The following is a 56,848-nucleotide window of genomic DNA, read 5'->3' as shown; positions in this document are numbered from 1 at the left end:
CCGCAGGCTGTCGCGCGTGACGCCGTCGGCGAAATAGCGCGCGAAAAACGCCGGCGAGCACACCGCCAGGTATCGCATGCGGCCGAGGCGCGTCGAGCGACAGCCCTGCACCGGTTCGGCCTGCGTCGTGATCGCGCCCTGCACGCTGCCGTCGCGAATGCGCTGCGCGGTGTAGTCCTGGTCGTCGATCACGAGGTCGAGCAGCATTTCGCGTTCGACGCAGAACGGCGCGACCGCGTCGATGAACCAGGTGCCGACGCTGTCGTCGTTGACCGCGACGCGCAGTGCCGGCCACTGCTCGACGAGCGCGCCGGGCAGTGCCGGCAGGCGGCCTTTCAGCTCCGCTTCGAGCAGTTGCACGCGTTCGGTATGGCGGCATAGCAGCGCGCCCGAGGTGGTCGCGACGCACGGCTGCCCACGCTTCACGAGCACGCTGCCGACGCGCTCCTCGAGCAGCTTGACCCGCTGCGACACCGCGGACGGCGTGATATTGAGCTCGCTTGCGGCACGGTCGAACGAGCCGTGGCGGACCACGGCGGCCAGCGCGTCGAGCAAGGCGTAGTCGAGCATTAGCGTTCCTTAATCGGCATTAAGCAAATTAGCTTCTCTTATGAGATGCCAACCCGCAGACTAGCGCTGTTGGATTTTCCCGTCTATCCCCGCTGCTTTCCTTTTTCCGGACCATTTATGAACTGGTTGTCTTTTTCCCATGGCGCTGCGCTGTGCGCGTCGCTGATCGTTACGATCGGCGCGCAGAACGCGTTCGTGCTGCGGCAGGGCATCATGCGCTCGCATGTCGGCAAGATCGTGCTGTTGTGTACGTTGTCCGATTTCATTCTGATCGGCGCGGGCGTCGGCGGCGCCGCGGTGCTGATGGAGCGTTTCCCGCGCTTCGTGCACGCGATGCTCTATGTTGGGCTCGCGTATCTCGCCTGGTTCGGCATCAGCGCGCTGCGCCGCGCGGTGCGGCCCGGACATGCGGTGCTCGATGGCTCGGCCGGCGCATCCCGCGATCAGGCGCCGCCTGCGCAACGCGCGCTGCCGATGATCCTGATGACGCTTGCGTTCACATGGCTCAACCCGCACGTCTATCTGGACACGTTTCTGTTGATCGGCACGGCCGGCGCGCGTGAACCGGAAGGCGCGCGGGTCGCCTTCGCGCTCGGCGCGATGACGGTCAGCGCGGTGTGGTTCGTCGCGCTCGGCTATGGCGCTCGCATGCTCGCGCCGCTGTTTCGCCGCGCAACTGCGTGGCGCGTGCTGGATGGCGCGATCGGCAGCATGGTGTTGCTGCTCGCGTTCACGCAATTGCGTTGAGCGTTCGACGCGGGCCTTATTTCAGCGCCGATTCTTGCGGCTCGCCTCGCGCGGCGGGCGCATCGGCTTCGTCGCGCGGCACGAGGTTCATCAGCCGCGCGAGCACCGGCCACTTCAGCAGCGACTGCTGGTCAGCCTCCTTCGCCTGGGCATCGGAATAGCGCCCCGTCTCGACCTCCGGCAGACGCAGCGCGAGGCCGCCGATGTCGTCGACGGGCCAGCCGCCGCGCGCGGCGGACCGCTGCGCTTGGCGGGCGGCGCTCGTCGGCTATCTGATCGTGAATCGCTGGAACGTCGGCGGCAATCAAGCGATGGCACATCTATTGCTGAAATCCGCTCGCCGGCATCTCACCCGTGAAGCCGCGTGACGTACGCAACGGGGCGCCGTTCAAACGTCATTTCAACAATCCACCGGTGGAGGCACCATGCTTCGATACGCTGTGATTTTCTTCATCATCGCCATCATCGCCGCGGTGTTCGGCTTTGGAGGCATTGCCGCGGGCGCAACCGAAATCGCCAAGGTGTTGTTCTTCATCTTCCTGGTGATCTTCCTCGTCACCCTGCTGATGGGCGTGATCCGACGCTGACGGCTGCATACAGCGTTCGGTGAATTCACGCCTCGCCCGATGCGAACTGGCCACGCTGCGTGGGTCCCGCGTCGAGGATTGCGCGGCCGCTGTCGCCGTTGCAATACTTGCCGCAGCATATTGCAATAGTTGCCGAAGCATCGGGCGCTTCAATTCTGCTTTCCTTCCGCTTCTTCTTTCCGTATCCCGGAGGCGTATGCGGCGTCGCTTCAGGCCGCATACGCGATCTGCGGCGTCATGGAACGCGATCAGTAACGTGCCGATGCCGCGCCCCTGCCATGCGGGATCGACCGCGAACTGACGCAGGCTCGCGACATCGCCGTGCCGGTATAGCTCGCACGATGCTTCGCCATCCGAAGCATAAAGCGTCATCGTGCCGACGATGTGTCCTTCATACACCGCGACATGGCAATCGCCACGCAGCACACGGCCGCGGGTCGTCTCGATGGTCTGATCCACGCACGTGCAATTGAGCCCCTGCGCGCCGAGCGGCGCAAACGCGCGACACACATAGCGGACCGGAACGGATTGCGGATGGCTTGCGCGACGCTTCACGTTGAGCACCTCGTACTGACTGGATACCCGAAGTGTAGGGTTGGCCCCGTCGTTCACGAGATGTTTTCAGCCTCGTACAGACGACGGCCCGCCGCATCCTTGCTGCCGAGGATGGGCTGAAAGTCGATCGGCCACTGGATGCCGATGTCGGGATCGGACCACAGCAGGCAGCGCTCGAGTTCGGGGAACCAGTACTCGGTGGTCTTCCACATGCATTCGGCGACATCGGACAGCACGACGAAGCCGTGCGCGAAACCGGGCGGCACCCAGATCTGCCGATGGTTGGCTTCGCTCAGATACTCGCCGCTCCATTTGCCGAAGTTCGGTGAGTTCAGGCGCACGTCGACCGAGACGTCGAAGATCTCGCCGCGCACGACGCGCAGCAGCCGCCCCTGGGGACGCTGCACCTGGTAGTGCAAGCCGCGCAGCACGCCATGCACGGCGCGCAGATGGCGGTCCTGCACGAAGTTGAAACCCTGCGCGACGTCGTCCGAAAACTCGTCCGCGCTGAAACTCTCGAAGCAGAAGCCGAACTCGTCGATGAACACTTCCGGCTCGATGAGTTTCACCTCCGGCAATGCCGTCGCCATGACCCTGTTGCCCATCGCCACTGTGCTCGTAAAAAGGCTGGCCAGCGAACATACGGCCGCTCTCGCGACCGCGTCCGACAGACGAGGCGCGCCCGCAACGCGGGCGCCCAATCGCATGCTAAAGATACATGCTACGCCTCACTGGCCGCCCGGCTGCGGGCGCGATACTCGGTTGGCGACAAAGCCATACGCTTGCGGAAAATTTTCGCGAGACGATCGCCGTTGCCGGTGCCGCTGCGACGCGCGATCTTGTCGACCGGCAATTCGGTCTCGGTCAGGAAGTTGCACGCGATACGCAGCCGCACCTGCAGCAGGTAGTCCGACGGCGTGATCTGCATCTCGTGCTTGAAACGGCGCAGGAAATTGCGCTCGCTCATTGCGGCGACCTGCGCGGCATCGGCGACCGAGACCGGACGGTCGCAGTTGGCCTCCATCCAGCGCGCGGCCGCGCGAATCTTTTCGGCGACGCTCAGCGTGCCGCCCTCGGCCGGCAGCGGCACCCACGTCGCAGCCATGCCGGGCATCACGCGATCGGCGACGCTGCGCGCAAGCTCGGCGCCCAGGTCGCGCTTGATGAACATCAGCGCGCTGCGGGCGCAGTCGTGACGGTCGTTGGCCGCGCTGAACGCGCCTTCGCTCGCGCTCGCGCCCGGATAGCGGCTCATCAGGCCGTCATGCTCGGTCGGGCCGGCCGCTTCGAGCACGAGGCGCCCCTCGCCGATCGTTTCGATCGCGCGTGTGCGCGATTGCACGGCGCGCAGCCAGTTCAGCAGGCGTTCGTCGCGCGCGGCCACGTGGGCGCCGTAGCCGCCAGCGATGAACAGCACGTCGAAACCGCCGCCAAAGCGCGTGTCGATGTGGTCAGTCCAGATGCGCGCCGACGATGAACTGGCGACATTGCCGCCGTCCATCGACAGGAACTGCACTTCGTAGGGCGGATCTTCGCCCGCTCGCGTGCCCGCGAACTCATTGGCGGTCTGGAACATTTCCACGACGGTACCGGGGCCGAGCAGCCAGAAGCCGTCGAACAGCAGAATGCCGATTCGCCGCGCTGCAGTACGGACGTTCAAAGCGGGCGTGTGTAGCCACGTAATTCTCGTTGTATCAAGGTGCATGTGCGGCATGATCTTCCCCAAACGGTCATACGTTGCGGACCCCGATTTGCCCCGCCATCAGACGGAACGAGAGAATGCGTTATTACGGCGAAAAAACAGACTTACGCCGCATAAAGGATTAAGCGTGATGTTAGCGGAATGGATCGCTATAGTAAATTTGAAAAACGAGTTTCATCAGGACAGCCCATGTCTGAGGAAAAGCGGTTATTGAGCGATTGATATGAGCGCGCGACACGCCGGGCAACTATGCAAGCCGCGCGAAGAGCTTGAGGAGATCTTACCGCAAAGCCTTGATGGACGGCACTCTCGCGCATTCGGACAAAGTTGCCGATAATGCGAAGCCTGGCCATTGCGCGTTACCGAGTACGCTTCTTGCGCGGTTCAAAAATGTTTCAATTGTGAACTGCTTATCGCCCTATTATGTCCCGGCAATTCGGTGGTTTATTCGCAAAGCGTAAATTTATTGCCCGCGGCATTAGGCATTTCCGTGGCATTCGCTCCGCACCACAAATTAATATCCAAATGCTGATTTATCAGGGGATCTAAAAATGTTTCTATTTTGAAACATCGCTGGCCTCTTTCGTATGATTTAAACGCGCGCATGCGCCGCATTGATCGAACTTCGGATGATTGGATGCAGCGCAGCAATCATGTGTGGCGGACACGCGACGAGGCGCCGGCCGTTGCAACCTGCGAAGTTGCAACGGCCGCGCCACCGCTCGTCACCGTGCCTCAGCCATTCGTCCCTTCGCCGGCCAGCGTCGCCGCAGCGGCCGTGCGCGCGAGCACCGGCCGCAGAGCCGCGCCCGTGTGACTCGCGGCCACGCGCGACAGGCTTTCCGGATCCGTTGCTGCAACGATCGTACCGCCGCCCACGCCGCCCTCCGGACCGAGGTCGATGATCCAGTCCGCCTCGGCGATCACGTCGAGATCGTGCTCGATGACGACGACGCTATGCCCGCCATCCACGAGCCGGTGCAGCACGCGAATCAGCTTCGCGACGTCCGCCATGTGCAGGCCGACCGTTGGCTCGTCGAGCACGTACAGCGTGTGCGGCGGCTTCTGGCCACGCCGCGTGATGTCGTCGCGCACCTTGCTCAGCTCGGTGACGAGCTTGATGCGCTGCGCCTCGCCGCCCGACAGCGTCGGCGATGGCTGGCCGAGCGTCAGATAGCCGAGCCCGACGTCTTTCATCAGTTGCAGCGGATGCCCGATGTTCGTAATCGACGCGAAGAACTCGACCGCTTCGTCGATTTCCATGGTCAGCACGTCGCCGATGTTCTTGCCGCGCCACGTGACCGCGAGTGTCTCCGGATTGAAGCGCTGGCCGTGGCAGACGTCGCACGGCACCTTCACGTCGGGCAGGAAGCTCATGCCGATCGTGCGCACGCCCTGGCCCTCGCACGCGGGGCAACGGCCCTCGCCCGTGTTGAACGAGAAACGCGACGCGGTATAGCCGCGCGCGCGCGCCTCCAGCGTGCCCGCGAACAGCTTGCGGATCGCATCCCACACGCCGATGTAGGTGGCGGGACACGAACGCGGCGTCTTGCCGATCGGCGTCTGATCGACTTCCAGCACGCGGTCGATGCTCTCCCAGCCGGTGACCGAATCGCAGCCCTGCCATATGTGCGTGACGTTCAGCGGCGCGCGCGGCGCCGAGCGCGCGAGCACGCTCGAACGCCGGTTCGCGGCCGGCTTCTCCCCGGCGGCCGCACGCGCACGGCGCGTGGCCGGCGACGACAGCACCGAGCGCCCGACCGCATCGAGCAGATTGGTCATCAGCACGTCGCGCGCGAGCGTCGATTTGCCGGAGCCGCTGACGCCCGTCACCGCGACGAGCCGCGCGAGCGGAATGCCGACCGTCACGTCGCGCAGGTTATGCAGCTTGCCGCCATGCACGGTCAGCCAGTTCTCCGGCACCGCTGCCGCACGCTTGCCCGGCGCGACGACCTCGCGGCGCGGCTGCAGCGGATGCACGATCGGCTGCGCGAGGAAACGCCCGGTCAGCGAATCGGGCTGCGCGGACAGGTCCGCGACGCTGCCCTGCGCGATCAGCGTGCCGCCGCGCTTGCCCGCGCCCGGCCCGATATCGATGATGTGATCCGCGCGCCGGATCGTATCTTCGTCATGCTCGACGACGACGAGCGTATTGCCCTTGTCGCCGAGCTTGCGCAGCGCGTTCAGCAGAATCTGGTTGTCGCGCGGATGCAGACCGATGGTCGGCTCGTCGAGCACGTAACACACGCCCTGCAGATTGCTGCCGAGCTGCGCGGCGAGCCGGATGCGCTGCGCTTCGCCGCCCGACAAACTCGGCGCCGCGCGATCGAGGCTCAGATAGCCGAGCCCGACTTCTTCGAGGAACTGCAGCCGGCTGCCGATTTCGCTGACCACGTCGCGCGCGATTTCGGCGTCGCGGCCCGTCATGCGCAGCGTATCGATCCACGCGCGCGTGTCGGACACGGTCCATTGCGCGACGTCGACGATCGCCTGCGAGTCGAACGTGACCGCGCGCGCGACCGGATTCAGACGCGTGCCCGCGCAATCCGGACACGGCTCGTCGACGAGTCCTTCCGGTTCCTGCTCCTCCGAGGGCAGGCTCTGCTCGCGACCGCGATTGTCGTCGTCGACGATCGTGTCGTCGTACGCGGCCCGCTGCTCGCGCGTCAGCGACAGCCCCGTGCCGACGCAGCTCGTGCACCAGCCATGCTTGCTGTTGTACGAGAACATGCGCGGATCGAGCTCGGGGTAGCTCGTGCCGCACACCGGACACGCGCGCTTGGTCGACAGCACTTTCACGTCGCCGAGCTTCGCGGTGGACTCGCCGCCGTTGAGTGCGTCGTGCAGACCGTCGAGCGGCGCGAGCAGATGCATGATGCCTTTACCGATGTCGAGCGTCTGATCGAGCGCTTCGCGCAGCTCCGCTTCGTGATCGGCCGAGATGACGAGGTCAGCGACCGGCAGCTCGATCGTGTGCTCGCGGAAACGGTCGAGCTTCGGCCACGGATCGACCGGCACGAATTCGCCGTCCACACGCAGATGCGTATTGCCGCGCGCTTTTGCCCATTTCGCGAGGTCCGTATAGACGCCCTTGCGGTTCACGACGAGCGGCGCGAGGAAGCCGACGTGCTGGCCCTTGTGATCGCGTAGCAACTGCGCCGCGATCGATTCGGCGCTTTGCGACGTGACCGGCGTGCCGTCGTGAATGCAGTGCTGCAAGCCGAGCTTCACGTACAGCAGACGCAGGAAGTGCCACACCTCCGAGGTCGTGGCGACGGTACTCTTGCGACCGCCGCGCGAGAGCCGCTGCTCGATCGCGACGGTCGGTGGAATGCCGTACACCGCGTCGACTTCGGGCCGTCCGGCTGGCTGCACGATCGAGCGCGCGTACGCGTTCAACGATTCGAGGTAGCGCCGCTGACCTTCGTGGAACAGGATGTCGAACGCGAGCGTCGATTTGCCCGAGCCCGACACGCCGGTGATCACGTTGAACTTGCCGTGCGGAATGTCGACGTCGAGCGCCTTCAGGTTGTGCTCGCGCGCGTTGACGATGCGCACGACGTTCTCGCCTTCGATCGCGCGACGTGCGCGGGCCGCGCTCAGGGCCTTCTGCAGCGGGATGCCCTGGGGCTCCGCCGCGGTTGCGGTGTCCATCGCACGGTCGTATTGCAGCAACGCCTCGCCAGTATGCGATTCGGCGCACGCTTTCACTTCGTCCGGCGTGCCCGCGCACAACACGCGGCCACCGCCGTCGCCGCCTTCGGGACCGAGGTCGATGATCCAGTCGGCCGCGCGGATCACGTCGAGATTGTGCTCGATTACGATCAGCGAATGACCACTCGCGAGCAGCTTGCCGAACGCCTGCATCAGCTTCGCGATGTCGTCGAAATGCAGACCCGTGGTCGGTTCGTCGAACATGAACAGACGCTTCGCGATCACCTGCTTCGCGCCGCGTGCGCCGCGCGCCTGTGCCGATTCCGCGAGAAAGCCCGCGAGCTTGAGCCGCTGCGCCTCGCCGCCCGACAGCGTCGGCACGGGCTGGCCAAGCTTCACGTATTCGAGCCCGACGTCGACGATCGGCTGCAGCACGCGCAATACTTCGGCGTCCTGCGCGAAGTACGCGGCAGCCTCGCTGACGGTCAGTTCGAGCACGTCGGCAATGCTCAACCCGCGTGCCGGCTGGTCGCGCTCGATCTTCACCTCCAGAATCTCCGCGCGATAACGACGCCCGTCGCAATCGGGGCAGCGCAGGTACACGTCGGAGAGGAACTGCATTTCGATGTGCTCGAAGCCCGAGCCGCCACAGGTCGGGCAGCGGCCGTCGCCCGAATTGAAGCTGAACATGCCGGGGCCGTAGCCGCGCTGTTGCGCGAGCGGCGCCTTCGCGAACAGCTTGCGGATTTCGTCGAACGCGCCGACGTAGCTGGCCGGATTCGAGCGTGCGGTCTTGCCGATCGGCGACTGGTCGACGAACACGACGTCGGTGACCTGGTCCGCGCCGTTCAGCGCCTTGAACGCGCCCGGCGCTTCGGTGGCGAGCCCGAAGTGGCGCGCCATCGCCGGATACAGGACGTCCTGCAGCAGCGTCGATTTGCCGGAACCCGACACGCCGGTCACGCAGACGAGCCGCTGCAATGGAATTTCGACCGTGACGTCGCGCAGATTGTGCTCGCTCGCGCCTTCGAGCACGATGCGCGGCGTGCTTGCGTCGACCGCGCGACGCGACCAGTGCGCGGCATCCGCGACATGGCGCCGGCCGCCGAGGTACTCGCCGGTCAGCGTGCCGGTCGAGCGAATCGCCTCGGGCGCGCCGTCGAAAATGATCGAGCCACCGCGCTCGCCCGGTCCCGGACCCATGTCGATGAGCCGGTCCGCCGCGAGCATCACCGACGGATCATGCTCGACGACGACCAGCGTATTGCCCGCGTCGCGCAGCCGGTGCATCGCTTCGACGATGCGGTTCAGGTCGCGCGGGTGCAGGCCGATGCTCGGCTCGTCGAGCACGAACAGCGTCTTGGTCAGCGACGTGCCGAGCGCGGTGGTCAGGTTGATACGCTGCACCTCGCCGCCCGACAGCGTGCGGCTTTGCCTGTCGAGCGTCAGATAGCCGAGACCGACGTCGCATAGATACTTGAGGCGCGTGCGCACTTCGGCGAGCAGCAGCTTCAGCGCGTCGTCGAGCAACGCGCTCGGCAGCGTGATGTCGTCGAAGAAGCGGCGGATGCGCTCGATCGGCATCAGCATGAGATCGTGCACGGTCAGGCCCGGCAACGCCTCGAGCTGCGCGCGCGACCACTTCACGCCGCGCGGCATGAAGCGCTGCGCGGGCGCGAGCACGTCGTTCGCATTGGCCTTGCTGCCGAGGCGCCACAGCAGCGATTCGGTTTTCAGACGCGCGCCGCCGCAGGTTTCGCACGGCGTGTAGCTGCGGTATTTCGACAGCAGCACGCGGATATGCATCTTGTACGCCTTCGATTCGAGATAGTCGAAGAAGCGTTTGACGCCGTACCAATGCGTCTGCCACTTGCCGTTCCAGTCCGGCGAGCCGTTGATGACCCAGTTGCGTTCGCGCTCGCTGAGCTCGCCCCACGGCGTGTCGCGGCGGATGTCCGCTTTCGCCGCGTAGCGCATCAGGTCGTCCTGGCACTCCTTCCACGCGGGCGTCTGCATCGGCTTGACCGCACCTTCGCGCAGCGTCTTGCGCGCGTCGGGGATCACGAGACCGAGGTCGACGCCGATCACGCGGCCAAAACCGCGGCAGGCATCACAAGCGCCATAGGCCGAGTTGAACGAGAACAGCGCGGGCTGCGGGTCGGCATAGCGCAGATCGCTTTCGGGGCTGTGCAAGCCGGTGGAGAAACGCCAGATGCGCGGCTCGGCGGCTTCGGCCTGCGGCTCGTCCGAGGTAGCCGGCAGCACGTAAATATTGACGCGCCCGCCGCCGCGCTTCAGCGATGCCTCGATCGCCTCGATCGCGCGTGCTTTATCCACCGAGCGCAGCCGGAAGCGGTCGGCGACGACGTCGAGCAGCTTGCGCTTGCCGGTCGGCGAATCGACTTCGCGCTGCGCCTGCACGCGCGTATAGCCGCTCGCCGACAACCACTGCTCGACCTCCTGCGCGGACGCCGACTCCGGCAGCTCGACCGGGAACGTGACGACGAGCCGCGGCTCCTCCTGCGCGGTGCGCTCGAGCAGTTCCGCGTAGATCGTCTCCGGCGTGTCGTGCCGCACCAGATACGCGCTCTGGCGGTCGAACAGCTCGGCCGCGCGCGCGTACAGCAGCTTCAGGTGATCGTTGAGCTCGGTCATCGTGCCGACCGTGGAGCGCGAGCTGCGCACCGGGTTGGTCTGGTCGATCGCGATGGCGGGCGGCACGCCGTCGACGCGGTCGACCTGCGGCCGATCCATCCGGTCGAGGAACTGGCGCGCGTACGCGCTGAAGGTTTCGACGTAGCGGCGCTGACCTTCCGCATACAGCGTGTCGAACACGAGGCTCGACTTGCCCGAGCCGGACGGCCCGGTGACGACCGTCATTTCGCCGGTGCGCACGTCGAGGTCGACGTTTTTCAGGTTGTGCTGGCGGGCGCCGCGAATGCGGATCGTGCCCTGGATCTTGTTGCCGCTCGGGTTGCCGCCTTGGGGAGTGTCAGCGAGGGTGTCAAGGGTTGCGTCGTTGGAGGACAATTTTTCCGACCGTCTGAAGGAGTGGGTCACCTCTCACGGCCGGCTCTCGCGACCGCGCAAGTTCGGTGCAGCCGGGTCGGCGCGAGGAGCGCCCGGAAGCCTGGCTGTAGGGGGATACTATACTGTATGTTTATACAGTTTTCCATGGCGGGCTCGGGCGCCCTTTGACCTCTGGATCGGCGGCGATGATCAAACGGCTGCGCCGCGGTCACGCTGCCTGACTAGCCGAGCGCGCTTTCAACCCGCGAGCGCCCGGCCGCATCCGGCGTCGCGCAACCCGCCGGGGCTACGCGCGCGACACCGTCGCCAAGCGCATACGCAACGCAGCGCCTCGCCAGTACGTCGGTCGGATCGACCAGCCGCACCACGCGCCCGCCCGGACACGCGAGCACCGGTTCACGCAACAGCAACGGCAACTCCGTGCACGCGAGCACGATCACCTGCACGCCCTGCGCGAGCAGATCGTCGACAGCCGCCGCGAGGTCCTCGCAGCATTCACCCGACGCGTGCCCCGCCTTCACGCCGCGCGGGCCGTAGATCGCGTTCATCAGACGCGCTTGCGCAGTGGCGGACGGCGCGATCTGCACCAGGCCGCGCGCGTCGAGCGCCTGTTCGTAGACGCGGCTCGCGAGCGTACCCGAGGTGGCCAGCACGCCCACTTCGCGCAGACCCGGAAAGGTCTCGCGCAGATAATCGGCGGTACAGGTCAGCATATTGACGATCGGCACGCGCAGCGCCGGCTGGAGCCGCTCGACGAACGCATGCGCGGTATTGCACGGAATCGCGATCAGATCCGCGCCGCCGTCCTCGAGCGTCTTGCAGGCCGCGTACAGCGCGAGGGTGGGATCGTCGCCGCGCTCGAGCAGCGCCGCGGTGCGGTCGGGGATCTGCGGATTCTGCTCGACCATGATCCGGATATGGTCCTGGTCGCGCGCGGCCGGCGTGTTGCGCACGACCTTGGCCATGAAATCGACGGTCGCGGCCGGCCCGATGCCGCCGACCACGCCGAGGCGGAACGCCCGCTCCGGCTGCGTGTACTGCGCCGCCGCGACATAGCGCGCATACACCTGGTTCGTATCGACGAGCGGCACCTCGATGCGCCCGAGCGCGCGCAGCACGAGGCCGATCTCCGCGAGCCCCGGCACGATCACGTCGACGCCCTGCGCGACCAGATCCGCGCACGCCGCGCGCAACAGCTCGACGGGCCGCCCGTGCAGGCGCCCATCGCGGATGCCCCCGACACCGAAGACGGCGCTCGTCACGCCGTCGAAACCGGTGTCGTTGCGCGGATAGCACACGTCGAACTGCCCGGCTTCGAAGTAGCGCTCGAACAGGCCGTTCGTGCGAATCGCCGCCGACGTCAGCACGCCGATTCGGCGCGCCGACGGATAGGTGCGCCGCACGTGCGCGGACAGCGCGGTCATGATGTTGGCGACCGGCACGCTGACGTTGGCCGCGAGTTCGTCGATGAAGGTGTGGCTCAGAAAGCACGGCAGCACGATCGCGTCGACGCCGCGTTTTTCGAACGCGCGCATCGTGTCGAACACGTGGATCTTGAACTGCGGGTCCGTCGCCTCGGGCGCGGCGGGCCCCTGCCACGCGCGCGGTTCGAAAATCAGATCGAAGGGGCGCGCGGCGCCTGGCCGGCGCGACGCCATGCTCATCCGGCTGAGGATGTCGGCACTGGCGAACTGCGCCGCGCCCGTCGCCACACCCAGCGAACGAAAACGATTCATGATCAGATCCCCCGGTCGTTCTGTGCGTCCACCCTCGATCACGGGCGGCTTTCTGCGCTCTTGAGAATGACATTATGCGAGGCGCACATGTCCAGGCGTTAACCACGAAAACGCATTCCTTTGCGTTTTTCGCTCCCTCAGCTCACCGGCTCGAAAATCTCCCGCAGCCACTGCGCGAACACCCGCACGCGCGACGACAACTGCCGGTTCTGCGGATACAGCACCGACACCGGCATCGGTGGCGGCGGATAGTCCGCCAGAATGACCCGCAGCCGCCCCGCCGCCAACTCGCCATCCACGCGGTAACGCGGTACCTGCACGATGCCGAGCCCGGCGAGGGCCGCGCCCGTGTACAGTTCGGCGCCGCTGACCGACACCGCCGACGGCAGCACGAGCGCGGCATCCCGCCCGTCAACGCGGAATTCGAGCGGCACCGGCTTGCCGGTCGCGCTCGACACGTAGTTGACCGCGCGATGCGTCGACAGCGCGTCAGGATCGGCCGGCTCGCCATACGTGGCCAGATACGCGGGACTCGCGACCGTCACCTGCTGCAGTTGCGCGACGCGCCGCCCGACCATCGACGAATCCTGCAGCACGCCCGCGCGCAGCACGCAATCGATGCCCTCGCGCACGAGGTCGACGAGCCGGTCGTCCTCGCCGATCATCAGCTCGATGTCGGGAAAGCGCGCGAGAAACGCGGGCAGCGCCGGCACCACGAAGTGCCGCGTGAGCGTGCCCTGCACGTTCACGCGCAACAGCCCCTTCGGCGCGAGATTGGAAAACGCCCCCTCGGCCTCCTCCAGATCGGCGATCAGGCGCACGCAGCGCTGGTAGTGCGCTTCACCGTCGGGCGTGAGCCGCACCGTGCGGGTCGTACGTTCGAGCAACCGCGCGCCGAGCCGCTGCTCGAGGCGCTTCATCAGGTTGGTGACAGTCGCGCGCGGAATTTGCAGGTCGTCGGCGGCGCGCGTGAAGCTCTGGCGCTCGGCGATCCGCACGAATACGCGCATTTCCTCGAAACGGTCCATAGCGGCGGATTATTAAAGCAAACGGAATGATGATGGCGAGTCTAATCGGATTATCTCTGCGCGCAAAGCGTTCATGATTCACCTCACCGATCCACCACCTTCTATGAGGAAACCAATCATGAACACGAACCCACAACCGAAAGTCGCCATCGTCACGGGCGCATCGCGCGGCATCGGCACGGCGATCGCACAGCGGCTCGCGAACGACGGCTACGCGGTCGCCGTCAACTACGCAGCGAGCGCGGGCGAAGCCGACGCGCTCGTCGGCGCGATCCGCGAAGCTGGCGGCAAGGCGGTCGCGGTGCAAGCCGACGTGTCGAAGCCCGGCGACGTACGTCGCATGTTCGAAATCACCGAACGCGAACTCGGCAAGGTGGATGTGCTCGTCAACAACGCGGGCGTGATGAAGCCCACGCCGCTCGCCGACACGCCCGACGCACTCTACGACCAAACCTTCGACATCAACGTGCGCGGCACCTTCAACACGCTGCGCGAAGCGGCCGCGCGCCTGAACGACGGCGGGCGCATCGTCAATTTCTCGACCAGCGTGCTCGCGCTGAACCTGCCCGGCTATGGCATCTACACGGCGACCAAGGCAGCCGTCGAAGCGTTCACGCGTGTGTTCGCGAAGGAACTGCGCGGGCGCAACATCACAGTGAATGCGCTCGCGCCGGGACCGATCGCGACCGCGCTGTTCCTCGAAGGCAAGACCGACGAGCAGATCGAGACGTTCGCGAAGATGCCGCCGCTGCAACGCCTCGGCGAGCCGGAAGACGTGGCGGGCGTGGTCGCGTTTCTGGTCGGCCCGGATGCGGGTTGGGTCAATGGGCAGGTATTGCGGGCCAATGGCGGTTTGGCTTGATGGGATGCGCTGGTCCAGCGTGCGGCCGCGCTGGACCAGCGCATTGCGCCGGCTGCGGCGCCTGGAACGTGGTCGACCCGCCGCTCAAACCGCCTTTGGATTGCGTTCCGCGAAGCCTTCCTGATGCCAGTACGGATACGCGGGGCGCACCGTGCTGGCCGCATCGAGCTTCGCGACCTGCTCCGGCGTCAGATTCCAGCCGACCGCGCCGAGGTTTTGCCGCAGTTGCTCCTCGTTGCGCGCGCCGATCAACAGCGTCGCGACGGTCGGCCGTTGCAGCAGCCAGTTCAGCGCGATCTGCGGCACGGTCTTGCCGGTTTCGGCGGCAATTTCGTCGAGCGCGTCGAGCACGCGGAACAGATAGTCTTCCGGCACCGGCGGCCCCATGTCGGCGGTCTTGTGCAGACGGCTCGTCTCCGGCAGCGGCTGGCCGCGCTTGAGCTTGCCGGTCAAGCGGCCCCAGCCGAGCGGGCTCCACACCACGGCACCGACGCCCTGGTCGACACCGAGCGGCATCAGCTCCCACTCGTAGTCGCGCCCGACCAGCGAGTAGTAGGTCTGATTCGCGACATAGCGCGGATAGCCGTAACGGTCGGCGATATCGAGCGACTTCATCAGATGCCAGCCGGAGAAATTCGACACGCCGATATAGCGGATCTTGCCCGCGCGCACGAGGTCGTCGAGCGTGGACAGCACTTCGGGGATCGGCGTTTTCGCGTCGAAGCCGTGCAACTGGAACAGGTCGATGTAATCGGTTTGCAGACGCTTGAGCGCTGAATCGACCGCCTGGATCAGATGGAAGCGCGACGAGCCGACGCCGTTCGGATCGTCGTCGAAACGAAAGGTCGCCTTGGTCGACAGGATCGCCTTGTCGCGCTTGCCCTTCAGCGCCTCGCCGAGCACCGACTCGGACGCGCCCTTCGAATAGATGTCGGCGGTGTCGAACATCGTGACGCCCGCGTCGAAGCAGATGTCGATCAGACGCCGCGCTTCGGCGACGTCGGTCGCGCCCCACGCCTGGAAAAATTCACCCTTGCCGCCGAATGTACCGGTGCCGAGACTCAGCACCGGCACCTTGAAACCCGATGCACCCAGATGTCTGTATTCCATTGAAGAACTCTCCGTGGCATTGCCATCGATGAACGGAAGTTCAGTCTACGCGTCTCCGCCCGAAGGCGTCACGAAGGCGTGGCGCTCAGATTCACCAATGCATCGCGCACGGCATCGATCACGCCGCCCCAATCGCCGAGCGCCGGTTGACGGAACAGACGTGCGCACGGGTACCACGGCGTGTCGCTGCGTTCGAGCAACCAGCGCCAGCAGGTGTCGAAGCGGTTCAGGATCCAGACGGGTTTGTCGAGCGCGCCGGCCAGATGCGCGGTGGAGGTGTCGACCGAAATCACCAGATCGAGACTGGCGACGAGCGCGGCGGTATCGGCGAAATCGTGCAGCAGCCCGGTGTAATCGGCGACGCGTTCACCGTAGGCGCTTTCGGCTAATTGCGGCGCGGCCGCGCCCTTCTGCACGCTGAAGAAGCGAACGTTCGGCACCTCGAGGAGCGGCGCGAGTTGCTCGAACGTGAGCGACCGACGCGCGTCGATCTTGCGCAGCTCGGCGATATGCGCGCGGTTCTCGCCGGCCCAGACGAGGCCGACTTTCAGCGGCCTGATTGCGTTGGCATCCGCGTTGATGTTGCCGTCGTGTTCGATCCGCTCACGCCATTCGCTGACGGCCGCCGGCTGCGCAAAAAGATACGGCGTCGCCGCCGGAATGCTCGCTTCGTTCGTGCCGAACGCAAGCGGCAAGCTCAGCAGCGGGCAATGACAATCGAACGGCGGCAACGGCTGCCCCGCTTCGATCAACTGATCGACACCATCGAGCGTCGACAGCAATCGCAACAACGCGCCCGGCACTTCGAGCACGACCTTCGCGCCGAGCTTCGCAACGAGCGGCGCATAGCGGCAGAACTGCAACGTATCGCCCAGGCCCTGCTCCGCATGCAGCAGAATCGTTTTGCCGTCGAGCGGAACGTCGCCGAGCCACAACGGCTGCGCGAACGCGCGCCTGCCGGCCTTGATGCGGCTGCGCTCCCAACGCCATTCGTATTCGCGCCAGCCGGTATCGAAGCGGCCCATTTGCAGCAGGCACAGCGCCTGGTTCCAGTGCGTTTCGACCGACGCCGGATTCAACGCAAGCGCGCGCTGATAGCTCGACAACGCCTGTTCGCGCTGATTCAGATCGATCTGCGCGAGACCGAGGTTGTTCCATGCATCGACGAAAGCAGGCGCAAGTTCCAGCGCGCGTTGGTAGCAGTGTCGTGCTTCGTGCGGCTGGTTCAGATCGCCGAGCACGTTGCCGCGATTGCTCCACGCATCCGGATAGTTCGGCTGCAACGCGAGCGCCTGGTCGCAGCTATCGAGCGCATCGGCATAGCGGCCGAGATCGCGCAGCACGCATGCGCGATTGTTCCACGCCGGCGCAAACTCCGGCACGAGCGAAAGCGCGCGTTCGTAGCTCGCGAGCGCATCGAGCGGACGGTTCAGCGCCGCCAATGCGTTGCCGCGATTGTTCAACGCATCGGCGAATTTCGGCTGCATCGCGAGCGCCCGCTCGGCACACGCGAGCGCTTCGTCATGGCGCTGCAACGCGTTCAGCGCATAGGCGAGATTCGAATGCACGGCCGGCTGTCTCGCGTTGACCACGAGCGCCTTCTTCAGCAGATCGATGCCTTCCTGCAAGCGGCCCGTTTGCAGCGCGAGTTCGCCGAGCCAGCGCAACGCGTCGCCATGCTTCGGCTTCAGTTCGAGTATCTCGCGATACAACTCCTCGGCTTCGACGAGCGCGCCGTTCTGCTGGAGCGCGACGGCTTGTCGAAGCAGATGGTCCAACTGTTGCGGCAGACTGGCGTGCTTGCTCATGCGGTACCTGGAATCGGAGGCGCGAAGAATCGTCGGAAGAAGCGCACGATTATCGCCGAAAAGCCCGGGTTCGAAGTACCGCCGCCTGCCGCGTAGCGACGTGACGCCGCTTATTGCGCGGCCACGGACAGATGCTTGCGCTTCGCGAGATCCTGCGCCATCGCATAGTGCTGCTGGATCGTCGGCAGCGCCTGTTTCGCGGCGGCCTTCAACTGCTCGTCGCGGCCCGCTGCGATTTCCGCCTGGAAAGCGGACAGTGCCTTCTGTTCACCCGCGAGCGCGACCTGCTCGATGTACACCTTGTCGAAGTCCGCGCCGCGCAGGTGGTTGATGCTGGCGAGCACGGCCGCATCGGGATCGCTCTTCGGCACGTCGACACCGCGCGGACTCGCCGCGCGCAACGCGTCGGTGATCCTGGCGTCGTCGCTCGACACGCGCTCGGCGAAGGCCTTCACGTCGCGGTCGGCCGAACGCGCGGTGGCGATACGCGCGGCATCGCGCTGCGTCGCGACGGCTTGCGTGCCGTCCGCGATGAAGGTCTGGTCGGCGGCATGCAGGCGGCCCGTGTCCGTGGACGCGGCGCTCTGCGCGCTGGCCACCGAGGCGGCCGTCAGAAGACCACCGAAGCAGGCAACGGTGGCGATGCGGGCCAAAGCGACGGAAGGGACGGAAGGCAGGCGGATCATACGTTCTCCTTGAGGTGAAAGCATCTGAAAGCAAAACGACGGACACGTGTGCGCCGCGAACGAAGCGTGCGATGCAAAACGCTGCGGACTGCTTGCGAGCCCAGCGCGGCGCCACGCTTTTATCGCTGCCGATTCTAGAAGCCACGCCGTCGGGCAGGTGAAACGCTGCTGTCGCTTCTGTAACCTTAGGTAACCCTCATATGAATGCGCACACGTTTGCCGTATTCGTGTGAATCGCGCGCCGCTCGACGCTGCCACGCAGTGCTGAATTTTTCGCCATCGGCGCCGATAACCAGATACAGGCAACGCTCAGCACCGCTCAGCACCGCAATTCTGGAGAACGATTCCGATGGCAGACGACCACCGTGCCAATCACGAGCGCCACACCGAACGCAGCAACCTGACGAGCTCCAACAAGTTCGAGCTGCTGCTATACCGCCTCGGCCACGTGCCGGGCAGCGACGCGCACGAGTTGTATGGGATCAACGTGTTCAAGGTGCGCGAAATCTCGACGATGCCGACCGTCACGCCGATCGCCGGATCGTCGCCTTACGTGATGGGCGCGGTCGACATTCGCGGGCAGATCATCCCCGTGATCGATCTGCCGCGGTTGATGGGCTGCGAGCCGACGCGCGGCCTGAACATCCTGCTGGTCACCGAATTCGCGCGTTCGACGCAGGCCTTCGCGGTCGAGGAAGTCGACGACATCGTGCGACTCGAATGGAACCAGGTGCTGTCGGCCGATGGCTCGGCGGGCGGCAAGCTCGTCACGAGCATCGCGCGCATCGACGGCAATACCGGCGACTCGCGCCTCGCCCAGGTGATCGACGTCGAGCAGGTGTTGCGCGACGTGTTCCCGTCGCAGCATCCGAGCGTCGATCCGGCCTCGGTCGGCCAGGCGCTCGGCATCCGCCGCGGCGCGAAGATCCTCGCCGCCGACGACTCCGGCTTCGCGCGCAAGCTGATCGAACAGGCGCTCACCGCGATCGGCGCTGACTACATCATGACGAAGACCGGCGAGGAAGCGTGGCAGACGCTGCAGCAGGTCGCGCGCGCAGCGCAGAAAAACGGCGCGCGCGCGAAAGACACCATCGCGCTCGTATTGACCGATCTGGAGATGCCGGAGATGGACGGCTTCATGCTGACGCGCCAGATCAAGGCCGATGAACGCACGCGCGATATTCCGGTGATCATTCACTCGTCGCTGACGGGCGCGGCCAATGAGGCGCATGTGAAGAACGCGGGCGCCAACGGCTATGTCGCGAAGTTCGCGGCGAGCGAGCTCGCCGATGCGATCCGTGATGCCCTGGGCGCCGCGCCGGCGAAGGCGGCGGCGGCTTGAGCTCTGGAGTGTCGAGCAGTGAATCGGGTCGCCGCGCTCAACGATGCGCGGCAAGCTCGATCGAGAAGTCCATCCGGCCGATCTCGACGCCCATCGTGTTGAGGCGCTGCGGCGCATGAAAGCCGTCGAGCGCCGCGCGTTGTTCAGGCGTACCGATATCGAGCACGGCGAGCAACTCGGCGGTGACCGCGTAGAGCACGGCGGGATTGCCGTCCTCGATCTTCAGCGCGATGCCTAGCGCACCCTTCGCGCCGAGCCGCGCGGTCTGCCGCGATGCCCGTACGCCGATCGCATAGCTGCCGTCCGCGCCGACCTTGCCGACCAGTGCGCCATCGAAAGCCTGCATCAGCAGCGTACAGAAGCGCCCCTCCCCGCCGACCAGTTCCGGGTACGACGTCATCGCGCGATAGATGCGCGCGAGCGCGGCCGCGCGCGGCGTCGTCGCGGCGGCTTCGGTTTCCTGTTGATCCTGCGCCGCCGCGAGCTTCGCGAACAGACGTGCGAGCCGGTCGAGCGCAAACGCCGGCGTCGGCAGATTGCAGCCGTCGATCGCCCATTGCACGCCCTCGTCGGGCAGATCGCAGACGCTCGCGACCGTCTGCTTCACACGCACCTGCAACGGATGCCCGGGCAGCTCATAGCCGGCGAGCGTCGCGCCGATCGAACGCGCGCCGGCCAGCATGCCCGCGTGCTTGCCCGAACAGTTGCTGCACACGCCGGTGGGCGCAAAGCCGCGCCGGATCCAGTCGACGTACACCGCATCCGATAACGGCGGATGGCCGCCGCAACGCAGATCGGCCTCGCTCGCCTGCGCTTTCGCGAGCATGCCGCGCGTGCGTTCGATATGACGCGGCTCGCTGCTGTGCGATGCGCACATCAGCGCGAGATCGGCTTCGTCGAAACCGCAACGCTCGAGCGCGCCGGTTTCGAGCACCGCGAGCGCCTGGGCCGGCTTCGCGGCGGAACGCGCGAGCGTCATGCGCGCGGCGTCGCCGAACGAATACAGCAGACGACCGTCCGCATCGACGACCGCGACGTGCGCGAGATGCGTGTTCTCGACGGATTCGCCACGATAGATCGTCGCCGCGACCGGCGCGGCGGGGTGCAGTTCGGACTGGCTCATGCGGTTCGTCTCCTCGTCGTGTCATGGATCGGGCGATGGCGCCCAGGCCCTGGCAATCAGGCGCTCGCCGCGAGCGCCTCTTCGCGCTCGAGCGTACGCGTGTGCCGCAGTTCGGGAAAGAACCGCATCCACAACAGCGCGATCACGATCGTCGCGACACCGCCGACCAGCACCGCCGGCTGCGCGCCCCACCATCCCGCGGTCAGGCCCGATTCGAACTCGCCCAATTGATTCGACGTCCCGATGAACAACGAATTGACCGCGCTGACGCGGCCGAGCATTTCATCGGGCGTGCGCAATTGCACGAGCGACAGCCGCACCACCACGCTGATCGTGTCCGACGCGCCGAGCACCATCAGCGCGAACAACGACACGAGGAACTGATGCGACAGCCCGAACACGATCGTCGCGATGCCGAACGCGATCACGCCGCCGAACATCGCCGCGCCGGGCCGGTTGCGCAATGGAAAATGCGCGAGCCAGATCGTGCCCGCGAGCGCGCCGATCGCCGTGCCCGAGCGCAACAGGCCGAGACCGAGCGGGCCCGCGTGCAGCACGTCGCGCGCGAAGATCGGCAGCAACGCGGTCGCGCCGCCGAACAGTACCGCGAACAGATCGAGCGACAGCGCGCCGAGAATCACTGGCTCGCGACGAATGAACGCGATGCCCGAAAAGATCGATTCGAGCGTGACGGGCGCGCGGCTCGCCGGCTTCATCTGCAACGGAATGCTCCACACCGACGCGGCCGCCGCCGCGAACGTCAGCGTGCACGCGAGATACGCGGCACCGGGACCGATGCCGTACAGCAGACCACCGAGCGCGGGCCCGGCGATCTGCGCGGTCTGATTGGCGGACGTCGCCCACGCGGTCGCCTTCGGCAGATAGCCGCGCGGCACCACGGCCGGCAGCAGCGACGCCACGGCCGGCGATTCGAACGCGCGCGACGCGCCGACGCAGGCAGCCAGCACGTAGATGACCGGCGCGCTGATCCAGCCGCCGAAGGTGCCGATCGCGAACAGCAATGCAGCGACACTTTCGAGACTCTGGCAAACGGCGGCGATGCGGCGGCGATCGTAACGATCGGCGACATGGCCGACGACGAGCGTCAGCAGGAACATCGGCAGAAACTGCGCGAGGCCGACGAGGCCAAGTGCGAACGCGCTATGCGTGAGCGCGTAGACATGCCAGCCCATCGCGACCGCGAGCATCTGGAACGACAGCGACGACAGGATGCGGGTGCACCAGAAACGCTGGAACGGCGGGTGTTTCGGCAGGCTGAAATGCGGGGAATCGGCGGGATCGATGGAGGCTGGGGGCATCGGTTGTTGCTCGTGACGGGGCGCATCGGGGCGTGGGTTGGGCGGGCGCTAGTTTAGAGCAAGACCGGAGGACATGCACAAAGGAGGCTGGCACGGGCGGCGTGAGGGCGGGCGGCCCGTGCCGGGGCGGGCGCGCTCGAACGCATGCTTTGGGCGCAGGCGGGTCGTCAACCCGGGTGACTGTGCGCGCGAGACGCGGACAAAAGGTTTCGACATGCACCTTCCGCGAACTTGCCGAAGCAGGCCGCCTTCGCCTGCTTCGGCGCCACGCATGACTCAGGGCCGCAACGGCCGGCCTTCCGCGCGGCCGAAGTCGACGAAGTGATCGACCGGGTCGACACCCGCCGCGCCGACGTCGGGATTCGCTTCGAGGTAAAGCTTCGGATCGAAACCGTCAGGCAGTTGGGCAAGCCGCGCCTTGCGTTGAAACGATTCGGCGCTGCTCAACGGGCGACCTTCGAATCGACCGTAGTAGATGTAGTGCTGCAATGCATTGCCGCGCCGCTCGCGGCGACGTCCGGATTGGCCTCGAGGTACGCCTCGCCGTCGAAGTCGACGATTGGCGTCAGGCTCGACGGCATGCCGGTCAGGTCGTGATAGCACAAACAGCCATCCGCGAAAAAATGGCAAACCAGTGCCTTGCGACTCACGTGCGCCGGATCGCGCATCTTGCTGCCGCCGTGCAGCAGGTTCGCATGCCACAACAGCACATCGCCCTTTTTCGGGTAGAAGTGCTGTGGGCCCGATGACCGTTCAGCGATGAGCTTCTGAATCGCGGGTTCGTAGATGTCGTGATAAGCGGAATACCCGCAACCGAACGGCATGCCCAATTCAGTCGACATCAGATACGGCAGCTTGTGCGTGCCGGGGTGATAAACGAGCGGCCCGGAGTCGGGATGAATATCCTCGAAGGCGATCCAGTTCGCGACCAGATACCCGTTCGGATAGGTCGACATGTGAATCGAATCGGAATGCTCGAGTTGCTCGCTGCTCTTGTGACCGCCGATCGTCTGGAACGGCGCCGATTTCGCACCCAGCAGCAGACTCACGATCTCGTTCATGCGCGCGTCGAACAGCATCTCGCGAACAGCCGGCACGTTGAAATGCGGATTCAGCGTGCGCCCAGGCAGCGTATCGCCTTCGAAAAGCGGCTCGGGCGGCGGCCGCAGCGTGCCGTCGGCAATCGCGTTTTCGTAGGCTTGCCACGTCGAATCGAGCTGTTCCGTCTTGAAGAAACCCTCAATGATCAGGTAGCCGTCGCTCACCCATTTGCGGCACCATTCGGCCTGCTGCTCGCTGATTACGCCTTGGGACAACAGCTCGGCAACCCGCTCCAGCGCATCCGGTCGATCGAGCCAGGGAACGGGGCCCGCCGCGGGAAATTTTTCGAATTTGAAGACCTGGGTCTGATTGTCGATCGGAACGTCCGCGACGACGGGCTTATCGAAAAAGCGCTGATTCTCGAGAGTATTCATGTTCGGGAAACTTTCCGGGTTCGCGTTTTAGGGTAACTTGCTTGAACACGACGCTGGCTGCGCGGTGTCGATCACTCGAACGAGCGCCCTTCCGCACGGCCATAGCGGATGTAGTGTTCCGCGCCAGAGCTGATGTGCTTGTGCGCAACGGCTTCTGCTACGTCGGGGTTGCGCTGAAGATAGTGCGCCTCGTTGAAATGCGGAATGCGAGCAGCGTAAAGAAGAATCGACGGGCCGGCCGGATGTTGTTCGCGATCGTCCACGCCGACGATCACCGTCATACCCAGTGCGTCGAGGACCGCCATCAGGCTTTCGCGGGTCATCCAGTTGGCTTGCGGAGCAGTCCCGCCGATGAATTTTACGTTGTTGATGCTGTCGAGATAACTATGTCGGTGGAGATGCACTTCGCGTCCGCGAAACTCCGAGACGGTTGGCGTCGGATCGACGTACCTTTGCAGGTTCGCATTCGTTCGCGCGACTTCGGCATCGTAATAGTGCGTCCAGATGCAGATCGAATCTGACGCATATGCCATATCTTCCAGTAGCGATACCGGATCCATCATGTGATAGAGCACACCGCTTGCAAGAATCAGATCGAATCGCTGATCGCGCTTTTTCAGCAATTCTCTGAAATCGCCATACATGAATTCGGCATTGAACTTCAATGCATTCTGCACGAGCAGGCATTTGAGAAAGGACTTCGAATTCGCCTCGATAGCAAGGACACGTGAGGCGCCGGCTTTGGCCATCATGAACGTATGGCCGCCTTCCATGGGTCCGAGTTCGAGCACGCTTTTTCCGGAAAAGCCGCCGCACATGATCTCGAACCAGTGGAGACGCCCATCGTCGAAATGGGGCGCCATACCTAAACCGTAGCCCGGCACATCGGACACCCATGTGCCATCGAAAAGATTGAAAGCCAAAGTATGGCCTGGCTCTTCAGTTGCATACAGATCCAGTTCAGTTCCTTTCAATTTGGCGCCTCGATTGATCGTCAAGTTTGCCGATTATGGTGCATCAGCGCGCCGCATGTCACGCGACGGGTGTTAAATCGAACGCGCGTCCGCATCAATGGGCATGATTGGGCATCAGTCGGGCTCGCCGCGCGCTTCGCGGTGCGTATATTTATGCTTGATGTATCGATGTGAACTGCCGGGCTGTTTGCGGCTATGATTGTGCCCCGTGGGCAACCGCCCGGCTGGCGGCACGCCGGCCCAGTCCCACCGGCCAGCCACACCGTCTAACACTCGAACTCCCGGAGGGCATCGAATGGTACTGGGGTGGCTCGTCCTACTTCCGTTCATGGCCGCGGCGCTCATTGCGCTCACGAGGCCGCGCGCCGCCGCGCTCTGCACCTGGATCGCCTTCGCGACGGCGCTGTTCGGCTGCGCGCTGCTGCTGAGCGAGCGCGTGGGCATGGGCGACCACGACGTGCTGCAATGGCGCCATGAGTGGATGCCCGACATCGGCCTCGCGCTGTCGCTGCGCCTCGATGGCCTCTCGTTCATGTTCGCGTTGCTCGTACTCGCGATCGGCCTGCTCGTCTTCATCTACGCACGCTACTACCTCGCCGGCAGCGATTCGTTGCCGCGTCTGTACCTGCTGCTACTGCTCTTCATGGGCGCGATGCTCGGCATCGTGCTGTCGAACAACCTGCTGCTACTCGTCATCTTCTGGGAACTGACGAGCCTCGTCTCGTTCCTGCTGATCGGCTTCTGGCCATCGCGGCCCGACGCGAGGCGCGGCGCACGCATGGCGCTCACCATCACCGGCGCGGGCGGTCTCGCGCTGCTTGCGGCCGTGCTGTTGCTCGGCCACGTATGCGGCAGCTACGAGCTGAACGACGTGCTCGCCCAGCTTGACAAGGTGCAGCACGATCCGCTCTACCCGGCCATTCTGCTGCTCACGCTGTTCGCGGCGTTCACGAAGTCGGCGCAGTTTCCTTTTCACTTCTGGCTACCGCACGCGATGTCGGCGCCCACACCCGTGTCGGCCTATCTGCATTCGGCGACGATGGTGAAGGCCGGCGTGTTCCTGCTCGCGCGTCTCTATCCGCTCTTCGAAGGTACCCACCTGTGGGCTTACACGGCGACAGTGGCCGGGCTCGTCACGCTGGTGGGCGGCGCGGGGTTGGCGTTGTTGCAGCGCGATCTGAAGGGCCTGCTCGCCTATTCGACCATCAGCCATCTCGGCCTGATCGTGCTGCTGTTCGGCCTCGACACGCAGCTCTCGACTGTCGCCGCGCTCTTTCACACGGTCAACCACGCGGTGTTCAAGGCGTCGCTCTTCATGGCCGCGGGCATCGTCGATCACGAAACCGGCACGCGCGATCTGGGCCGTCTGCGCGGCCTGCGCAGGTACATGCCGCATACGGCCGTGCTCGCGAGCGTCGCGTCGCTGTCGATGGCCGGCGTGCCGCTGCTCAACGGTTTTCTCTCGAAGGAAATGTTCTTCGGCGAAACACTCGCGCAAAGCATGTTCGGGCCGCTGAACCTCGCCGTGCCGGTCATCGCGATCGTGGCGGCGGCGCTCTCCGTGGCGTACTCGCTACGTTTCGTCTGGGGCGTGTTTTTCGACGGCGAGACGCCGCGCGATCTGCCGCACTATCCGCCGCACGAGGCGCCGCGCTTCATGCGGCTGCCGGTCGAGATTCTCGTGGCGCTGTGCCTGCTGATCGGCCTGTTCCCGCAGCAAAGCATCGGCAGGCTGCTCGAGTCGGCCGCGTGGGTCACGCTCGGCGGCAAGCTGCCCGACTACAGCCTGAGCCTGTGGCACGGCGTCAATACGCCGCTCGTGATGAGCGCGGTGTCGTTCGCGGCGGGTGCGGCGCTCTTTTTCCTGCGCCGCAATGCGTTCCGCCACCGCCGCACGGCGCTCACCGAGTTGAACGCGAGCGAAATCTTCGACCGCTTCGTGCAGCGTCTCGAACAGTGCGCCGGCGTGATCGTGCGCTTGTTCGAGACGCGCTCGCTGCCGGCCTACCTCGCATGGATGATCGCGGCGATGCTGATCGTGCCGGGCGTGCCGCTCGTCGCGCTCGACACCTGGAGCGGCAGCCACACGCGCCTGCCGCCCGATCCGTTCACGCTGGGCGGCCTCGTGCTGATGGCGTTGCTCGCCGTCGGCGTGGTGTGCGTGCGTGCGCGCACCCTTTACGCGCTCGTCATGCTGAGCACCTGCGGCCTGCTCGTGTCGCTCGCTTTCGTGCGCTTCTCCGCGCCCGATCTCGCGCTCACGCAGATCTCCGTCGAACTGGTCACGATCCTGCTGCTCGTGCTGGCCGTCTATTTCCTGCCCGCGCTGCAACGCGCCGTCGAGCCGCTCCCCGTCCGGCTGCGCAACGGCGTGCTCGCGCTCGCGGGCGGCGCGCTGCTCGGCGCCGTGTCGTACAGGATCATGACGAGCGCGCCGCTGCCAGGCATCGCTCCGTACTTCCTCGCCAATGCGCTGCCCGGCAGCGGCGGCCACAACGTCGTCAACGTGATCCTCGTGGATTTCCGCGGCTTCGACACGATGGTCGAAATCAGCGTGCTCGTGGTCGCGGGGCTCGCCGTCAAGGCGCTGCTGCGCGGGCTGCGCCTGAAGTCGCCCGATGCGGGGCCGGATGGCCGGCCATGGTCGTCGCAATCGCATCCGCTGATGCTCGCGATCCTCGCGCGGCTGATGCTGCCGCTCACCGTGCTCGTCGCCGTGTTCGTGTTCCTGCGCGGCCACAACCTGCCGGGCGGCGGCTTCATCGCGTCGCTGATCCTCTCGATCGCGTTGTTGCTGCAGTACGTCGCGAGCGGGGTGCTGTGGACCGAGTCGCGCATCCACCTCAACTACCGCGCGCTTGCGGGCTTCGGCATTCTGATCGCCGCGACCACGGGGCTCGGCAGTCTCGCGTTCGGCCAGCCGTTTTTGACCAGTGCGTTCGGGCACCTGCACGTGCCGCTGATCGGAGAGATCGAACTGTCCACGGCGATGCTGTTCGATCTCGGCGTAACGGGCGCGGTGGTCGGCACGACGCTCACGATCGTCTCGCACCTCGGCGTACGCGACAAGGACATGCAGTCCGTGGAGAAAAGCTGATGGAAGCCGCCTTTGCCATCGCGATCGGCGTGCTTTGCGCGTGCGGCATCTACCTGCTGCTGTGCGCACGCGTGTTGCCGGTGATTCTCGGCATCACGCTGTTCTCGTATGCGATCAACCTGTTCCTGCTCGGCATGGGCCGGCTTGCGATCGGCAAGCCAGCGGTCATCGCGGCGGGGGCGCAATACGTCGATCCGGTGCCGCAAGCGCTCGTGCTGACGGCCATCGTGATCGGCTTTGCAATGACGGCCTTCACCGTGGTGCTCGCGCTGCGCTCGTTTTCGATCACGGGCAACGATCACGTCAATGACGAGGAGACGCGCGTCGAATGAACCACGTTCTCCTACTCCCGATCCTGATTCCGCTCTTTTCCGCGGGCGTCATCGTCGTGCTGCCGCTGCGCGCGAAACGCCTGCAACGCGCGCTGAACGCGCTCGCCATCATCGCGCTGCTGCCCGTCGCGTGCCTGCTGATGGCGCGCGCCGCGCAAGGCGAGATCGCCAGCTACGCGCTCGGCGCATGGCCCGCGCCGTTCGGCATCGTGCTGGAACTCGACCGGCTCGGCGCGCTGATGCTGGTGCTCACCGCCGTGCTGGCGGTCTGCTGCCTGCTCGGCACCTCGAGCGAGGACGCGAGGCGCGGCCGCTATTTCCGTGCGTTGGTCCAGTTCGAGCTGATGGGCCTGAACGGCGCCTTCCTCGCGGGCGATCTCTTCAACCTGTTCGTGTTCTTCGAGCTGCTGCTGATCGCGTCGTACGCGCTGCTGCTGCATGGTGGCGGCGCGCGACGGGTGCGCAACGGGCTGCACTATCTGTTGATGAACCTCGTCGGTTCGTCGTTCTTTCTGGTCGCGATCGGCGTGCTCTACGGCGTCACGGGCACGCTCAACATGGCCGACATGGGCGAACGTCTGGCGCGTCTCGGGCCGGAGTCGCTGCCGCTCGCGCAGTTCGCGGGCGCGACGCTGATGCTCGTGTTCGGCCTCAAGGCCGCCGTGTTTCCGATGTCGTTCTGGTTGCCGCAGGCCTACCGCAGCGCCATCGGCCCGGTGGCCGCGCTGTTCGCGATCATGACCAAGGTCGGCATCTATGCGATGCTGCGCTGCGACGCGCTCGTGTTCGGCGCGGCGGGCGGCGTGCTCGATGCGTTCATGCATCAGTGGGCGTGGTGGCTCGCGATCGCGACGATCGTGTTCGGCGCGCTGGGCGCGTTGGCGGTGTCGAGTCTCAAGACCACGACGGGCTATCTCGTGCTGGTTTCGGTGGGTCTGCTGATCGCGGCGATCGCACTACAGACGCCGCTTGCATGGAGCGCGCTGCTCTACTACCTGATCAGCACGACGCTCTGCACTGGCGCGCTGTTCCTGCTCGCCGACACGCTCGAACCCGAGCAAGCCCCGACACCGCACGCCGCCCATGCCGCCGTTTCCGCCGATGCCAATTCGATCGAGCCCGGCTCGCTCGAAGCGCTCGACGACGCGGCCGCGGCGGCCATCTCGCCCGAGCCGGACGGCGAAGCGGTGGCGACGCTGGCGCGGGTGCAACCGCTGCAGGTCGAGACGGCCGGCGCGCTCGCCGTGCTGGTCGGGGAACCGGCTCACACCGAAGCCGAAGCTACGGTCGAAGCGGTCCCGCGCACGCATGCACCGTGGCCGTCGAACCTCGCCGCGCTGCTCTATCTGATCGCCGCGGTGGGCGCCGCGGGCCTGCCGCCGCTGTCCGGGTTCCTCGGCAAGGCGATGGTGCTGGCCGCCACGCCGCTCGGCGCGGCAGTCGTGCTGTGGCCGGCCGTACTGCTGTCGAGCCTGCTCTCGATCGTCGCGCTGAGCCGCACGGGCACGCGCCTGATGTGGGCCGCGCCGGCCGCGCGCGCCGCCGCCGGCAAAGAGGAGCGCGCACCGCGTGGCAGTAATGCGAAGCTCGCCGCCTGCGCGATCCTGCTCGGCTGTGTCGTGGCCATCACGCTCGGCGCGGGCGCGGTGCGGCACTATCTCACCGATACGGCGACACAGCTATTCGATCGCGCCGCCTACGTGCACGCGATCCTGCCCGCGGCGCGCTCCTCGCCACCAGCGGCCGCCGCGACCACGGCCGACGCACAGGGGAACTGACGATGTTGAAAAGGCTCTTCCCCCACCCGTGGCTCGCGGTCTTGCTGATCATCTGCTGGGTGCTGCTGATGAACGACGTCTCGCCGGGCAATCTGCTGCTCGGCGCCGCGCTCGGCTACGTGATCTCTTTTCGCGTCGCCGAAGGCTTGTGGCTGCGACCGGTGCGCTTCGGCCGACCGTGGCTGCTCGTGCTCCTCGCCTGGCATGTGTTGGTCGATATCATCGTGGCCAACGTCGAGGTCGCGCTGCTCGTGCTCGGCCCGACGCGGCGGATGCGCCCGGCGTTCATCGAAGTGCCGCTCGACAGCACCCACGAGATCGCGCTCACGGTGCTCATCAGCGTGGTCTCGCTGAGCCCTGGCACGCTGTGCGCCGAACTCAGCGACGACCGCACGCGCCTCTCCGTGCACGTGCTCGATCTCGGCGACGAAGCGGCACTCATCGCGCTCATCAAGTCCCGTTATGAAGCCCCATTGATGGAGATCTTCGCATGCTAGCCATCGTGATTCCGATCTCGCTCGCGATCCTCGGCATCGCGTTCCTGCTCGCGCTGTGGCGCCTCGTGCGCGGGCCGTCGCTGCCCGATCGCATCGTCGCGCTCGACACGCTCAACATCAATGCGATCGCGTTGATCGTCGTGTACGGCATCAGCTTGCGCTCGACGATCCTCTTCGAGGTTGCGCTTCTGATTGCCGTGATGGGTTTCGTGGGTACCGTCGCGCTCACCAAGTACCTGCAGCGCGGCGACATCATCGAACTCAACTAGCATGGGGTATGCCGATGGAAACTTTTGTCGAAGCGATCGTTTGTTTGCTGCTGCTGGCCGGCAGTCTGTTCACGCTGGTCGGGGCGGTCGGGCTCGCCCGGCTGCCCGACTTCTTCATGCGGCTGCACGGTCCGACCAAGTCGACCACGCTCGGTGTGGGCGGCATCGTGCTCGCGTCGGTGGTGTATTTCAGCGCGCATAACAACTTCGCGAGCCTGCATGAGTTGCTGATTCCGGCGTTTCTGTTTCTCACCGCGCCGATTAGCGCACATATGCTGGCGAAGGCTGGGATTCAGCAGGGAGTGACGCTGTCAGAGGCGACGCGGGGGCGGCCGCCCGTTACGGGCGCTTGCGCGGAACGGGGGAATACGGGGGAGTTGCGGGAGGGGGATGAGGGGTGAGGCTTGTCGAAGCTTCGCGCCTCTCGGGACGATCCCGCGTGCACAAAATTCTCGTTGACCGGACTTTGTGTTCTGTCCCGGCGGATCTATGCGCGAAACCTCGCAGCGCGCGCTCGCGCATTCCGCGGCAAACAACGTTGAGACGGCCACTCACCGAACGGACCTGCTGGAACAACGACGCGCGACGACGGCGGCATGGCCAAACCCTATGTCCACGCTGCGCTATACGAGCGCTGCCTTGCTGAACGGAACCGTTCTTGTCCAGACTGTCCATACGCGCTACGGCGCGCATTCCGGCGCGCATTCCGGCGCGCATTCCGGCGCGCACAAATGTTGACATTTCGTTGATCGAAGCGAAAGCCTAAAATCATCCATCGCCCATTCCATACCCCTGTGGACGCCTGCTAGCGTAGCAGCCCCAACAGCTACAGAGGACACCGGAATGTCGTATCAACAGAATTCGGACGGCGTGCGCGTGGTGCTCAGTGCGCCGCAACTAGCGGCAGTGCTCTCCCGTCAGTCGATCAGCCCTACCGAGATGCGTTCCAACCGGCTATGGGGCGGCTTGCAGGTTGTCGGCGGGGTGCTGGAAATGGTCGGGGCGGCAGCGCTATGTGTGCTGCCGGAACCGACGATGGCGAGCAAGGCCGGATGTGTTGTGTTCGGCGTACATGGCTCAGATACAGCGTCGGCAGGTTTGCGTCAAATCTGGACGGGCCGGGATACGGTCACGCTGACCCAGCAAGGTACGGCGAAGCTGGCCGAGGCGATGAACGCCGGTCCTGACATGGCGAACAACATCGGCCTGTCAGTCGATATGATCGTGCCGTTCGGGTTCGCTGGCTCGATCAAGGCTGCACGCGTGGCCAGCGTTACGATGGGCCGGATCGATCTGCAAATGCATGAAGCAAAAGCGCTCAATCCGAGGCTGGGAGGGCACACACTCGAAAAGCACGTGGGGCGGACCGAAGCGCAATTGCGCGAAAGACTGAGACTTGAACCGCATCGAAAAAGAGTGTCGTCATTCACGAACCTGGAGCGGGCGGAATGGGCAATATCAGAAGTAATGCGCGCCCATACGACACAAATCAGGAAATGGGCGGAGTGCTCAGGTAGTGGCGGCCCCCTTACACTGACGCAGCGTGTGGCGAGTGATGTCGGCTATGGAATTGCACGACAGACAGGAAAAATGACGCGGATGAATGAGGTTGTCGTTGTACTGAAATATCAAACCTACAATGGAATGCCGTACTACATTTTTACCGCATATGTTGGATGAAGGCGAAAATTATGCTGTCAGAGCGTTACCCGAAACTTTATCAGTTGTTTGGCGCATACCTTAATCAGGATTCTGATTTATGGGGAGAAACGATTCCGGAAATTGTTTCGTGCTACAGGAGGGACTGCCCACGGGAAAGCCATCTCGAAATGATCCACGAAATAGATTCGTTCATAAGCGAGCACCCGGATGATCTGGATTCGGCGTTTGAAACGGATTACGGGCAAGATTTCGACCCGGAGTTGTGGGGCTATACGACCGCTTCGTTTCTCGACGAATTGAAGCGTCTTCTGAGCGATTAATCCACTCGTCGCCGCGCGAGGTTGGTTCGATATCACCCGGGGCATCCACTCGACAATGTTTGCATTTCACCCCGAGGTGTTCGCCTCGAAGTACCGACACCCTGTCTCATTTATCGTCGAGTATCCCCGAGGCAGCGATTAGATATATGAGCCCCAATTCCCGCAACATTGTTGAGTTGACCGACGTTGGAGCAGACGACCCAATATGGATTCTCGCGCGCGACGGAGATGGCGCAGCTTTGGCGGGGGCGACGCATGCCACAGAGCTTGTCGGGTATTTTCTTCTCTTGCCATGCCGATCGAACTGCCAGAAAGCCTTAGGCCTAGGCCTTAATGAGCCCCGCCCCGAGCGGGGCTTTTCATTTGTTCCCCGGTAAGTCTCTTTGTCGAGCCGAGCCCCCGAAAACCCCGACCTGTGCTGTTCGTAGACGACGCATCGAAACGGCCGCCGGCGGGTGGGGAATTGCACCGCGTGCACGCGTGTGGGTACTGGTGCGGGTAGAAACGAAAAACGGGCCGAAAGGCCCGTATTCATTGGATGTCCTGGCGGAGAGAGGGGGATTCGAACCCCCGATAGGCTATTAACCTATACACGCTTTCCAGGCGTGCGACTTAAACCGCTCATCCATCTCTCCGGCGGGGAGCCGAATTATAGCAAACTTCGCGCCCTGCGCCACACCCTGGCCAAAGCCCCGCGCAAACCGCCTATGGATGCCGGATATAGTCGACCAGCGCGATCGTATAAGCGTCCGCCTTTCGATCGAGCAAACTCACCCCGATCGCCACGAGAAAACCCGCCGGCACACCGAACACGCCCGAACTGATCGGCTCGATGCCAAACCAGCGCGCACCTGTGAATCCCGTCATCTGCGTGAAGAACGGATACGTCGACACGATGTAGTAGATGCACACGACGAGCCCCGCGACCATCCCCGCCACCGCGCCGAGCCGCGTCGTGCGTTTCCAGAACACGCCGAGCACGAGCGCCGGAAACAGACTCGACGCCGCCAGCGAAAACGCCGCCCCGACCAGAAACAGAATATTCCCCGTATTCAGCGACGCCACGTACGACGCGAACAATGCGACACCCAGCAGCAGAATCTTCGAGATCGTCACGCGCCGCTGGCTCGACGCGTTCGGATCCACCATGTGGTAGTACACGTCGTGCGATAGCGCGTTCGCGATCGTCAGCAGCAGACCATCCGCGGTCGATAGTGCCGCCGCGAGCGCCCCCGCCGCGATCAAGCCCGACATCACATACGGCAGCCCCGCGATCTCGGGCGCCGCGAGCACGACCATATCGGGCTGCATCTGGATCTCGCTCCAGCGCACGATACCGTCGCCGTTCGTATCGGCGAGGCTGATCAGGCTCGGTTCGACCTTGCGCCATTGCATCAGCCACTGCGGCAGATCGGCGAAATGATGGCCGACCAGATTCGACAGGATCTCGTACTTGATCAGCACCGCCAGCACCGGCACGGTCAGATAGAACAGCGCGACGAAAAAGAGCGTCCAGCCGACCGAGCGCCGCGCCGACGCCACCGAAGTCGTCGTGTTATAGCGCGTCAGGATATGCGGCAGGCTCGCCGTGCCAAGCGACAGACACAGCAGCAGCGATAGAAAGTTACGCGCGTGCGTGCTCCGGTCTTCCTCACCGACAGCAGGAAACGGTTCCTGCATCGGCACCGGCGCGCTCGCCCGCATCAGCATGTCGTCGCGCTTCTGACTCCAGACGATCTGCGCGGCGGCGGCATCGCGCGGAAACTGTTCGAGCGCACGCTCGCGCTCCTTGATCTCGCGCAACGGACCGTTATGGCGGCGCAGATCGCCGACCTCCTGCGTGAGCCGCTGCTTTTCCTCGATGAACGATTGCGGCAGCGTATCGAGCCGCAGTTGCATCAACGCGGCGCGGCGTCGATAGTCGTCGCGCACGCGCTCCTCGAGCGGCGCGTCGCGCACCTGCTTCTCGAGCCCTTCCATGCGCTCCATCAGGCGCCCATAGCTGAATTGCGGCACCCAGCCGAGGCCGTCCTTGTGCGCGATCATCGATACCGGTATCAGCATCGCGAGGATCAGGATGATGTACTGCGCGACCTGGGTCCACGTGACGGCACGCATGCCGCCCAGAAACGAGCACACCAGAATGCCCGCGAGCCCGCAGAAAATGCCGACCGTGAAATCGACGCCGATAAAGCGCGTCGCGATCAGGCCGACGCCCTGGATCTGCGCGACCAGATAAACGAACGAGCACAGGATCGCGGCGAGCGCCGCGAGGCCGCGCACCGCGTTGCTCGAATAGCGCGTGCCGAGAAAATCGGGAATCGTATAGCGCGCGAGCTTGCGCACATACGGCGCGAGCAGGAACGCGACGAGGCAATAGCCGCCCGTCCAGCCCATCATGTACGCGAGGCCGTCGTAGCCGGTCGCGTAGATCGAGCCGGCCAGACCGATGAACGACGCGGCCGACAACCAGTCGGCCGCGGTCGCCATGCCGTTGAACGCCGACGGCACGCGCCGCCCCGCTACGTAGTATTCGACCAGGTCGGACGTGCGCGACAGCACGCCGATCACCGCATACACCGCGATCGGCACGAACAGGAACACATAGCCGATCCACATCCCGGGACCGGTGCTGCGCTCGATGCGCCACATCACGTAGACGAACAGCAGAAAGCCGAGCGTATAGAGCGCGTACGAGCGGATCAGCCGATGCGTGAGCTTCATCGGCTCAGCGCCCGCGCGCGGCCGGCGCGGCCTTGCCGATCGCGACGTCATCGTTCGCGCCGCTGGTGGAATCCGCGGCGGGACCGCTTGCCGCATCGCGCTGCGAATCCGCTTCGAACGCGTGCTGCAACTGACGATCGGCGCGCTGCATCAGCACGATATAGACGACGATCAGCGCGAGGTAGATCAGGATCGCGCCTTGTGCGCCAAAGTAGAACGGCAACCTGAAGCCGCCTGCGTGCACCTGCGCGAGCGCGGGCGCCAGCAATGGCACGACGAAGGAGACGAAGAAGCCAAGCGTCATCAGCACCGCGATCAACGCGAGGTTGAAACGCCAGTACTTGCGATGCGCGAGCGCCATCGCCGCCGAGACCGGTGGCGGTTCGGGCGGGGGGTTCAACCTGGCGTGGGAGGATAGGTGCGGCGCGGCCATGCGCCTATGTATCAAAAAGGCATCGGCGAGGCAATCGGGATTGTCCGCGCAACGCCGCGATGCAAGCCGTCCGCTCGAATAACGGGTCTGCGCGGCGTGCCTGCAAGCGCGTCGATCGACACCGCCGCCGTCCGCGCAGATCCGCTTACAACGCTTTAAATCGACTCGCCGAGCTGATCGAGAATCGCCGGGTTTTCCAGCGTCGACACGTCCTGGGTGATTTCCTCGCCCTTCGCGAGCGAACGCAACAGACGACGCATGATCTTGCCCGAACGCGTCTTCGGCAGGTTCTCGCCAAAGCGGATGTCCTTCGGCTTCGCGATCGGACCGATCTCCTTGCCGACCCAGTTGCGCAGGTCGTTCGCGAGCTTCACGGCCTCTTCGCCTTGCGGACGCGCACGTTTGAGCACCACGAACGCGCACACCGCCTCGCCGGTCGTCGCATCGGGGCGGCCCACCACGGCGGCTTCCGCGACGAGCGGATTGGCCACCAGTGCCGACTCGATCTCCATGGTGCCGAGACGATGGCCCGACACGTTCAGCACGTCGTCGATGCGGCCCATGATCGTGAAGTAGCCGGTCTCCTTGTCGCGCACCGCGCCGTCGCCGGCGAGGTAGAGCCTGCCGCCGAGCTCGTCGGGGAAGTAGCTCTTCTTGTAGCGGTCCGGATCGCCCCACACGTTGCGCAGCATCGCCGGCCACGGGCGCTTGATCACCAGAATGCCGCCCTGCCCGTTCTGCACGTCCTGCCCGGTTTCGTCGACGACCGCGGCCATGATGCCCGGCAGCGGCAGCGTGCACGAACCCGGCACGAGCGGCGTCGCGCCCGGCATCGGCGCGATCATGTGGCCGCCGGTCTCGGTCTGCCACCACGTATCGACGATCGGACAGCGGCCGCCTCCGACGTTCTCGTAGTACCACACCCACGCCTCCGGATTGATCGGTTCGCCGACCGTGCCGATGATGCGCAACGTCGACAGGTCGTAGCTCTTCGGATGCACTTTAGCGTCGGCCTCGGAGGCCTTGATCAGCGAGCGGATCGCAGTAGGAGCCGTATAGAACAGCGTGACCCCGTGCTTCGCGATCATCTGCCAGAAGCGCCCGGCGTCCGGATAGGTCGGCACGCCCTCGAATACGACCTGGGTGCCGCCAAGCGTGAGCGGCCCGTACGTAATGTAGCTATGGCCGGTGATCCAGCCGATGTCGGCGGTACACCAGAACACGTCGGAGGGGCGCCAGTCGAAGGTCCATTTCAGCGTTTGCGCGGCCCACAGCAGATAGCCGCCGGTGCTGTGCTGCACGCCCTTCGGCTTGCCGGTCGAGCCCGACGTATAGAGGATGAAGAGCGGATGCTCGGCGCCGACCCATTCGGGCGCGCACTGGTCCGACTCGGCCTGTGCGAGTTCGTGCATCCACAGGTCGCGCCCTGCGTCCCACGCGACCTTGCCGCCGGTGCGCTGGTACACGATCACGCTCCTGACCTTCTCGCAGCCGCCGAGCGCGAGCGCTTCGTCGGCGATGTTCTTCAGCGGCAAAGCCTTGCCGCCGCGCATCTGTTCGTCGGACGTGATCAGCGCGACCGCGCCGACGTCGACGAGCCGCTCGTTGAGCGACTTCGACGAGAAGCCGCCGAACACGACCGAGTGCGTCGCGCCGATCCGCGCGCACGCCTGCATCGCGACGATGCCCTCGATCGACATCGGCATATAGATGACGACCGGGTCGCCTTTCTTCACGCCGCGTTTTTTCAGCGCATTCGCGAAGCGCGATACGCGTTGCAGCAGATCCTGATAGGTGACGTTGGTGACGGTACCGTCGTCGGCTTCGAACACGATCGCGACGCGCTCGCCGTTGCCGGCCTCGACGTGACGGTCGATGCTGTTATACGACGCGTTCAGCTGGCCGTCTTCGAACCACGTGTAGAACGGCGCCTTCGATTCGTCGAGCACCTTCGTAAACGGCTTGTGCCAACTCAGCGTCTCCTTCGCGAGACGCCCCCAGAAGCCTTCGTAGTCGCGCTCCGCTTCGGCGGCGAGCGCCCGGTACGCGTCCATGCCGGAGATCGTGGCACCCTTCGCAGTGTCAGCGGAGGGCGGAAAAACGCGGCGTTCCTGAAGAACCGATTCAATCGCAGACATCGACAACCCCTTGGTGAAGATGAAACGTAAAACCTGTACCGGCGCGCGTCGGGCGCGCGGGCCTTATCCCGTGCGAGCCGCCACGAGCGGCGCTGTCTCCCACCTCGCGATACCGTCAAACGCGCGTGCGTGCGGCATCGCAACATCCGTGCATGCGGGCGCCCTGCGCGATCCTATTCCGCGTCAAGGCTTAACCATAAGCGCTGCAACTTACCGGCCACTTACGCGCATCGTATTGATCTGCAAGCGAAAACCCTTAGATCGCGCCAGCCATCGACGCAGTTACGCGTTGATCAGACGAGATGCGCGCGAAAAAGATCGCCCGTTCTACAGAGCCTTCTACGCTCACTCGCAGCACATTGCATACCGCTGATGCGAACTCGACGCACCGCCAGCGCGCCCGCTTTCGCACCCTTACGCTCTCTCGCACGGCCTTTTACAATGCTAACTGAACTAGCCGTCCGGATTCCAGCTTGAATCGCTACGCCCTGCTTCTCATTACCTCGATGCTGCTGGTCGGCAGCAACGTCGGAATCGGTAAATCGATCGTCGCCTTCGTCCCCGTCCCGCTGTTTGCGCTGCTGCGTTTCGTAATCGCGATGGCCGTGCTTTGGCCGCTGTTGCGCGTGACCAAACTGCGCCGCGTCAAACGCGATGAATGGATCAACCTGTTTTTGCAGGCTCTATTCGGCACCTTCGGCTTCACGCTGCTGATGCTCAACGGCGTCGCCCGTACCAGCGCGGTCGCGGCCGGCGTGATCACGAGCACGATTCCGGCGGTCGTCGCGCTGCTGTCGTGGCTGATCCTGAAGGAGCGGCCCGATGGCCGCGCGCTCGCGTCGATCGCGCTGGCGATCGTCGGCGTCGTCGTCATCAATGTCGCGCACTTCCAGGCGGGCGCGGATGCGACGGCCGGCACCGGCTCGCTCGCGGGCAACTTCATGGTGCTCGGTGCCGTGTGCTGCGAATCGCTGTACATCATTCTGTCCCGCCGCCTCACGCAGACGCTCGCGCCGATCGATATTTGCGCGTACACGCATCTGTTCGGCCTGCTGCTGATGCTGCCGCTCGGCGCCGGCGCGCTCGCGCATTTCGACTATCGCGCGGTGCCGTCGAGCGTCTGGATGCTGGTGTTGTGGTACGGGCTGTCGGCCAGCATCTTCTCGTTCTGGCTGTGGATGAAAGGCATCCGTCACGTGCCAGGCAGTCTTGCCGGCGTGTTCAGCGCGGTGCTGCCGGTCGCCGCGGCGCTCTACGGCATCGAGTTCCTCGGCGAGCGGCCCACGCTCGCGCACGGCATCGCGCTTGCCTGCGTGGTCGCCGGTATCGGCCTCGCGAGCCTGAAGGCGCGCAGCGTGCCGCCGATCGCATCGTAATTCTGGTGTCGGGGGCGCGCTGCCCGCCGCAAAGCAGCAGCTTCGACCGACGCTGTACAATGGCGCGCCTGACGCGAGTCTCGCGCCCCTTCGGTGGCCGCGCCCCGCACCGCCGTCGGCGCCTGGCCCCCTGTTCCGTCACCTGCGCTTCATCTGACCGTTGCCTATGTCCGCTTCGCGACCCGCCTCCGCCCGTCCGCGCCGCCCCATGCGCGCGCTGCCCCACCTCGTTTTCATGAGCCGCTGGCTGCAGGTGCCGCTGTACCTCGGGCTGATGCTGATCATGGTGATCATCGGCGGCTATGAAACGTTCGTATCGCGCCTCGGCCTCGACGGTCATCCGGACGAACCGGAATGGCTCGATCACGTGAACGCCGGCGTGCTGAAAGTGAAGCTGTCGATGGCGCTGATCAGCATCTCGTCGATCCATCTGCTGAAGACCTTCATCAGCCCCGACCAGAACACCACGCACACGCACCCCAAACATTTCGAAGGACCCGCGGCATTGCACGCCGTGGGCGGCATCAAGGTTTCCACTCCCATGAAGGCGCAAGACTGACCGCACCGTGCTGCGATCCGACAACAAGCGCCACTCCCCACTGAGCTAGCCATGACCGTCATCAAACAGGAAGACCTGATTCAAAGCATCGCTGATTCGCTGCAGTACATCAGCTACTACCATCCGCTCGACTACATCGAAGCGCTCGGCCGCGCGTACGAGCTCGAACAGAGCCCCGCAGCGAAGGACGCGATCGCGCAGATCCTGACCAACAGCCGCATGTGCGCCGAAGGCAAGCGCCCGATCTGCCAGGACACCGGCATCGTCACGGTGTTCGTGAAGGTCGGTATGGACGTGCGTTGGGACGGCGCGACGATGAGCGTCACCGACATGATCAACGAAGGCGTGCGCCGCGGTTATCTGAATCCGGACAACGTGCTGCGCGCATCGATCGTGAGCCCGCCCGAAGGCGCGCGCAAGAACACCAAGGACAACACGCCGGCCGTGATCCACTACGAGATCGTGCCGGGTAACACCGTCGACGTGCAGGTCGCGGCCAAGGGCGGCGGCTCGGAGAACAAGTCGAAGTTCGCGATGCTGAACCCGTCGGACTCGATCGTCGACTGGATCCTGAAGACCGTGCCGACGATGGGCGCGGGCTGGTGCCCGCCGGGCATGCTCGGCATCGGCATCGGCGGCACCGCTGAGAAAGCGATGGTGATGGCGAAGGAATCGCTGATGGACCAGATCGACATTCAGGACGTGATCGCGCGCGGCCCGAAGGACTGGATCGAAGAGCTGCGCGTCGAGCTGCACGAGAAGGTCAACGCACTCGGTATCGGCGCGCAGGGCCTCGGCGGTCTGTCCACTGTTCTCGACGTGAAGATCATGGCCGCGCCGACGCACGCCGCATCCAAGCCGATCGCGATCATCCCGAACTGCGCGGCGACGCGCCACGCGCACTTCACGCTCGACGGTTCGGGCGTCGCCAAGCTCGAAGCGCCGTCGCTCGACGCATGGCCGAAGGTGCACTGGGAACCGAACACGGAAACCAGCAAGCGCGTCGACCTCAACACGCTGACGCCGGAAGAAGTGGCGGGCTGGAAGCCGGGCCAGACGCTGCTGCTGTCGGGCAAGATGTTGACGGGCCGCGACGCCGCGCACAAGCGCATCGCCGACATGCTCGCGAAGGGCGAGAAGCTGCCGGTCGATTTCACGAACCGCGTAATCTACTACGTCGGCCCGGTCGATCCGGTGCGCGACGAAGCGGTCGGCCCGGCGGGCCCGACCACTGCGACGCGGATGGACAAGTTCACCGAGGCGATGCTCGCGCAAACGGGCCTCATTTCGATGATCGGCAAGGCCGAGCGCGGCCCGGTCGCGATCGAGGCGATCAGGAAGCACAAGGCCGCGTATCTGATGGCCGTCGGCGGTGCGGCGTACCTCGTGTCGAAGGCGATCCGCAGCGCGAAGGTGCTCGCGTTCGAAGACCTTGGCATGGAAGCGATCTACGAGTTCGACGTGCAGGACATGCCGGTCACGGTCGCCGTCGATTCGAACGGCACCTCCGTGCACCAGACCGGCCCGAAGGAATGGCAAGCCAAGATCGGCAAGATTCCGGTCGCCACGGCTTGATGAGTCGCGATTAACGCTACTCAGATCAGTCGAAAAGCCGGGGCCGCGATCCCGGCTTTTTCTTTCCGTGCGTCATGCACGCGCAAGGCGCCGCACGCACGAGGCCGCCAACGCCGCCAACAGTTGTATCGGATCTCTTGGCTTTTTTGGACATGGCGTTTATTGTTGTTGGAAATTCAAGGTTCCCGAAAAAGGAAATAACATGCAAGGCGACAAGAAGGTCATCGAATATCTGAACGCGCAGTTGAAGAACGAACTGACCGCGATCAATCAATATTTCCTGCATGCCCGAATGTACGGCCACTGGGGCCTCGACAAGCTCGGCAAGCACGAGTACGACGAGTCGATCGGCGAAATGAAGCATGCCGACATGCTGATCGAACGGATCTTCATGCTCGACGGTCTGCCGAATCTGCAGGACCTGCACAAGTTGCTGATCGGTGAGGAAACCAAAGAGATCCTCGAATGCGATCTGAAGCTCGAACAGATTTCGCAAGGCACCTGCAAGGAGGCGATTGCCTACTGCGAATCGGTGCGCGATTTCATCTCGCGCGAAATCTTCACGAAGATTCTCGACGACACCGAAGAGCACATCGACTGGCTCGAAACCCAGCTCGATCTGATCGACAAGGTCGGTATCCAGAACTACCAGCAAAGCGCGATGGGCTCGGTCGAGTCCTGATCGAAGCACGCTGAAGCGTCCCGCGCGGTAGCGGCACGACGCCTGCCCAGCAGGCATTCGCGCCGGACCGTACCGCACGGGCGATATACTGGCGCGCTTGTTCGCGCCTCACCGTGGTTTCACCCTTTTCGCCGACCGTCACTTCACGCTCGTTTTTCTCGCCTATGCCCGCCCCTTCGCCGTCGCCGACGGTCCGCAGTGTTGCCGCTGGCGCCGCGTCGCAGGCGCCGATCGGCATTTTCGATTCGGGGCTCGGCGGCCTGTCCGTGCTGCGCGCGGTGCGCGCGCAACTGCCTGACGAGGCGTTGCTGTATGTCGCCGATTCGCTGTACGCGCCCTACGGCGAGCGCGACGACGACTTCATCACCGACCGCACGCTGGCCATCGGCGAATGGCTCGCCGCACAAGGCGCGAAGGCGCTCGTGGTCGCATGCAATACGGCGACCGCGCAGTCGATCGCGCTGGTGCGCGAAAAGCTGCCGATTCCGCTCGTCGGCGTCGAGCCGGGTGTCAAGCCCGCCGCGCTGCAATCGAAAAGCCGCGTCGCCGGCGTGCTGGCGACCCAGGCGACACTGCGCAGCGCCCGCTTCCAGGGGCTGCTCGAACGCTACGCCGCCGACTGCCGCTTTCTGTGCCAGCCCGGCCACGGGCTCGTGCAGGCGGTCGAGCGTTGCGACGTCCGCTCGGCCGAACTGCAGGCACTGCTGCGCAGCTACCTGGAACCGATGCTCGACGCGGGCGCCGACACGCTGGTGCTCGGCTGCACCCATTACCCCTTTCTCGACGCGGCGATCCGCGACATCGTCGGCGAGCGGCTCGCGCTGATCGACACGAGCGTGGCGATCGCGCGTCAGCTCGAACGCGTGCTCGAGCAGCACGGCCTGCGCGCCGCCGCGTCGGCCGGGGGCACGCCGCTGCCGCGCTTCTATTCCACCGACGACGGCATCCATCAGCAGCAACTCGCCGCCACGCTGCTGCGGATCGAGGCCGCGGTCGAGCAGGTATCGATACCGTCGGGCCGCACGGCCGCATCGGATTCTCGCGCCGCCTAGCGCCGGCAACCGACGCGCGCCCGCCCTTCCTGCCGACGAAATCCATTCTAAGAGTCTGGTTTTGTTACAAAAAATCGCACGGGACGCTTGCCAAACGAACCAAACAAAATGATAATAATTCGCATTAACGTTAGCTATGACGCCTGCCATGATCGTCTGTGTCTGCAAATCCGTATCCGACCGCACAATCCGCTCCTCGATTGCGGACGGCATCGACTCGTTCGACGAGTTGCAGTTTGAACTCGGCGTCGCCTCGTGCTGCGGCAAATGCGAGGAATCCGTGCGTGACGTGATGCTGCAAAGCGGTGTGTGCGCGAGCCGTTGCGGCGTGGTCGAGCATCGGCAGGTGCAGAGCGTCGCCGAGGTCGTGCAAGTCGCGTTCTACGAGCGCAAGGCAGCCTGAGCTCAGCTAGCAGGGCCCGGCGGCGCAAGCCGTGCCGGTGCGTCTAAAAGCCCCTCCGCTTCACGCACGCTTTATGTAACGCTCCGATGCGACGTTGAATGTGCCGCACGTCTGCAACACAACCGCAGTACTGTCCGCCGTACTGCGTTATCCCACTGCCGTCAGCAAGCCAGTACTCGTACCAGCCAGCTACCCCGCTCCCCCTTCGAAAGGAGTTCGAGATGGAATTGCTGATTGGTTTCGTGACTACTTTGTTCATTTCGCTGCTGATTTTCCGAACATGACGATGCCCTGTTTGACGCGCCGCCCGCACGGCGCGCTGCCCCACTGACCATGCAGGCTCCGCATCCCGTTTCCGCCGGCGCCCCGCTGGCGTCGTCCACCCGACCGAATTCCCGCGCGCTGACGGCCACTGCCATAGTCGCCGCGGTTCACGTCGCTCTGCTCGCCGTGATCATGATGCTGCGTCACGAGCCGGTGCCGGTCGCGCTCGAATCGCACGTGATGACCGCCGAACTGCTGCCGCCCGCGCCGCTCGCCGCGCCGGTCGCGCTGCAATCGATCGCTCCGCCGCCGCCCCGGCCGACACCGCCCGTCCATACGACGCCGAAAGCCCAGCCGAAGCCGGCTCCGACGCCCAAGCCGACGCCAACTCCGTTGCCACAGGCGGCTGCGCCATCGCCGACGCCGGTCGCGGCGCCCGATCCGACGCCGGCCGCGCCCGCCGCGCCGGCGACACCGCCCACCGCGGCAGCGCCCGCGATCGGCAAGCCGACGATGGAAATCAGCGCGCCGAAAAACGTGCCGCACCTCGATTGCAATATCACCCAGCCTGAATACCCGGCTCTATCGCGGCGCCGCGGCGAATCCGGCACCGCGTACGTGCACTTCGTCGTCGGTCTGACCGGCAAGCTCGAGAACATCGAGTTGAAGAAAAGCAGCGGCTTTAGCCGTCTCGACGACGCGGCCTTGGCCGCCGTACGCGCGAGCGCCTGCAAGCCGTATCTCGAGAACGGCGAACCCGTCAGGGCCGCGTACACCCAGCCTTTCAACTTCAATCTGACCGACTGAAGCAAGATTTCAAAAACAAGGAATTGCAATGCAAAACTACGGATTGGCACACGTGTGGGCGCAAGGGGATTTCGTGACGCGCGGTATCGCGCTCGCGCTATTGATCATGTCGGTGATGTCGTGGAGCGTGATCGTCGTCAAAGGCTGGAACGTGATGCGCCTGAAGCGCCTGACGAAGAACGCCGAGCAGGCGTTCTGGCATTCGGACGACCTCGCCGACGGCGTGAAGAAGCTCGGCGGCGGCGCCTCGACGCCGCATGACAACCCGTTCCTCGCGCTCGCGCTGTCGGGCCAGGAAGCGGCCGACCATCATCACCAGACGCAGCCGCATCTGCACGACCGCATGGACGTGTCCGACTGGATCACGCGCTGCCTGAAAGACACGATGGACGAAAGCGTCGCGCGCATGCAGAGCGGTCTCGCGATTCTTGCGTCGATCGGCAGCACCGCGCCGTTCGTCGGCCTGTTCGGGACCGTGTGGGGCATCTATCACGCGCTGCTCGCGATCGGCGCGAGCGGCCAGTCGTCGATTGACCAGGTCGCCGGCCCGGTCGGCGAAGCGCTGATCATGACCGCGTTTGGTCTGTTCGTCGCGATTCCGGCCGTGCTCGGCTACAACGCGCTGACGCGCGCCAACAAGGCGATCGTCGCGAAGCTGAGCCGCTTCGCTCACGGCCTGCATGCGTTCTTCGTGACCGGTGCCCGTCTGTCGTCGACCAAGCGCGGCGACGGCCTGCGTCTCGCAACCCGCGCCAACTGATCGACGAGGCATTCCAATGGCAATGAGCCCTTTCGCCGGAGACGATGACGACGGCCTGATGAACGAGATCAACATGACGCCGCTCGTCGACGTGATGCTGGTTCTGCTGATCGTCTTCATGGTGACGATTCCGGTGATCCGTCACGCGGTCAAGATCGATCTGCCGCACGCGAGCAGTCAGAGGGAAGACACGAAGCCCGCGCAGGTGACGGTGTCGATCGACGCGGACGGCAACGTGCTGTGGGACAGCACCAAGGTCGACGATGCGGCGCTCGCCGCGAAGATCGCCGCGGCCGCGCAGGCGAGCCCGCAGCCGGAGTTGCATCTCGATGCGGACCGCAAGGTGCCGTACGAGAAGGTCGCTCAGGTGATGTCCGCCGCGCAGGCTGGCGGACTGACGAAGATCGGTTTCGTCACGCAGCCCAAAGCGAAGTAAGCGGTAACGTGGCACGCGGAGCGGCAAGCGGAGCAGCGCGCTCGTCTACGGGAAAACCCTTTTAAACAGGGCCAAAAAGTAAAAGGCCTTCATCGTCGGATGAAGGCCTTTTTTTGTGCGCACTCGGCGCCTTCGGGCGGCGGGATCATTTGCCATCGGCCGAAGACTGATAGCTTTTATCACCGCATGCGAGGGCCGTGGTCGACACGGACAACGCGGTCAGCCCTATCAGGCCCGCTATGATAGCGGCCATGAGTTTTCGCATAGGACACTCCTTAGCGAAAGGGATTTCACTATATGCCTGTGTGCGCGCGCATTCAAGCAAACGACCATTGAAAGTAATCATGACAGGCCGCGCTTAAATGCTAAAAACGATTTCCGAAGCGCGCTAGCGACCCGCGGCGCACCGTGCCCCCTTAAGTTGCCACAGAGCCTCATGAAACCGCCGCCGACGCAGCGGAGGACGCCCTCGCCACCGATGCCTGCGCCGCCGCTTTTTCGGCGCGCTCAGGACACTCGCCGATGATGTGCTTGCCCTCATCCGGATCGAGCATCTCGACCAGATAATCGACGAACGCGCGCACGGCCGGCACCATCCCCTGACGCGACACGAACACCGCGTACAACTGCGGCGTCGGAAAACTCCAGCCCGGCATCACCGGCGACAGTTGCCCCGCTCTCAACGCGGCTCCATACATCATCTCCGGCAATGCGGCGATGCCGACGCCGGCGAGCACCGCCTCGCGAATCGTCATCAGATCGGCGGTCACGAGGCGCGGCTCGTGTTCGTGAGCATGGCGCGTGCCGTCGGGCGAGATCAGGTTGTACACGTGGCGGCCGTCGCTCGTCGGCACGTCGAGTGTTTCGAAGCGGTTCAGGTCGCCCGGCGTCAGCGGCGGCGCATTCTGCTGCAGCAGGCTCGGCGCGCCGACCAGCATCTGCTCGGTGCGCCACAGCGGCCGCACGACGATGTTCGCATTTTCCGGCGGATCCGAACGCACGCGCAGTGCGACGTCGATCGAATCCTCGAACAGATCGACCACGCGATTCGTCACGCGCATCACGACGCGCACCTCCGGAAAGCGGTGCATGAATTCCGGCAGGATCGTCGACAGAATCGTCTGCGAGATCGTAACCGGCACGCTGACGCGCACCGTGCCGCGCGGCGACGAGCGCAGTTGCTGCACGACATTGACCGCCGCCTGCGCTTCGCTGAGCATTGCCTGACAGTGCTGGTAGAACAGCTGCCCCGCTTCGGTCAGTGCGAGCTTGCGAGTGGAACGCTGCAACAGGCGCACGCCGAGCGACGCCTCCAGCTCCGTGAGCCGACGCGACAGGCGCGACTTCGAGATGCCCAGCACCCGCTCGGCGGCCGAAAATCCGCCATGTTCGACGACCTGCGAAAAGTACATGAGGTCGTTCAGATTGTGTGAATCGATCTTCATCTCATCGTTCCATGAATAGAACAATCCATTGCTGAGGGACGGCTGGCACCGCCAAAAACGGTCCCTATAATAGCCCCATGTTTCAGAAATCGCGCTATTCCCCATTTTTCGAGGTGATATTGATGACTACGTCACGCACGATCGAACGCACGTTCCCGTCGGTTCGCACAGTGGAGGGCGGCGGATTCATCGTTCATCGACCGTTTCCGACGCGTCTGCTGATGGACTTCGATCCGTTCCTGCTGCTCGACGAAATGGGGCCGGTCGACTATGCGCCAGGCGAGGCCATCGGCGCGCCCGATCATCCGCATCGCGGCTTCGAGACGGTCACCTATGTGCTCGAGGGCCAGTTCGGCCACAAGGATTCGGCGGGCCATTCCGGCACGCTGCACGCCGGTGACGTGCAATGGATGACCGCGGGCGCGGGCGTCGTGCATAGCGAAATGCCGGACCCGGAATTCACGCGCACCGGCGGTCGCGTGCACGGCCTGCAGCTATGGGTGAACCTGCCGCGTCGCGACAAGATGATCGCGCCGCGCTACCAGGAAATTCCGTCGACACGCATTCCGGCCGCGACGTCCGAAGACGGCCAGGTGCGCGTGAAGGTCATCGCGGGCGAAGCGCTCGGCGTCAAGGCCGCGATCGAAACGCGCACGCCGATCCTGTATCAGCATTTCTCGTTGCAGCCGGGCGCGACGATCCGCCAGCCGGTACCGGCCGACTATCGCGTGTTCGCGTATGGGCTGTCCGGCAAGGGCGTGTATGGCGAAGGCGACGCGCGCGCGGACATCGACGCGCGCACGATGGTGGTGTTCGCCAACGACGGCGACGCGGTGACCATTACGGCCGGCGACGAACCACTCGAAGTGCTGCTGCTCGGCGGCGTGCCGCTGAAGGAGCCGGTGGTGCGCTATGGCCCGTTCGTGATGAATACCGAAGACGAGATCCGTCAGGCGGTGATCGACTATCAGGCCGGGCGGATGGGCGCGATCACGCACTGACAGGCAGCGCCTGCCGCGCGTTTGTCACGCCTGTCGGCGCGAGGCGAAGCTTGCCACCAGCCCGCGCGCGCCGCCAAATCACCCGCCTCGGGGCGCGAACGCCGCTAAATTCGTTCACAATATCGGCTCATGTCGCGCGGCCCGCGTTGATTTCGACAGTCCGCGGCGCGCGACGCTATTAGATCCCTAGCAGAGGAGCGCACATGGCAGAGCCCACCGTCACCGCCCACATCGGTTCGACGAATTTCCAGGTCGTGTTCGACGACGGCAAGCACACCTGGCTTGCCGACGAACCCGAATCGCTAGGCGGCGGCGACCGCGGCCCGACGCCGGTCTCGCTGCTGCTGTCGAGCCTCGGCGCTTGTACCTCGATCACGCTAAAGATGTACGCGCAGCGCAAAGGCTGGCCGCTCGCGGGCGTACGCGTCAAACTGTCGATGGAAACCGGCGACGCAGGCTCGACGATCGACCGTCAGATCATGCTCGATGGCGAACTCTCCGGCGAGCAGCGGGAACGGCTTTTGCAAATTGCCAATGCGTGCCCGGTGCACAAGATCCTCACGCACACGATCTCGATCCGCTCCGCGCTCGCGGTCGCTTAACAGTCGCAGCAAACGCGCATAGGACGGTCGGACGCCGTCCGTTCGGGTCACGGGTATTGCAATATTTTCATAGGACGCAGTCGTCTTGAATTTCGAACACCTTATTCAGATCAACGATCCGTTGAATCCCTTCGTCGAATCGATGACCCGCGAGCAGCTGTGGGAAGGGCTCGTGCTGCGCGCCGAGCAGCCGCAACTGTTCGTGATTGGTCTCGACAGCTGCACGATCCTGTCGCGCGACGGCAATGTGCTCGAGCGTGAGTTGCACTACGGCCAGGCCACCGTGCGCGATCGCGTCACGCTGCAGGAAAGCGAAAGCGTGCGCTATGACATCCTGCCGACCGCCGAGCACGTCGGCGGCTCCCTGACGATGACGATCGAGCAGCCCGATGAGCTGCAGTTGTTCCTACGCTTCGAGTACGCGACCACGCTGCCCGTCTCGACCGACCAGGACGCCGTGCAGACGCAGGAGATCGTCAAGTCCGCGTATCGCGAGAACGATATCGATACGGTGCGGCTGATCCGCCAGTACGTCGCGGCCGGGCAGGAACCGGGACCGTTGCACTGACATACCGCGCGGGCGCCCTGCCCGCGCTCTCGCGGGGTCATGTCAGAATGGCTTCCAGAATCGCCATCTAGACGCACTTTCATTCAGCTATCAAAAGTCGGATCCGATCAATTTCTCGATCTTGTAAATAGGAATGGTTATCATTTAGAATGATCACATCGAATCGACGAACAAGCTAAAACGAATGACCGATATGACTCGCTCCTCCACGCTCAGCCTGCGCCGCTCGGTGGCCGCGCTAACCAGCCGCCCGAAATCGTCGACGACGGCCGTGCCCGCGGCGAAACCCGGCGCGCAACGCACCGCCGGCCAGAGCGAGACGTCGGAACGGGTCGTGCGCAGCGACGCGCTGCTGCAAGGCCATAGTCACATCAGCATCGTGCACAACGGCGACACGTATCAACTGCGTGCGACGCGCCTCGGCAAGCTGATCCTGACGAAGTAGCAAGGCAACACGAGGTAAGTACCGGGTATTGTGGGGACCACCTCCCAGAGAGGTGTTAGGCATTAGCCAGCCACGACGGTTTGCACGCGAGAACTAGACCCCTTCGTGCAGACACCAAGCCAGCCGTCGCAGCAAGCCAGGCCGCTTTTTTGGTTCTCGCTCGAAAGCCGATGCGCGCAACGGCGTACATCGCTGAAAATGATAAAGCCGTGGGATGTGACCATCCCACGGCTTTTCGTTTGCGCTTGCGCCTGCGTTCGCACCGGACACAGGCTGAAGACTTACTTCGAGGCCCAGCCCCAGAACATCAGCCACCACGCGCTATTGACGACCGCCAGCGCCGCGACGAACCACAGCATCGCCAGCGCGCGTTGCACGAAGCGCTCGCTGTAGCGGCGCGTGACGAGCCACGCGAGCCATGCGCTCCACGCGCTCGCAATCACGAGAATTGCGATGCGCAGATCCGACGCCCACCACAGCGACACGTGCTCGGCGCGCAGCAGCGACAGCGTCGTCGCCGACAAACCAAGGAATACGCCCGCGCCCGCGATCGGAATCAGCCCCTGCGTCAAGTGATGCAGACGCGTTGCGTCGAAGCGCCCGAGCATGCGCGTCGCGCCCGTCAGCAACAGCAGCAGCACGGTGCCGTAGACAAGCGCCGTCGACAGGATGTAGCCGATCAGCAGCGAGCCGTCGAGCCACGAGAACACGTCGTTCTGGTCGGGGTAATGCGTGAACAGGAACCACGGCGCGTTGGTGTCGAGCGGCCACGTGATGTCGCGATCGACGAGCCACGTCGCGGCGAACATCTTCAGGTCGATGAACCAGCGCGACGCGGTCCAGTGGAACGCGCCGATCGCGATGCCGAGCAGGCCGTACAGGATCAGCGCGGTGTCCCACGGGTTCGCGTTCTTGTCGCCCAACTGCACGACTTCGGTCGACGGCTTGCGCCATGTCAGCGCGATCGCATCGCGGTGTCCGCTGCAGCGGCCGCACATATGGCAGTCCGCCGCGCCTTTCATGTTGCGCAACGGCACGAGCGGCGCGCAGTTGATCGGAATCACGCGATGCCCATGCTCGCCGTTCTTATACGAGCGGCGCCACGCGTCTTCGTCGACCTTGTAGTGAAACGGCGCGAGCCGTGACAGAAGCGAAAAAACCCCGTTGACCGGGCACAGGTATTTGCACCAGACGCGCTTCTCGCGTCCGTATAGCAGACCGATCACGATTGCCGCGAAGGTCGAGCCGCCGAGCACCAGCAACACCGCTTTCGGATACTGGTAGACGCTCACCATCTGCCCGTAGATCGTCGTGATGCCGAACGCGACGAACGGCCAGCCGCCCCAGCGCATCCAATGCGGAATCGCGCGGCCGCGGCCGAATTTGCTCGCGAATTCGGCGAGCGCGCCCTCCGGACACAGCACGCCGCACCAGACGCGGCCGAGCATCACCATCGACAGCAACACGAACGGCCACCAGATGCCCCAGAACACGAACTGCGCGGCGAGCGTCAGGTTGTTCCACAGATGCGCGGTGTCGTCCGGCAGCGGCATCAGCGCGGGCACGACGATCAGGAACGCATACACCGCGACCACGACCCACTGGATGCCGCGAATCACCGCGCCGTGGCGCTGCATCCACTGGCCGGCCGCCGCGAGGCGGCCCGGCCGGGCAGCCATCACGGCGCTCATGCCGCGCGCCCTACCGTCTGCTGCGCGGGCTTGCGACTGGCGCGGCGCACGAGCAGATAAACGACCGCCCAATACACGGCATAGGCGAGCAGATTCATCAGCGCCGGATGCGCGCGGTAGCCGGTCAGCGTCGCGCGACGAGCGAACCGAAGGTGCTCGAGTCATCGAGAATCGCCGACGAATTCCACAGCTGGTCGACGAGCGTCGGCAGGATTTCCTTGTCGATCAGCTTGTCGACGCCGGTCTGGAACAGCCCCGCGCCGAGGAACAGCAGCATGATTTCGGTGACGCGAAAAAAGAGCCGCCACGAGATGATCTTGCCGCCGAGCTGCAACACGTAGAAGGTCAGGAACGCAAGCGCGAGACCGATCACGACAGCGAGCATCTGACTGCCGCCGACATGACCCGACTGGCCAAAGCCGAGGCCGTACAGGAAGATCACGGTTTCGCTGCCTTCGCGCGCGATCGCCAGTGCGACCAGCAGCGCCACGCCCCACCAGTTCGAATCGCGCTGGCTCTTTTGCAGCGACTGTTCCATGTCGCGCTTCAGCGTGCGGCCGTGCTGCTTCATCCACAGCACCATCTGCACGATCAGCACGCAGGCGATGAGCACCATCGCGGTCTGGAAGTAATCCTGCGCGTCACCGGAGAGCACCTCGGTGAAGCCGACCAGCGCCGCGCCGAGCGCCACCGCCGCGATCACGCCGGCCGCCACGCCGCCCCACAGGTACGGCAAGCCGCGGCGGGCGTCGTCGTCGCCATTTTTCAACCACGCGTACAGGATGCCGACGACCAGCAGCGCCTCGACGCTCTCCCGCCACACGACGAACAGAATCTGACCCATTCAAGCTCTCCCTTCGATCCTTCTACTGCCCGCTTCCGTTGCCTCGCGCCGACAGCGCCCGCTTGCCGTGGCGAGTTCGCGTTCGCATTCGATCGAGACCACTGCTTACTTCGCGACGATCACGCCCTGCGCCTGGTGGTGAAAGTCGTCGAAAAACTTGTATTCGCCCGGCTCCAGCGGAGCGATCACGACGAACGAATCGGCGCCCGGCGCCAGAACCTTCTCTTTACGCAACTGCACGCTTTCGAATTCGGCCGCGCCCTTGCCGGTGTTGCGTACTTCGATCTTGATACGCTGGCCTGCCGGCACTTCGATGCGGGCCGGGTTCAGTTTGCCGTCGTTCATTTCGAGCTTGAAGGTCGGCAGGTCGGCTGCATGAGCCGTGGCCGCCAGGCAAAACGCGGCGGCAAGCATCGCGATCTTTCGGTTGATTCTCATTGCCCTTTCCGGAAAACGCGACGCGCCAATGCCAGATATGACTCCGACTGTCCGCGCGCCGTCTGCTGCATTCACTGATACGTTGAGCGACCGCGTTGGCACCGCGCGCCGATCAGTAACCGCCCTTCTTGCCGATGCCAGCGAAGGTGAAGTCGTATTCGAGCGTGATTGGCTTGAACCACGGACCCACGCCGGTTTCCTTGTCGACGTGACGGCCGAACGCCATGTGGCCCATTTGCATCGGCGGTTCGACGATCAGCTTCAGGTGATACTTGCCCGGGCCTTGCAGCTTGACGTTGTCGCCGTAGTGCGGACCATCGTTCGCGACCATCGGCATCAGGTCGCCCTTCAACGGCTGGTTCGAGCCGGCCTTCGTCAGTTCGTAGTGCACCTGCAGATACGGCATCCAGTCGCCTTCGGCGAAACCGGTCGGATTGTTCTTGACCGCGTGGATGTCGGACTCGAGGTGGATGTCCGAATCCGACGCCTTGCGCATCATGCCTTCGGGTTCCATCGTGACCGGCTGCAGGTAGACCGCGCCGATTTCCATGCCGCCCTGGATCTGCTGTTTGCCGATCGGATATTCGGCGGCCGAGGCCGACAGCGCCGCGACAGCAGCTACCGCTGCCGCGCCACCGCGCACAAAGGAAGAAATCCGCATTGAAGCTCCTTGTTTCTATCAGACTGGAATCGATTTCATTGAAACGCTGCGGCCGCAAGTCAGATGTAAATTTAAATGCGAACCATTCTCAATATTGGGGCGAGTTTATCATCGATCGTTGACGAGAACAAACCTGTCAGCACGCTCTGCCTGATGTCAGCAGGGTCTTAAGGCTCGCTTAAGAAACCTTCGTGCGGCGGGGAAACAGGGACGGAATTCGTCACGGCCAAGTTGGCCGCGCCGACGGCTGCAGCGGGAGCTAAAGCGCCGGCCGATGTGAACAGGCGCGGCGAATGGCCGCGCCCTTTCGTGGTGGACAAAAGCGGTGGAGGGACGCTAGCTATTCGACGCCCGACACGTGGTCGCCGACGTTCGCGCCGAACACGCGCTGACGCAGCAGCGCTAGCTGGTCGCGGGTCTGCGCGGCCTTCTCGAATTCGAGATTCTTCGCGTGCTCCATCATCTGCTTTTCGAGGCGCTTGAGCTCCTTGGCGAGCTGCTTCTCGGACATGTCCTCGAACTTCGCGCGAGTCTGCTGCTCCTTCAACTCGGCACGCGCTTCGTCGATGTTGTACACGCCATCGATGATGTCGCGAATCCGTTTCACGACGCCGCGCGGCGTAATGCCGTGCGCGGCGTTGAACGCGATCTGCTTCGTACGGCGCCGCTCGGTTTCGTCGATCGCGCGACGCATCGAGTCCGTGATGTTGTCTCCGTACAGAATCGCCTTGCCGTTCACGTTACGCGCCGCCCGGCCGATGGTCTGGATCAGCGAACGCTCGGCGCGCAGGAAGCCTTCCTTGTCCGCGTCGAGAATCGCGACGAGCGACACCTCGGGAATATCGAGCCCCTCGCGCAGCAGGTTGATCCCGACCAGCACGTCGAACGCGCCGAGACGCAGATCGCGGATGATCTCGACGCGCTCGACCGTGTCGATGTCGCTGTGCAGATAGCGCACCTTGATGCCGTGGTCGGCCAGGAACTCGGTGAGCTGCTCGGCCATCCGCTTGGTCAGCGTCGTGACCAGCACGCGGTCGCCGGCCTTGATGCGCTCGTTGATCTCGCCAAGCACGTCGTCGACCTGGCTGCGCGCCGGCCGCACCTCGATTTCAGGGTCGACGAGGCCGGTCGGACGCACAAGCTGTTCGGCGACCTGCCCCGCGGTCCTCTTCTCGTAATCGGCGGGCGTCGCCGACACGAACACGACCTGGCGCATCTTGCGCTCGAACTCGTTGAACTTGAGCGGCCGGTTGTCGAGCGCCGACGGCAGCCGGAAGCCGTAGTCGACGAGGTTTTCCTTGCGCGCGCGGTCGCCGTTGTACATGCCGTTCAGCTGGCCAATCAGCACGTGCGATTCGTCGAGCATCATGATCGCGTCGGGCGGCAGGTAATCGACGAGCGTCGGCGGCGGCTCGCCCGGCGCCGCGCCCGAGAAGTGCCGCGAATAGTTCTCGATGCCCTTGCAGAAACCGAGCTCCTGCAGCATTTCGAGGTCAAAACGGGTGCGCTGCTCGAGGCGCTGCGCCTCGACGAGCTTGCCTTGGCTATAGAAGAATTCGAGGCGCTCGCGCAGCTCGGCCTTGATCGTTTCGACGGCGCGCAGCACGGTATCGCGCGGCGTCACGTAGTGCGACGACGGATACACGGTAAAGCGCGGAATTTTCTGTCGCACGCGGCCGGTGAGCGGATCGAATAGCTGCAGTGTTTCGATTTCGTCGTCGAACAGCTCGACGCGCACCGCCATCTCGGCGTGCTCGGCCGGGAAGATATCGATCGTGTCGCCGCGCACGCGGAACGAGCCGCGCTGGAAGTCGGCTTCGTTGCGGCTGTACTGCATCGCGATCAGCCGCGCGATGACGTCGCGCTGGCCGAGCCGATCGCCGGTGCGCAGCGTCAGGATCATCTTGTGGTATTCGGACGGATTGCCGATACCGTAAATCGCCGACACCGTCGCGACGATCACCACGTCGCGCCGCTCCATCAGGCTCTTGGTCGCCGACAGCCGCATCTGCTCGATATGCTCGTTGATCGACGAGTCTTTCTCGATGAACAGATCGCGCTGCGGCACATACGCTTCCGGCTGGTAGTAGTCGTAGTACGAAACGAAGTACTCGACCGCGTTGCGCGGAAAGAACTCGCGGAACTCCGAATACAGCTGCGCGGCGAGCGTCTTGTTCGGCGCGAACACGATCGCCGGGCGGCCGAGCCGCGCGATCGTGTTGGCCATCGTGAAAGTCTTGCCGGACCCGGTCACGCCGAGCAGCGTCTGGAACGCGAGACCGTCGCCGACGCCTTCGACGAGCGTGTCGATGGCCGTGGGCTGGTCGCCGGCGGGCGGATACGGCTGGTAGAGCTTGAACGGTGAACCTTCGAACGCGATGAATTTTGATTCGTCGAGCGTATCGTCGGCTTCAGTCAGATGGTGTTCGGACATGAGGGGCGGCACCGGGCCTTGGGCAAAGAATCATTCTAACGGGTTGCGGAAAGCGAAGATCGAGCGGGCTTACGTAGGGCTGCCCTGGGCGCCGGTGTGTTATGGCCCTTTGCGGACTTGCGCGCCCTGACGGGGTTTACCGCGAACTCCCATGCCGGGCTCTGTCCTCCACGCCACGCGTCATCGTGGCGCAGTCAGCGCCAATGGGCAGCGCACCTCGGCCTGTTCGCGCCGTCGACATCGCCACGCCCGCTCGAATTCCTTACTGCCACATGGCTCTCCAGTGCCTGTTTTTCAAGCAAATAATCGCCTTTTGCCCGTCTGGTCGTCCGAAAAAAGCGCCCGGATTCGTTACAATGCGAAGTTGCGCTCGCTCGCCGCTGTCCATAGGCCGTCCCCGATTTTCGCGTTTCGTCGAACTCACGCCCACCCGCGAAACGCCGCCGACGCCCCAGATGAGGCCGCTCGCGCGCGAAGCCGCCCTCTTTTCACTACTGCTGCCCACCCATCATGTCTCTGTTCTCCGCCGTCGAACTTGCTCCCCGCGACCCGATTCTGGGCCTGAACGAAGCTTTCAACGCCGATACGCGCGCCACCAAAGTCAACCTCGGCGTTGGCGTGTACTTCAATGAAGAAGGCAAGATTCCGCTGCTGCGCGCCGTGCGCGAGGCGGAAAAGGCCCGCGTCGAAGCCGCGCTGCCGCGTGGCTATCTGCCGATCGAAGGTATCGCCGCTTACGATGCCGCCGTGCAAAAGCTGCTGCTCGGCAACGACTCGCCGCTGGTCGCGGCCGGCCGCGTCGTCACGGCGCAGGCGCTGGGCGGCACGGGCGCGCTGAAGATCGGCGCGGACTTCCTGAAGCGCGTGAATCCGAATAGCAAGGTCGCGATCAGCGATCCGAGCTGGGAAAATCACCGCGCGCTGTTCGAAGGCGCGGGCTTCGTCGTCGAATCGTATCCGTACTATGACGCGCAGACGCACGGCGTGAACTTCGACGGCATGTTGAGCGCGCTGAACAGCTATGAGGCGGGCACGATCGTCGTGCTGCACGCGTGCTGCCATAACCCGACCGGCGTCGACCTGAGCGTCGAGCAGTGGAAGCAGGTCGTCGAGGTCGTCAAGGCGCGCAACCTCGTGCCGTTCCTCGATATCGCCTACCAGGGCTTCGGCGACAACATCGAAGCGGACGCGGCAGCCGTGCGTCTGTTCGCGGCGCAGGAACTGAACGTGTTCGTGTCTTCGTCGTT

At 64.5% G+C, this 56,848-nt stretch carries 50 protein-coding genes, 1 tRNA gene and 2 pseudogenes (2 of these 53 running past the window's edge); 28 read left to right on the top strand and 25 right to left on the bottom strand.

What is annotated here, in order from left to right:
- A protein-coding gene (locus OKW37_RS10070; protein WP_184009370.1) for a LysR family transcriptional regulator ArgP crosses the window boundary here: on the bottom strand, nt 1-570 show its 5' portion. It extends 324 nt beyond the left edge of the window; only the first 570 of its 894 coding nucleotides appear in the window; it begins with the start codon at nt 568-570; the stop codon falls past the left edge of the window.
- Nucleotides 571-687: 117 nt separating this feature from the next.
- Between OKW37_RS10070 and OKW37_RS10065 the strand changes: the two genes are divergently transcribed.
- The 3 genes from OKW37_RS10065 to OKW37_RS10055 all read left to right on the top strand — a co-directional run bounded on the left by OKW37_RS10065 (nt 688) and on the right by OKW37_RS10055 (nt 1,904).
- A complete protein-coding gene (locus OKW37_RS10065) occupies nt 688-1,317 on the top strand; it encodes a LysE/ArgO family amino acid transporter (RefSeq protein ID WP_184062125.1) in 630 nt (209 codons plus the stop codon).
- Between the two features lie 203 nt (nt 1,318-1,520).
- Nucleotides 1,521-1,685: a hypothetical protein gene (locus tag OKW37_RS10060; protein ID WP_184062126.1), complete on the top strand. Its 165-nt coding sequence runs from the start codon at nt 1,521-1,523 to the stop codon at nt 1,683-1,685.
- Between the two features lie 57 nt (nt 1,686-1,742).
- Nucleotides 1,743-1,904: a DUF1328 domain-containing protein gene (locus OKW37_RS10055; RefSeq protein WP_013089029.1), complete on the top strand. Its 162-nt coding sequence runs from the start codon at nt 1,743-1,745 to the stop codon at nt 1,902-1,904.
- Nucleotides 1,905-2,123: 219 nt separating this feature from the next.
- Here the strand turns inward: OKW37_RS10055 and OKW37_RS10050 are convergent.
- The 6 genes and pseudogenes from OKW37_RS10050 to OKW37_RS10025 all read right to left on the bottom strand — a co-directional run.
- Nucleotides 2,124-2,330, bottom strand: a pseudogene (locus tag OKW37_RS10050) (GNAT family N-acetyltransferase); the annotation flags it as partial.
- Nucleotides 2,331-2,512: 182 nt separating this feature from the next.
- Complete coding sequence (gene rfbC / locus OKW37_RS10045) at nt 2,513-3,064, bottom strand: dTDP-4-dehydrorhamnose 3,5-epimerase (RefSeq protein ID WP_090803902.1); 552 nt, start codon at nt 3,062-3,064, stop codon at nt 2,513-2,515.
- 116 nt (nt 3,065-3,180) lie between these two features.
- Nucleotides 3,181-4,173: a GlxA family transcriptional regulator gene (locus OKW37_RS10040; protein ID WP_090803900.1), complete on the bottom strand. Its 993-nt coding sequence runs from the start codon at nt 4,171-4,173 to the stop codon at nt 3,181-3,183.
- A gap of 723 nt (nt 4,174-4,896) precedes the next feature.
- Nucleotides 4,897-10,845: an excinuclease ABC subunit UvrA gene (gene uvrA, locus OKW37_RS10035; protein ID WP_429406729.1), complete on the bottom strand. Its 5,949-nt coding sequence runs from the start codon at nt 10,843-10,845 to the stop codon at nt 4,897-4,899.
- 221 nt (nt 10,846-11,066) lie between these two features.
- Complete coding sequence (locus tag OKW37_RS10030; RefSeq protein WP_429406731.1) at nt 11,067-12,581, bottom strand: amino acid racemase; 1,515 nt, start codon at nt 12,579-12,581, stop codon at nt 11,067-11,069.
- Between the two features lie 137 nt (nt 12,582-12,718).
- Nucleotides 12,719-13,609 carry a LysR family transcriptional regulator gene (locus OKW37_RS10025; protein WP_429406733.1) on the bottom strand — a complete coding sequence of 297 codons (891 nt, stop codon included), beginning with the start codon at nt 13,607-13,609 and terminating at the stop codon, nt 12,719-12,721.
- A 118-nt stretch (nt 13,610-13,727) separates the two neighbouring features.
- On the opposite strand from OKW37_RS10025, the gene OKW37_RS10020 reads away from it, so the two are divergent.
- Complete coding sequence (locus OKW37_RS10020) at nt 13,728-14,471, top strand: SDR family oxidoreductase (protein WP_429356930.1); 744 nt, start codon at nt 13,728-13,730, stop codon at nt 14,469-14,471.
- An 84-nt stretch (nt 14,472-14,555) separates the two neighbouring features.
- Here the strand turns inward: OKW37_RS10020 and OKW37_RS10015 are convergent, their stop codons facing one another.
- From OKW37_RS10015 to OKW37_RS10005, 3 genes are all read right to left on the bottom strand, one after another.
- Complete coding sequence (locus OKW37_RS10015) at nt 14,556-15,581, bottom strand: aldo/keto reductase (RefSeq protein ID WP_090803887.1); 1,026 nt, start codon at nt 15,579-15,581, stop codon at nt 14,556-14,558.
- A 68-nt stretch (nt 15,582-15,649) separates the two neighbouring features.
- Entirely contained in the window at nt 15,650-17,389 is a 1,740-nt protein-coding gene (locus OKW37_RS10010) for a tetratricopeptide repeat protein (protein WP_429406735.1), read from the bottom strand.
- Nucleotides 17,390-17,499: 110 nt separating this feature from the next.
- Complete coding sequence (locus OKW37_RS10005) at nt 17,500-18,075, bottom strand: DUF4142 domain-containing protein (protein WP_429406737.1); 576 nt, start codon at nt 18,073-18,075, stop codon at nt 17,500-17,502.
- Nucleotides 18,076-18,424: 349 nt separating this feature from the next.
- Between OKW37_RS10005 and OKW37_RS10000 the strand changes: the two genes are divergently transcribed.
- Nucleotides 18,425-19,417, top strand: coding sequence for a chemotaxis protein (locus OKW37_RS10000; RefSeq protein WP_429406739.1), 993 nt, complete (start codon nt 18,425-18,427; stop codon nt 19,415-19,417).
- 37 nt (nt 19,418-19,454) lie between these two features.
- On the opposite strand, the gene OKW37_RS09995 is transcribed toward OKW37_RS10000, so the two are convergent.
- The 5 genes from OKW37_RS09995 to OKW37_RS09975 form a co-directional block, all read right to left on the bottom strand.
- The gene (locus tag OKW37_RS09995; protein ID WP_429406741.1) at nt 19,455-20,540 is read right to left on the bottom strand and encodes an asparaginase; all 1,086 of its coding nucleotides are present in this window, start codon (nt 20,538-20,540) and stop codon (nt 19,455-19,457) included.
- 56 nt (nt 20,541-20,596) lie between these two features.
- On the bottom strand, nt 20,597-21,859 hold the full coding sequence (locus tag OKW37_RS09990) for an MFS transporter (protein ID WP_429406743.1): 1,263 nt from the start codon (nt 21,857-21,859) through the stop codon (nt 20,597-20,599).
- 276 nt (nt 21,860-22,135) lie between these two features.
- On the bottom strand, nt 22,136-22,306 hold the full coding sequence (locus tag OKW37_RS09985; RefSeq protein ID WP_429509808.1) for a hypothetical protein: 171 nt from the start codon (nt 22,304-22,306) through the stop codon (nt 22,136-22,138).
- Entirely contained in the window at nt 22,303-23,334 is a 1,032-nt protein-coding gene (locus tag OKW37_RS09980; protein ID WP_429509806.1) for a phytanoyl-CoA dioxygenase family protein, read from the bottom strand. Before OKW37_RS09980 ends, OKW37_RS09985 begins: the two co-directional genes overlap by 4 nt.
- A 71-nt stretch (nt 23,335-23,405) precedes the next feature.
- Nucleotides 23,406-24,308 (bottom strand): class I SAM-dependent methyltransferase, encoded by a 903-nt coding sequence (locus tag OKW37_RS09975; protein WP_429406747.1) that lies wholly within the window; start codon nt 24,306-24,308, stop codon nt 23,406-23,408.
- Between the two features lie 295 nt (nt 24,309-24,603).
- Between OKW37_RS09975 and OKW37_RS09970 the strand changes: the two genes are divergently transcribed.
- From OKW37_RS09970 to OKW37_RS09930, 9 genes are all read left to right on the top strand, one after another.
- Entirely contained in the window at nt 24,604-27,405 is a 2,802-nt protein-coding gene (locus OKW37_RS09970) for a monovalent cation/H+ antiporter subunit A (protein ID WP_429406749.1), read from the top strand.
- Complete coding sequence (locus tag OKW37_RS09965) at nt 27,405-27,737, top strand: Na+/H+ antiporter subunit C (protein WP_429356923.1); 333 nt, start codon at nt 27,405-27,407, stop codon at nt 27,735-27,737. Before OKW37_RS09970 ends, OKW37_RS09965 begins: the two co-directional genes overlap by 1 nt.
- A complete protein-coding gene (locus OKW37_RS09960) occupies nt 27,734-29,515 on the top strand; it encodes a monovalent cation/H+ antiporter subunit D (protein WP_429509804.1) in 1,782 nt (593 codons plus the stop codon). Before OKW37_RS09965 ends, OKW37_RS09960 begins: the two co-directional genes overlap by 4 nt.
- Nucleotides 29,516-29,517: 2 nt before the next feature.
- Nucleotides 29,518-30,012, top strand: a complete 495-nt coding sequence (locus OKW37_RS09955; protein WP_184062136.1) for a Na+/H+ antiporter subunit E — start codon at nt 29,518-29,520, stop codon at nt 30,010-30,012.
- Nucleotides 30,006-30,281 (top strand): K+/H+ antiporter subunit F, encoded by a 276-nt coding sequence (locus tag OKW37_RS09950; protein ID WP_184062137.1) that lies wholly within the window; start codon nt 30,006-30,008, stop codon nt 30,279-30,281. The genes OKW37_RS09955 and OKW37_RS09950 overlap by 7 nt, the downstream gene beginning before the upstream one ends.
- 8 nt (nt 30,282-30,289) lie before the next feature.
- Entirely contained in the window at nt 30,290-30,682 is a 393-nt protein-coding gene (locus OKW37_RS09945; RefSeq protein ID WP_090803870.1) for a Na+/H+ antiporter subunit G, read from the top strand.
- A gap of 88 nt (nt 30,683-30,770) precedes the next feature.
- Nucleotides 30,771-31,019, top strand: a complete 249-nt coding sequence (locus OKW37_RS09940; RefSeq protein ID WP_429406754.1) for a hypothetical protein — start codon at nt 30,771-30,773, stop codon at nt 31,017-31,019.
- Nucleotides 31,020-31,124: 105 nt separating this feature from the next.
- Nucleotides 31,125-31,961 carry an RNase A-like domain-containing protein gene (locus OKW37_RS09935; RefSeq protein WP_184070164.1) on the top strand — a complete coding sequence of 279 codons (837 nt, stop codon included), beginning with the start codon at nt 31,125-31,127 and terminating at the stop codon, nt 31,959-31,961.
- On the top strand, nt 31,958-32,263 hold the full coding sequence (locus OKW37_RS09930) for a contact-dependent growth inhibition system immunity protein (RefSeq protein WP_429406756.1): 306 nt from the start codon (nt 31,958-31,960) through the stop codon (nt 32,261-32,263). The genes OKW37_RS09935 and OKW37_RS09930 overlap by 4 nt, the downstream gene beginning before the upstream one ends.
- 544 nt (nt 32,264-32,807) lie before the next feature.
- Here the strand turns inward: OKW37_RS09930 and OKW37_RS09925 are convergent.
- The 4 genes from OKW37_RS09925 to acs form a co-directional block, all read right to left on the bottom strand.
- A tRNA-Ser gene (locus OKW37_RS09925) sits at nt 32,808-32,898 on the bottom strand.
- 70 nt (nt 32,899-32,968) lie between these two features.
- Nucleotides 32,969-34,987 (bottom strand): sodium:solute symporter family protein, encoded by a 2,019-nt coding sequence (locus OKW37_RS09920; protein ID WP_429406758.1) that lies wholly within the window; start codon nt 34,985-34,987, stop codon nt 32,969-32,971.
- A gap of 4 nt (nt 34,988-34,991) precedes the next feature.
- The gene (locus OKW37_RS09915; RefSeq protein ID WP_429406760.1) at nt 34,992-35,420 is read right to left on the bottom strand and encodes a DUF4212 domain-containing protein; all 429 of its coding nucleotides are present in this window, start codon (nt 35,418-35,420) and stop codon (nt 34,992-34,994) included.
- A gap of 155 nt (nt 35,421-35,575) precedes the next feature.
- Nucleotides 35,576-37,558, bottom strand: coding sequence for an acetate--CoA ligase (acs, locus tag OKW37_RS09910; protein ID WP_429406762.1), 1,983 nt, complete (start codon nt 37,556-37,558; stop codon nt 35,576-35,578).
- 473 nt (nt 37,559-38,031) lie between these two features.
- Between acs and OKW37_RS09905 the strand changes: the two genes are divergently transcribed.
- The 9 genes from OKW37_RS09905 to OKW37_RS09865 all read left to right on the top strand — a co-directional run bounded on the left by OKW37_RS09905 (nt 38,032) and on the right by OKW37_RS09865 (nt 45,472).
- Complete coding sequence (locus OKW37_RS09905; RefSeq protein WP_429406764.1) at nt 38,032-38,934, top strand: DMT family transporter; 903 nt, start codon at nt 38,032-38,034, stop codon at nt 38,932-38,934.
- A gap of 208 nt (nt 38,935-39,142) precedes the next feature.
- A complete protein-coding gene (locus OKW37_RS09900; RefSeq protein ID WP_187613911.1) occupies nt 39,143-39,493 on the top strand; it encodes a YqhA family protein in 351 nt (116 codons plus the stop codon).
- 51 nt (nt 39,494-39,544) lie between these two features.
- Entirely contained in the window at nt 39,545-41,068 is a 1,524-nt protein-coding gene (locus OKW37_RS09895; RefSeq protein WP_429406767.1) for a fumarate hydratase, read from the top strand.
- Nucleotides 41,069-41,270: 202 nt separating this feature from the next.
- Entirely contained in the window at nt 41,271-41,750 is a 480-nt protein-coding gene (gene bfr / locus OKW37_RS09890) for a bacterioferritin (RefSeq protein WP_018418627.1), read from the top strand.
- A gap of 164 nt (nt 41,751-41,914) precedes the next feature.
- Complete coding sequence (murI, locus tag OKW37_RS09885) at nt 41,915-42,802, top strand: glutamate racemase (RefSeq protein ID WP_429406769.1); 888 nt, start codon at nt 41,915-41,917, stop codon at nt 42,800-42,802.
- 148 nt (nt 42,803-42,950) lie between these two features.
- A complete protein-coding gene (locus tag OKW37_RS09880) occupies nt 42,951-43,205 on the top strand; it encodes a (2Fe-2S)-binding protein (protein ID WP_090803857.1) in 255 nt (84 codons plus the stop codon).
- A gap of 333 nt (nt 43,206-43,538) precedes the next feature.
- Nucleotides 43,539-44,276 carry an energy transducer TonB gene (locus tag OKW37_RS09875; protein ID WP_429406771.1) on the top strand — a complete coding sequence of 246 codons (738 nt, stop codon included), beginning with the start codon at nt 43,539-43,541 and terminating at the stop codon, nt 44,274-44,276.
- A gap of 28 nt (nt 44,277-44,304) precedes the next feature.
- A complete protein-coding gene (locus tag OKW37_RS09870) occupies nt 44,305-45,036 on the top strand; it encodes a MotA/TolQ/ExbB proton channel family protein (RefSeq protein ID WP_184044393.1) in 732 nt (243 codons plus the stop codon).
- Between the two features lie 16 nt (nt 45,037-45,052).
- A complete protein-coding gene (locus tag OKW37_RS09865) occupies nt 45,053-45,472 on the top strand; it encodes an ExbD/TolR family protein (protein ID WP_090803854.1) in 420 nt (139 codons plus the stop codon).
- A gap of 434 nt (nt 45,473-45,906) precedes the next feature.
- Here the strand turns inward: OKW37_RS09865 and OKW37_RS09860 are convergent, their stop codons facing one another.
- Nucleotides 45,907-46,917 carry a LysR family transcriptional regulator gene (locus OKW37_RS09860; RefSeq protein ID WP_184062149.1) on the bottom strand — a complete coding sequence of 337 codons (1,011 nt, stop codon included), beginning with the start codon at nt 46,915-46,917 and terminating at the stop codon, nt 45,907-45,909.
- Nucleotides 46,918-47,039: 122 nt separating this feature from the next.
- Here OKW37_RS09860 and OKW37_RS09855 point away from each other — a divergent pair, with 122 nt between their 5' ends.
- From OKW37_RS09855 to hemP, 4 genes are all read left to right on the top strand, one after another.
- Nucleotides 47,040-47,918: a pirin family protein gene (locus OKW37_RS09855; protein WP_090803851.1), complete on the top strand. Its 879-nt coding sequence runs from the start codon at nt 47,040-47,042 to the stop codon at nt 47,916-47,918.
- Nucleotides 47,919-48,121: 203 nt separating this feature from the next.
- Nucleotides 48,122-48,520, top strand: a complete 399-nt coding sequence (locus OKW37_RS09850) for an OsmC family protein (RefSeq protein ID WP_184044399.1) — start codon at nt 48,122-48,124, stop codon at nt 48,518-48,520.
- Between the two features lie 85 nt (nt 48,521-48,605).
- The gene (locus tag OKW37_RS09845; protein WP_090803848.1) at nt 48,606-49,088 is read left to right on the top strand and encodes an SRPBCC family protein; all 483 of its coding nucleotides are present in this window, start codon (nt 48,606-48,608) and stop codon (nt 49,086-49,088) included.
- A gap of 184 nt (nt 49,089-49,272) precedes the next feature.
- Complete coding sequence (hemP, locus tag OKW37_RS09840) at nt 49,273-49,533, top strand: hemin uptake protein HemP (RefSeq protein ID WP_429406776.1); 261 nt, start codon at nt 49,273-49,275, stop codon at nt 49,531-49,533.
- 281 nt (nt 49,534-49,814) lie between these two features.
- Here hemP and OKW37_RS09835 read toward each other — a convergent pair whose 3' ends face one another.
- The 5 genes and pseudogenes from OKW37_RS09835 to uvrB form a co-directional block, all read right to left on the bottom strand.
- The gene (locus OKW37_RS09835) at nt 49,815-51,224 is read right to left on the bottom strand and encodes a 4Fe-4S binding protein (RefSeq protein ID WP_429406778.1); all 1,410 of its coding nucleotides are present in this window, start codon (nt 51,222-51,224) and stop codon (nt 49,815-49,817) included.
- A pseudogene (locus OKW37_RS09830) lies at nt 51,221-52,068 on the bottom strand (FTR1 family iron permease). Before OKW37_RS09830 ends, OKW37_RS09835 begins: the two are co-directional and overlap by 4 nt.
- 105 nt (nt 52,069-52,173) lie before the next feature.
- Nucleotides 52,174-52,506, bottom strand: coding sequence for a cupredoxin domain-containing protein (locus tag OKW37_RS09825; protein ID WP_429356902.1), 333 nt, complete (start codon nt 52,504-52,506; stop codon nt 52,174-52,176).
- A 112-nt stretch (nt 52,507-52,618) separates the two neighbouring features.
- Nucleotides 52,619-53,167, bottom strand: a complete 549-nt coding sequence (locus OKW37_RS09820) for an iron transporter (protein WP_184032585.1) — start codon at nt 53,165-53,167, stop codon at nt 52,619-52,621.
- Nucleotides 53,168-53,507: 340 nt separating this feature from the next.
- Nucleotides 53,508-55,601 carry an excinuclease ABC subunit UvrB gene (uvrB, locus tag OKW37_RS09815; protein WP_184062154.1) on the bottom strand — a complete coding sequence of 698 codons (2,094 nt, stop codon included), beginning with the start codon at nt 55,599-55,601 and terminating at the stop codon, nt 53,508-53,510.
- 510 nt (nt 55,602-56,111) lie between these two features.
- Here uvrB and OKW37_RS09810 point away from each other — a divergent pair.
- On the top strand, nt 56,112-56,848 hold the 5' portion of the coding sequence (locus OKW37_RS09810) for an amino acid aminotransferase (RefSeq protein ID WP_429406781.1). Its footprint extends 463 nt past the window's final position; only the first 737 of its 1,200 coding nucleotides appear in the window; the start codon lies at nt 56,112-56,114; its stop codon lies off the right edge, out of view.

It is taken from the genome of Paraburkholderia sp. MM5482-R2, assembly GCF_050436125.1.
In the GTDB taxonomy this organism is placed as follows: domain Bacteria; phylum Pseudomonadota; class Gammaproteobacteria; order Burkholderiales; family Burkholderiaceae; genus Paraburkholderia; species Paraburkholderia tuberum.
The sequence above is the reverse complement of the archived record's forward strand: the minus strand, read 5'-3'. Positions and strand labels throughout refer to the sequence as shown.

Excerpts from the sequence above, each read along its gene's own strand:
- OKW37_RS09965 (WP_429356923.1), top strand. The coding sequence starts at position 27,405 with ATGGAAGCCGCCTTTGCCATCGCGATCGGCGTGCTTTGCGCGTGCGGC.
- OKW37_RS10015 (WP_090803887.1), bottom strand. The coding sequence starts at position 15,581 with ATGGAATACAGACATCTGGGTGCATCGGGTTTCAAGGTGCCGGTGCTG.
- OKW37_RS09895 (WP_429406767.1), top strand. The coding sequence starts at position 39,545 with ATGACCGTCATCAAACAGGAAGACCTGATTCAAAGCATCGCTGATTCG.
- OKW37_RS09940 (WP_429406754.1), top strand. The coding sequence starts at position 30,771 with ATGCGCGAAACCTCGCAGCGCGCGCTCGCGCATTCCGCGGCAAACAAC.
- rfbC (WP_090803902.1), bottom strand. The coding sequence starts at position 3,064 with ATGGGCAACAGGGTCATGGCGACGGCATTGCCGGAGGTGAAACTCATC.
- OKW37_RS09935 (WP_184070164.1), top strand. The coding sequence starts at position 31,125 with ATGTCGTATCAACAGAATTCGGACGGCGTGCGCGTGGTGCTCAGTGCG.
- OKW37_RS09970 (WP_429406749.1), top strand. The coding sequence starts at position 24,604 with ATGGTACTGGGGTGGCTCGTCCTACTTCCGTTCATGGCCGCGGCGCTC.
- murI (WP_429406769.1), top strand. The coding sequence starts at position 41,915 with ATGCCCGCCCCTTCGCCGTCGCCGACGGTCCGCAGTGTTGCCGCTGGC.
- OKW37_RS09980 (WP_429509806.1), bottom strand. The coding sequence starts at position 23,334 with ATGAATACTCTCGAGAATCAGCGCTTTTTCGATAAGCCCGTCGTCGCG.
- OKW37_RS09850 (WP_184044399.1), top strand. The coding sequence starts at position 48,122 with ATGGCAGAGCCCACCGTCACCGCCCACATCGGTTCGACGAATTTCCAG.
- OKW37_RS10055 (WP_013089029.1), top strand. The coding sequence starts at position 1,743 with ATGCTTCGATACGCTGTGATTTTCTTCATCATCGCCATCATCGCCGCG.
- OKW37_RS10030 (WP_429406731.1), bottom strand. The coding sequence starts at position 12,581 with ATGAATCGTTTTCGTTCGCTGGGTGTGGCGACGGGCGCGGCGCAGTTC.
- OKW37_RS10065 (WP_184062125.1), top strand. The coding sequence starts at position 688 with ATGAACTGGTTGTCTTTTTCCCATGGCGCTGCGCTGTGCGCGTCGCTG.
- OKW37_RS09875 (WP_429406771.1), top strand. The coding sequence starts at position 43,539 with ATGCAGGCTCCGCATCCCGTTTCCGCCGGCGCCCCGCTGGCGTCGTCC.
- OKW37_RS09825 (WP_429356902.1), bottom strand. The coding sequence starts at position 52,506 with ATGAGAATCAACCGAAAGATCGCGATGCTTGCCGCCGCGTTTTGCCTG.
- OKW37_RS10020 (WP_429356930.1), top strand. The coding sequence starts at position 13,728 with ATGAACACGAACCCACAACCGAAAGTCGCCATCGTCACGGGCGCATCG.
- OKW37_RS09865 (WP_090803854.1), top strand. The coding sequence starts at position 45,053 with ATGGCAATGAGCCCTTTCGCCGGAGACGATGACGACGGCCTGATGAAC.
- OKW37_RS09900 (WP_187613911.1), top strand. The coding sequence starts at position 39,143 with ATGCGCGCGCTGCCCCACCTCGTTTTCATGAGCCGCTGGCTGCAGGTG.
- OKW37_RS09950 (WP_184062137.1), top strand. The coding sequence starts at position 30,006 with ATGCTAGCCATCGTGATTCCGATCTCGCTCGCGATCCTCGGCATCGCG.
- OKW37_RS10005 (WP_429406737.1), bottom strand. The coding sequence starts at position 18,075 with ATGATCCGCCTGCCTTCCGTCCCTTCCGTCGCTTTGGCCCGCATCGCC.
- OKW37_RS09995 (WP_429406741.1), bottom strand. The coding sequence starts at position 20,540 with ATGAGCCAGTCCGAACTGCACCCCGCCGCGCCGGTCGCGGCGACGATC.
- OKW37_RS10060 (WP_184062126.1), top strand. The coding sequence starts at position 1,521 with ATGTCGTCGACGGGCCAGCCGCCGCGCGCGGCGGACCGCTGCGCTTGG.
- OKW37_RS10025 (WP_429406733.1), bottom strand. The coding sequence starts at position 13,609 with ATGGACCGTTTCGAGGAAATGCGCGTATTCGTGCGGATCGCCGAGCGC.
- OKW37_RS09820 (WP_184032585.1), bottom strand. The coding sequence starts at position 53,167 with ATGCGGATTTCTTCCTTTGTGCGCGGTGGCGCGGCAGCGGTAGCTGCT.
- OKW37_RS09880 (WP_090803857.1), top strand. The coding sequence starts at position 42,951 with ATGATCGTCTGTGTCTGCAAATCCGTATCCGACCGCACAATCCGCTCC.
- acs (WP_429406762.1), bottom strand. The coding sequence starts at position 37,558 with ATGTCTGCGATTGAATCGGTTCTTCAGGAACGCCGCGTTTTTCCGCCC.
- OKW37_RS09855 (WP_090803851.1), top strand. The coding sequence starts at position 47,040 with ATGACTACGTCACGCACGATCGAACGCACGTTCCCGTCGGTTCGCACA.
- OKW37_RS09955 (WP_184062136.1), top strand. The coding sequence starts at position 29,518 with ATGTTGAAAAGGCTCTTCCCCCACCCGTGGCTCGCGGTCTTGCTGATC.
- OKW37_RS09835 (WP_429406778.1), bottom strand. The coding sequence starts at position 51,224 with ATGAGCGCCGTGATGGCTGCCCGGCCGGGCCGCCTCGCGGCGGCCGGC.
- OKW37_RS09930 (WP_429406756.1), top strand. The coding sequence starts at position 31,958 with ATGAAGGCGAAAATTATGCTGTCAGAGCGTTACCCGAAACTTTATCAG.
- OKW37_RS10040 (WP_090803900.1), bottom strand. The coding sequence starts at position 4,173 with ATGCCGCACATGCACCTTGATACAACGAGAATTACGTGGCTACACACG.
- OKW37_RS10000 (WP_429406739.1), top strand. The coding sequence starts at position 18,425 with ATGGCAGACGACCACCGTGCCAATCACGAGCGCCACACCGAACGCAGC.
- OKW37_RS09945 (WP_090803870.1), top strand. The coding sequence starts at position 30,290 with ATGCCGATGGAAACTTTTGTCGAAGCGATCGTTTGTTTGCTGCTGCTG.
- OKW37_RS09960 (WP_429509804.1), top strand. The coding sequence starts at position 27,734 with ATGAACCACGTTCTCCTACTCCCGATCCTGATTCCGCTCTTTTCCGCG.
- bfr (WP_018418627.1), top strand. The coding sequence starts at position 41,271 with ATGCAAGGCGACAAGAAGGTCATCGAATATCTGAACGCGCAGTTGAAG.
- OKW37_RS09920 (WP_429406758.1), bottom strand. The coding sequence starts at position 34,987 with ATGAAGCTCACGCATCGGCTGATCCGCTCGTACGCGCTCTATACGCTC.
- OKW37_RS10010 (WP_429406735.1), bottom strand. The coding sequence starts at position 17,389 with ATGAGCAAGCACGCCAGTCTGCCGCAACAGTTGGACCATCTGCTTCGA.
- OKW37_RS09915 (WP_429406760.1), bottom strand. The coding sequence starts at position 35,420 with ATGGCCGCGCCGCACCTATCCTCCCACGCCAGGTTGAACCCCCCGCCC.
- uvrB (WP_184062154.1), bottom strand. The coding sequence starts at position 55,601 with ATGTCCGAACACCATCTGACTGAAGCCGACGATACGCTCGACGAATCA.
- OKW37_RS09870 (WP_184044393.1), top strand. The coding sequence starts at position 44,305 with ATGCAAAACTACGGATTGGCACACGTGTGGGCGCAAGGGGATTTCGTG.
- OKW37_RS09990 (WP_429406743.1), bottom strand. The coding sequence starts at position 21,859 with ATGCCCCCAGCCTCCATCGATCCCGCCGATTCCCCGCATTTCAGCCTG.
- OKW37_RS09860 (WP_184062149.1), bottom strand. The coding sequence starts at position 46,917 with ATGAAGATCGATTCACACAATCTGAACGACCTCATGTACTTTTCGCAG.
- hemP (WP_429406776.1), top strand. The coding sequence starts at position 49,273 with ATGACCGATATGACTCGCTCCTCCACGCTCAGCCTGCGCCGCTCGGTG.